Below are 50,104 nucleotides of genomic sequence, written 5' to 3'. Positions count from 1 at the left end.
AGGGTTCGCCCGACGCCGTGCGGCTGCTGCTGCGTGTCGTCTCGCCTTCGGAGGCCCGGCCGCGCGACGTGGTCGCCGGCTTGCCTTCCGCCGAGCGCGGGGCGCGCGCGGAGGCCGCACGCGGGGCAGCCGCTTCCTGCTTTCGCCGCCGTCGTGGATGGACGGCATCCAGTGGATCGCGTCGCCGGTCAGCTTCTCGATCGCCGCGAGATACTTGGCATCCGACGGACCGACGAGGGTGATCGCGGTGCCGCTGCGGCCGGCGCGTCCCGTCCGGCCGATGCGGTGGACATAGTCCTCGGCATGGGTCGGAATGTCGAAGTTGTAGACGTGGCTCACCTCGGGGATGTCGAGGCCGCGGGCGGCGACGTCGCTGGCGACCAGCAGCGTGAGCGTGCCCTTGCGGAAGGCATCGAGCGTCGCCATGCGGGCGCGCTGTTCCATGTCGCCATGCAGGGAGCCGACGTTGAAACCGTGCTTTTCGAGGCTCCGGTACAGCGTCGCGACATCGCGCTTGCGGTTGCAGAACACGATCGCGTTCTTCAGGTCCTGGGCGTCGCGGATCAGGTTGCGCAGGAGATCGCGCTTCTCGAAGGACTCGCGGCCGACGCGGATCATGTGCTGCGACACGGTCTTGGCGGTGGTCGCCGGACGCGCGGTCTCGATCTTGATCGGGTCGTTCAGGAAGGTGTCGGCGAGGCGCTGGATTTCCGGCGGCATCGTCGCGGAGAAGAACAGCGACTGGTGCGGACGGGTGCAGAGCTTGCAGATGCGCTCGATGTCCGGGATGAAGCCCATGTCGAGCATGCGGTCGGCCTCGTCGATGACGAGGATCTCGACACCGTTGAGCAGCAGCTTGCCGCGCTCGAAGTGGTCGAGAAGACGGCCGGGGGTGGCGATCAGCACATCCGCGCCGCGATCGAGCTTCTTTTCCTGCTCGTCGAAGGAGACGCCGCCGATCAGCAGCGCCACGGTGATGCGATGGTTCACGCCGTAGCGGACGAAGTTCTCCTCGACCTGCGCGGCGAGTTCGCGCGTCGGCTCGAGGATCAGCGTCCGCGGCATGCGGGCACGCGCGCGGCCCTTTTCGATCAGGGTGAGCATCGGCAGCGTGAAGGAAGCCGTCTTGCCGGTGCCCGTCTGTGCCACGCCGATGATGTCGCGGCGCTGCAGGACATGAGGGATCGCGGCGGACTGAATGGGCGTCGGCTCCGTATAGCCGGCGGCCTCGACAGCCGACAATACCTTGTCGCTAAGTCCGAGTTCGGAAAAATTCATTTGATCTTTCGGGTCGTTGCCGGTGATTGAGACTCGCGCGTCCCGTCGCGAGTCGTCGGGATCAGCCGAGAAATCCGGGAGAAACGCCCTTCGGCCCCAGCCGCACGGAACATATGCGGCAGAGGCCCAATGTCAATCCGACAGGCCGATTATTCCCGAAAACGCCGCGCCTTTTGTTCGGCGCATTGCATGGATGACACCATAACGCAAAAACGGGCGCGAGGACAGCGCCTCGGAAACCGGAGATCTCGATGTCGCGTGACCCTGTCGTTCTCGTGCCCGGTCTCAACTGCACGGGCGCGCTGTTCGCCGCGCAGACCGCCCGTCTTGCGCCCTCGCGGCAGGTGCTGGTGGCCGACCATACGCGGGACGACACGCTCGCCGGCCTTGCCGAAAGCGTGCTCTCGGCCGCGCCGGAACGCTTCGCGCTCGCCGGCCTGTCGATGGGTGGCTATCTCGCCTTCGAGATCCTGCGCCGGGCGCCCGAGCGCGTCACGCGCCTCATGCTGCTCGACACGTCGGCCCGCGCCGACACCGAGGAGGCGACGGAGCGGCGGCGGCGTCTGATCGCGCTGACCCGGAAAGGGGGCTTTGCCGAGATCCCCGGCCTGCAGATGCCGACATTGCTCGGCCAGCGGGCGCTGGCCGACCCCGACACCGTCGCGCTGGTCCGGGCGATGGCGATGGAGATCGGCCCGGACGCCTTCATCCGCCAGCAGTCCGCGATTCTCGGCCGGCCGGATTCCCGGCCCGATCTGGCCGGGATCGCCTGTCCGGTGCTCGTCGTCGCCGGCGCCGAGGACCAGATCACGCCGCCCGACATCGCTCGCGAGATGGCCGATGGGCTGCCCGATGCGCGGCTGGAGATCGTCGGGGGCGCGGGGCATCTCTCGACGATCGAGGCGCCGGAGCGGCTTGCCGATCTCCTCGAGGCCTTTCTGGACGAGGGCTCCGGAGCGACGCGCCGCTAGAGCGCTTCGGTGGTGAGGCCCTTGTAGACGATCGGTCCGGTCGGCCGGCCCGTGGGCGAGCCGGTGGCCGGCTCGATCGTGATCTCGAACAGCTGGCCTTCGACGGCCGGCGGCAGGGTGCCGATGTCGAGGCCGACCTGCCGCGCCCGGTCGATGAGGCCGACCGACACCGGCCCGGTCTGCGGATCGGGCAGGGTCCAGATCTCGAGCGCACGCCCTTCCGGCACCGGAATTTCGGCAAGCGGCAGCAGCCGGCCGCGGCCGGAGGCGTCGATCTCCACGACGGCCCCCGGGGTCGTGTCGCCATCGGCGACGAGCACGGCAACAAGGCGGACCTCGCCCGGCGGCTGCTGGAGCAGCGCGCCGGTGGCAACCACGAGCGCCAGACAGGCCGCGGCGCCTGCCAGGCCGACGCCGCGCCAGACCGGCAGGCTGTCCCACAGCCGTTGCAACGGGCCGGGGCCGGCGGTCGCCTTGCGCGCTTCCCGGCTGGCCGATGGCGCGGCCAGTCCGAGGTCGATGCGCTCCCACAGCGCCGCGCCGGCGGGCAGGGGGGAGGCGGTCATGTCGAGTTCGGCCAGCACGTGGCGCCAGCGTTCGACAAGCCCGGCAAGGGCCGCGTCGCCCGCCATCCGGCGCTCGAAGGCGGACGCCTCCGCTTCGCTCATCTGGCCGAACAGATAATCGGCCGCCGCCGCATCGGGATCGAGGTCGTCGGTCATCCCATGCATTCCCTGAGCGTCATGAAGGCCCGGCGGATCCAGGACTTGGCGGTTCCGAGCGGAACGGCAAGGCGCGCGGCGATCTCGCCGTGGCTGAGGCCGTGGGTATAGGCGAGGACAAGCCCGGCGCGGCGCTGGGGTTCGAGGCCCTCGAGGCACCGCCGCAGCCGGCTTGCGTCGGACAGATGGGCGACGATCGCTTCCGGGTCCGGCGCGTCGTCGCAATCTCGCCGCCGACCGGGTCGGGCAGCAGGTCCTCGCGGCGGCCATCGCGCAGGATGTTGAGCGCGCGGTTGCGGACGATGGCATAGAGCCAGGCCCGGCCGTTGCCCCGCGCGGCGTCGAAGCCGTCGGCCTTGCGCCAGACCTGCAGGAAGGCGTCCTGCACGGCTTCCTCGGCCAGATCGCGCCGGCGCAGGATGCGGATCGCGATCCCCAGCATGCGCGAGGCCTCGTGTTCGTAGAGGCGGCGAAGCGCCGCCCTGTCGCCCGCGGCGCAGGCACGGATCGCCTCCGCATGGAAACGGTCCTCGTCGCTCGCCTCGGTCACACGCATCCTCCGCACACGTTCTTGTCAGACTGCGGACTGCGCCGCCTGTTCTGAAATTACACGGAAGGACCGGAAACGGATGCGAATTTTTTCTGAAGGCCGCTGCATCCGCCGGGCATCCCCGCGTGTAACCCCTATGACCCGCCGCGAGCGGGGCGCACACAGGGAGAGACAAGATGAAGATCCTCACCGCCACGGCCGCCATCCTTCTTGCCGGCATGGCCCCGCCGCCGCCGCCAATGTTGCCGCTCTGGTTGGCGACGACACCATCGCCATGGTCGACACCGACGCCAAGAAGGTCACCGGCACCACCTTCGTCAGCGGCGTCGAAGGGCGTCTCCTCGGCATCGACGTCCGCCCGGCGGACGGCATGCTCTACGGCCTGTTCGCCGACGGCACGGTGGCCACCATCGACCCGATGACCGGCGTCGCCACCAAGGTCGACATGCTGAAGATGGTGCCGCCCGCCGACGCGGTCGTGACCGTCGACTTCAACCCGGCGGCCGACGCGCTGCGCGTGATGGGCTCCGACGGCACCAACCTGCGCACGAAGATCACCGGCGGCGCCGTGACCGAAGACGGCCGCCACGCCTTCGCCGAAGGCGACATGCACGCCGGCGAGACGGCGATGATCATTGCCGGCGCCTACACCAATTCCTACGCCGCACCGAGAAGACCGCGCTCTACAACATCGACGGCACGATCGGCGGCCTGATCCAGCAGATCCCGCCGAACGACGGCGTGCTGAAGGCGATCGGCAAGCTCGGCACCGAACTCGGCGACAGCGTCGGCTTCGACATCCAGTCCGACGGCAAGGGCGGCAACGACGCCTGGCTGATGAGCGGCAGCACGCTCTATTCGGTCGATCTGGAAACCGGCAAGGCCACCGAGGCGGCCATGATCGAGGGCGTCGAAGGCAACGTCCGCGACATCGCGGTCCTGCCGCAGGGCTGACCGGCCGCATCCGTCACCGTGACACGTCGCACCGGATCCGGCCCGCTCAGGCGGGCCGGGACGCCGCGCGGCGCTCGATGTCGCCCTCTTCCAACCGGCCTTCCTCGGCCTTGTAGACATACTGGCTCGCCACCAGCCAGCCCTTCAGCGGGCGGAGCGGCGGGATGCAGGTGAGGAGCAGGAAGGGCAGGGTGGTCACCAGATGCACCCAGTAGGGCGCCTGGAAGGCAACCTCGATCCACAGCGCGAGCACAACGGACGGAACGCACGCAAAGCAGATGACGAAAAAGGCGGGACCGTCCGCCGGATCCGCAAAGGAATAGTCGAGGCCGCAGACCTCGCATTCCGGCGCAAGCTTCAGGAAGCCGTCGAACAGATGGCCCTCGCCGCAGCGCGGGCATCGCCCCTTGAGGCCGGTGCGGAGCGGCGGCAGCGGCGGAAGATGGTCGGCAGGTCGGGTCATCGTCAGGTCCTCGGGGCGTTGCTCCGGACAAGGGCCGGAGGCGGTCACGGGTTTCATTAATGTATGGATCTCCGGCTGTTCAATGCGAATGGCCGGCGTAATGTATGGATCTGTTTGTCCGCGAGGGTCTGGAGGCATGTGGCAGCCGCGTATTCGCACCGGAGCGCCGTCGAAGTTCATGGGCCTGGTCGAGGCGATCGAGGAGGACATCGAGACCGGCCTCCTCGGACCCGGTCAGCGCATGCCGGCGCAGCGCAGCGTCGCCAGCGTGCTCGGCATCGACCTCACCACCGTGACCCGCGCCTACACCGAAGCGAGAATTCGCGGCGTGCTGTCGGCCCGGCCGGGACGCGGCGGCACGTGGGTTGCCGCGGGAGCCGAGAGCACGACGCATCGGCTGCTTACCCATCCGGTCGATCTCGGCATGAACATCCCGCCGCAGCCGTTCCGGGCCGACATCGGCGGCAGGCTCGGCCGTGCGGTTGTCGACGTCCTGCGCGGTGAATCGGCCTTCCTGCAATACGGTCCCTCCGAAGGAACGCTCGCCGACCGCCATGCCGGGGCGGCCTTCCTCCTGCCGGCCGGCGAGCCGGACGCGGACCGCATCGTGGTCTCTGCCGGCGCGCAGGCGGCTCTGATGGCAACGCTGCATCTGCTCGCCTGTTCCGGCGACCGCGTCGCCGCGGGCACGGTGGCCTACCCGGGCCTTGCCGATGCGGCCCGGCAGGTCGGGGCCCGTCCGGTCGGGCTGGCGGTGGACGACGAAGGCATCGATCCGGACGCGTTTGCCGCCGCCTGCCGCACCGCGGCGCCGAAGCTGCTCTACCTCGTGCCGACCATGGACAATCCGACGACCGCGACGATGCCGATCGAGCGCCGCCAGGCGATCATCGCCATTGCCAGGCGCCATGGCGTCATGCTGGTCGAGGATGATCCCTATCGCCGGCTGGACCCGGACGCGCCCGCGGCGCTTGCGGCGCTCGCGCCCGACATCACCGTCCACATCGCGACGCTCTCGAAGATCGCGACGCCGGCCTTGCGGATCGCCTATCTCGTCGCTCCGTCGCTGGAGCAGGCCCTCGATCTCGGCCATATCCTCCGGGCGACGACGCTGATGGCCTCGCCGCTGACGGCCGCCGTTGCCAGTCGCTGGATCGCCGACGGCACGCTCCAGCGGATCACGGCCGAGATCGCCGAGGAATGCGCCGCCCGGCAGGCGATTGCCGCCCGGCTTCTCGCCGGGCTGGATGTCGCGGCGCACCCGTGCGGCCCGCATCTCTGGCTGCGACTGCCGGCGCCCTGGCGTGCGGATGCGTTCACGGCAAGCGCCGCGCGCTCCGGCGTCGCGGTCGTGCCGGCGGCCCATTTCGCGGTGGATGCGGCCGCGCCGCAGGCCGTGCGGATCTCGCTGGGGGCCGCCACGGACCGGCGCGTGCTCGCCGCAGGCCTCAAGTTTCTCGCCGAACTGGCTGAATCGCCGAAGCGTGCGGGATCATGACGCTGCGGCGCGACGAGACGGGCGCGCCTTCGGCGACGTCTCAGGCGTCCTGCCGAACGGGGGCCATGGAGATCGGTGTTGCCAGAGCCTCGAAGGCCGGCTTTGCCAGCAGGTAGCCCTGCACGTGCCGCACGCCGAGGTCTCTCAGCACCGACAGTTCGTCGCGCGTTTCGACGCCTTCGCTGATCGTGAGGATGCCGAGATCGTCCATCATCCGGACGATATGGTTCACGATCGCCCGCCGCACCTTGTCCGTGCCGATGCCCCTGATGAGATCCATGTCCAGCTTGACGATGTCGGGCTGGAAATGCGTCAGCAGCGACAGACCGGCATGGCCGGCGCCGAAGTCGTCGATGGCGGTCTTGAATCCCATCGTGCGGTAGGTGCGCAGGATGTTGAGAATGTGATCGGTGTTGAGCACTTCGTTTTCGGTGAATTCGAAGATGATGCGATCAAGCGGAAAGCCGGTGCGCATCGCCGTCTCGAGCGTCAGGCGGATGCAGGCGCGAGGCTCGTAGACGGCGTTGGGCATGAAGTTGATCGAGAGGCGCGCCCCGTCGGCGGCCATGTCCAGCTGCGTGGCGAGCTCGATCGCCTTGATCCGGCACTGCTGGTCGAAGGCATAGCGGGTGGTCTGGTCGACGGCCGAAAGGATGGTCCCGGCGCCCTCGCCATTCGGGCCGCGCACGAGGGCCTCGTGGGCGAACACCTTCCCGGTCTCCAGATCGACGATCGGCTGAAACGCCATGGAAAACGGTTTCTGGAATCCCGTGCCGTTCCGGCACCCATCACAACCCGCACCCATCACCGTTCCTTCCGCACTGGCCGAACGACCATCTACGCTCGCCATGTCTGAAGGATTGTTGAATCCTGAAGAGAGCGATTTGCGCTGCGGCATGGAGCCGGCGATGCGCGGGGGCGTGGTCCGCGCCGGACCGCACCCGCCGGGCCAACAGGGCCGGCCCCGCGCGGCCCGCGGCACTGCTCACAGCATGGGGCGTCCGCCCGTCACCTCGTAGAGCGCGCCGGTGGTGTAGCTCGAGCCTTCCGATGCAAGCAGCACGTAGGTCGCCGCAAGTTCGGCGGGCTGGCCGGGACGCTTGAGCGGCGTGTTCTCGCCGAAGCTCTTCACCTTCTCGGCCGGCATGGTGGAGGGAATGAGCGGGGTCCAGATCGGTCCCGGCGCCACGGCGTTCACCCGGATGCCGCGCTCGGCCACGAGTCCGGCAAGACCTGCGGTGAAGTTGGCAATCGCGCCCTTGGTCGTCGCATAGGCGAGCAGCGTGGGCGACGGGCTCGTGGCGTTGATCGACGACGTGTTGATGATCGTCGACCCCGGCTTCATGTGCTTCACCGCCTCCTGGCAGAGATAGAACATCGCGTAGACATTCGTGCGGAACGTCACGTCCCATTCCGCGGCGGTGATGTCCTCCAGCTTCTCGAAGGTGGCCTGATGCGCGGCGTTGTTGACGAGAATATCCAGCTGTCCGCATTCGTCGATCGCGCGGCGGACGAGGCCGCGGGCAAAGGTCTCGTCGCTGATGTCACCCCGGACCACCACGGCCTTGCGCCCGGCGTCCTCGACCCATCGCGCCGTCTCGCGCGCGTCCTCGTCTTCTTCCAGATAGGAGATGATCACGTCGGCACCCTCGCGCGCGAAGGCGATGGCCACGGCCCGGCCGATGCCGGAATCCGCGCCGGTGATCAGCGCGACGCGCCCCGCCAGCTTTTCGCTGCCCCGATAGCTCTGTTCCCCATGGTCCGGCCGCGGGGTCAACTCGCTGGTGTATCCCGGCATGTCCTGCTGCTGCTCCGGCATCGGGGGCTGGGCATGCTTCTGCTGGGGATGCTCCGACATCGTCTCGCTCCTTCGTTGATTTCCGGCCCGGCCCGCTGTTCGGCGCGCCGCCCCGAGTGATGGGGCGAACCGGTGATGGGCCCGAATGTTCCTCCGTCCGCTCTCGCCGCCGGCTCACGTCCGGCGGGGGATCGGATGCAGCGTCAGCCGGATGGCGTAGTTGTTCAGCGTTCCGCGCAGCCGCGGGGCCTGCGCGAGCCAGCCCGGCGCGAGGACGGCGTACCGGTGCCGCGAAAGCAGCTCCCGGAGCGCTTCGGCGACCAGCAGCGGTACCAGATGCTTGGCCGGGCAGACGGCGGCTCCGGCGCTGAACGGAACGAAGGGCAGCAATTCCTCCGCGTCGCGCCCCTGCCATCGCACCGGCGCGAAGCGATCGGCGTCCGGAAGTCCGGACATCCTGTGGAAGAAGGGCGCATAGACAAGGACTCCCGCGTCTCCGGGCAGGCGACCGGCGCGCAGCGAGGCCGCCGTCGTCGTCTGCCGGAGGATCGCCGGGGTGGTCGGAAAGAGGCGCAGCGTCTCCAGAGCGCAGGCCTTCAGGAACGCGGGATCGGGCCCCCCGGCGGAAATTTCCGCCTCGGCCCGTGCCAGCGCGTCGTCGTTCGAGACGATCAGGGCCAGCGCCCGGAACGTGGTCATGCCTGCCGGATCGAAGGCGAACAGCCACTGCGCCATCTGATGGGTCGCAAACGCCGCCTCGGGCTGTCCCGCCACGCGCGCGGCAAGGCTGCCAGGCTCCGCGCGATCGACATGGGCCTGCAGACGGCGGTGAAGTTCGTCCCGCGCACGTCGGTCCTTCGGCATCGCGAAGGCCCAGTTGGCGCGGCCGCGAAGTCGCGCCATCAGATCGGTCAGCGCATGATCGTCACGGGCGGCATTGCCGAGCACGACGCGCCGGACCACGCGGAACCAGGCCTGCGAGAAGGCGTCCCAGTCGAGTTCACCGGAGCCCGCCGCCTCCGTCGTCAGCGCCGTCGTTTCCTCGCGGACGATCGTCCGGAATCCGTCGACGTGGCTGTGGACCGGATGGGCGGTTTCCAGCGCCTCCTCGTTCAGCCGTCGACGTATCGTTCGCTCGGCGCCGCGGGTGACGAGCGCGTTGTGCGGTTCGAAATGGCCGAGGGCGGCCCGCTTTTCGTCCGTGGCGGAGGTGAACGGCTCCGGGGTGCCGCCGAGAACGATTCGGACATCCGCAGGATCGAGCAACAGGGCCTGTGGCCGGATCGGATTTCGGACAAGGACCGAGCGTCCGCCATAGGCATGGTGCAGACGCTCGACGTAGCGGACGGCGCGGGCGCGAGATCGAACCGTTCGGCCAGCGCAACCATGGCCGGACGGCGGATGATCACGCCCTTTGCCCATGTCGGCAGCGCGACACGAAGCCAGAAGCCGAGCGAATGGCCCAGCGACAGGGTCGGCAGCGGGGGGAGGGAGGTCTCCATCGGCGCTTCGGAGCGGGCCATCGTCACAGCAGCCAGCGCAGCGACCGCTCCAGACACGCGGTCGCCTCCGTGTCGAACCAGCGACCATGCGCGAAGATCACCCGCTCCGGACGCAGCGCCAGGAGCTGCCGGGCAGCCGCGCGCGCCGGCTCGCCCTTCGCCCTGACGATGGCCCGCAGGTAGATCGGCGCCCGCCCGTCCGGCGCCGTGACACCGGCAAGTGCCGCCAGCGGCCGGGTTGCCTTCGCCAGCTTCTCGGGTTCGAGGTTCTGGACCAGGTCGGTGAGGATCAGCGTGTTGCTGGCACGGTGATGGAGGCAGACTTCGTGGAAGCCGCCAAGCCCGGTCACATGGATCTGATTCAGGTCCCCGGGCCACATCGGGTCGGCCTCGTCCAGGTCCAGATCGAGCCGGACACCGGCCTTCTTCACCTGCGACCGGTCACGCAGGCCCGGAGCGGCCCATGTCGTGGCAGAGGGGTATTCCGCTTGCCAAGCCTCGAGAAAGGTCCAGTGCGCGCTGTTCGGCGCCACGAGGTGCCGGACCGGTCCGAGTTCACCCAGCCGGCGGCGCAGCGCCGCGTCGCAGCGGGTGGGCGAGTGAAGCAGGAGACTGCCGTCGGTGAGCCGGACCACGGTCATGCGCACCGGCAGCAAGAACAGGCCCATCGCCTTCAGCGGGCCGCTGTCGACGACCCAGATGTTCTCGGCCACGGCCTTCGGGAGGTCGAGGGGCGGATAGGTGACCCTGTCCGCAGTCATCGGCGGCTCCGCGCAGCCTTGAGGGCGAGCGTGGCGAGCAGGACGCTGCCGACGACGACAAGGCCGGCCGCTGCGGCGCGCTGCCGCGGCGACCGCAGGCCGCCGTCGATCCCTCCCGGATCGGGGGCCGGGCGGAAGAGGTTGCCGCTCGTCCGTGCGGCCGGTGCGGCGCGATGGAAATAGGACTTCAGGAATCGCGCCATCAGCCACGCGCTGAGTTCCGGCGACAGGAAATGTCCGAGCCGGACCACCGCCGTGGCCGATCCGACCATGGTGGTCGGCCGAGGCCGCCGCGCGAGCCGGACGATCGTCGCCGCGACGGTTCGGGCGTCGAGCAGCGGCGGCGGTGCCGACAGCTTGCGGCCCGTGTAGTTCGCCCCGTGGGAAATTCCCGGCGTGTCGACGAAGGCCGGGTAGATGTCGCACACATGGATGTCCGGATGATCGGCCAGCTCGCCGCGGAGCGCCTCGGCAAGCCCTCTCAGGCCGAACTTGCTCGCGCTGTAGGCCGCTGCATAGGGAGCCGGCGCGAAGCCGCCGAGCGAGATCATGTTGATGAAGACGCCCCTCTGCTGCCGGATGAAGATCGGCAGCACCGCATGGGCGTCGTTCATGTGCCCGATCAGGTTCGACCGGATCACCTGTTCGTGCGCCTCGATCGGCGTCTCGTGGAATGTGCCGACCGCGCCCGTGCCGACATTGCTGACCCAGACATCGATGCGTCCGGCAAACTGCAGGGCCTGTTCGGCGAGCCGCTTCACATCGCCGGCATCACCTACGTCGGTCACCACCGCAATCGCCCTGCCGCCGAGAGGGCGGCATCGCCCGGCCACATCCTCAAGGGCCCGGCCATTGCGGGCCGCCAGGACGAGGTGGGCACCCTCGCGGGCGAAGGCATAGGCGGTGGCTTCGCCGATACCGCTCGAGGCCCCGGTGATCACGACGACGAGACCTCGTTTCGGCAGCTCCGACTTTCCATCCATCGTGACCGGTCCTTGCAGCTCTGGAAGGCGTCCCAACCGGGCGCCGCCGCATTTGTTCCGCGTGCCCGGCCGGGCGCGCCGTCCCCGAGCGATGCGGAATAATCGTTGACGTCCGGGATCAATCGCCCGCCCGGCCGGTTCGGCTGCCTGTCGCAACTGGAGAACCCCCATGAGAACGATTTCCCCGGCTCTTCTCTTTGCCCCGCTTCTGGCGATCGGTCCGATCGAGACGGCGCTCGCCCAGCCGCGCGGTGAGATCGGCAAGTATTCGGACGTGACGATCGAGGGTTCCATCCTGGAGCCGGTCAGGATCGAGATCGCCGATGATGCGGACCTCACCGACCGCCTGTCTGCTCCGGACGGCTTCCGGGTCGATGTGTTTGCGCGCGATCTCGTCAATCCGCGCATGCTGGCGGTCTCGCCGCGCGGAGACCTCTATGCGACGCGCCGCGCAACCGGCGACGTGATCATGCTGAGGGACGAGGACGGCGACGGCAAGGCCGATTCGGTCCGCACGGTCGCCAGCCGGGCCGGCATGCACGGCGTTGCCTTCGACGGCGACCGGGTCTTCCTGGTCACCGTCAACGATGTCTACGTGGCCGATGTTGCGGAGGACGGCACCTTCGGCGAACTCGACCGCATCATCAACGACCTGCCCGACGCCGGCCAGCATCCGAACCGCACCATCGCCGTCGGACCCGACGAGATGCTCTACATCTCGGTCGGCTCGACCTGCAACGCCTGCGCGGAGTCGAACCCGGAAAACGCGACCATGCTCCGCGCCAGCAAGGACGGCTCCAGCCGGACCATCTTCGCCAGCGGCCTGCGCAACACCATCGGCTTCGGCTTCGAGCCCGGCTCGGGGCAGATCTACGGCATGGATCACGGCATCGACTGGCTGGGAGACGAGGAGCAGATCGAGGAGCTGAACCACATCGAGAAGGGCAAGCAGTATGGCTGGCCCTATGTCTACGGCATGGGCGCGTTCAATCCGCAGGACAATCCGCCCGAAGGCATGACGCTGGAGCAATGGGCGCGCCTGTCGACCGCGCCGCTGGCGGGTTACACGGCCCACGCCGCGCCGATGCAGATGGCCTTCTACGACGGCAACGCCTTTCCGGCGGAGATGCACGGCGACGCGTTCGTCGCCATGCGCGGCTCCTGGAACCGGCGCCCGCCGAGCGGATACGAAGTCGTCCGCATCGACTTCGAGCGCGGCAGGCCGGTCGGGATCGAGCCGTTCCTCACCGGATTCCTGACCGAGGACGACGCCGGCCGTCCCGGCTACCTCGGCCGGCTCGCAGGGGTGGCGGTCGGGCCGGAAGGGGAGCTCTTCGTTGCCGATGACTCCAACGGCATCATCTACCGCGTCTCGCATGAATCGTCCGAGCCGGCCGATGTCGCGGCGGCAGGGGCCGCGGCGGACACGCCGGTTCCCAACCCCTTCGTCGAGCCGCGCCCGGCAAGCTGGCCGCCGAGGTCCTGCCCGCCGACACCAGCCTGGCGCTGTCATCGGCCTTCGAGGCCGACCAGCCGCTGCCGGTGAAGGTCTCGGCCGACGGCGACAACGCCTCGCCGGCGATCGACTGGAAGACGGGTCCCGAGGGAACGCGGTGCTTCGTCGTCCTGATGGAGGACCCGGATGCCGCGCAGCCGAAGCCCTTTGTCCACTGGGTCGTCTATGACATCCCCGGCAACGTGACCGGCCTGCGCGAGGGGCTGCCGACGGAGCCGATCCTGCAGGACCCGAAAGGCGTCAAGCAGGGCACCAACAGCGCCGGCCGTACCGGCTATTTCGGGCCCAAGCCCCCGGTCGGCGATCCCGCGCACAGCTACCACTTCCAGGTGTTTGCGCTGGACGTGTCGTCCCTGGATCTCGACCCGGGCGCACCGCGCGACGAGGTGCTGTCCGCCATGAAGGGCCATGTTCTGGCGTCCGGACGCCTCGTCGGAACATTCGAGCGGCCGTCGGTGAAATAGGTCCGGCACACCTCACGGCTGATCGGCGGCAATGCAGGCGGGGCAGCTTCGGTCGCCCCGTTCGCATCGGTCAGGGATCAGTCCGGTCCGGACCCCGCAGCGGTCACTGCGAGGCAACGAGGCCGAGGATGTGCTCCTTGTGCCGGTTCAGCGTCGGCAGCGTGGCGGCGACCGCAGCCTTCGACGGTCCCGCCACCCGTGGCTTCCCCGTGTGCTCCGATCGTGCGCCGCCCGATGATCCCCGCATTGCAGATGCCGCGTGTCGTATTGCTGCCGCGCGATCCACCTGTGCGCGTGACGTTCCGGCCGCATCTGCCTGAGGCCGATATTTTATGCAGGCTCAAATCTCACGACAGGATTCCGAGGCAGGAAATGCAATCTGCAGCGCCCATGTGGCGTCGGAATAGGGAATGCTGCGGTGCATGCCTATTGATCGTGCGGTTCTGCCCAGGATCTGGGCGGCCCGCAAAGTGTGCGACAGTGAAAATTTTTTATTGACATTAAAACGCGTCTCGGCAAACATTCATCCATACAGAAGAAGCGCGGGGCGATGATGTGTCATCGTCCTCAGGCTCGGACAAGACGAACATGGCCTGTACATGTCGTCGAAATTGTCAAAGCAAGCCCGGAAATGTGAGAGAGATACAGCAAAGACCCCTGGTCTGGGCACGGATATCTGTGCCTCGACCCCAGTGTTCCAAGGCTCGTCTTGCATGGGTGCGGGTTCTGCTCGCACGACGGAGGTCCGCGGCTTGCGGGATGACCCGGCCGATGCCTCGCCCAGTCGGGTGGCCGGATCGGGATTTGGAGGCTGCCGGCGTGGCTGGTCCTTGCGGATGCGGCATCCGGCGGTGGAACGCAGGCTTTTCGAACCCTCATCGAACAGGACGGGATCATGACTTCCTCAGTACTGTCCAAGTGGACGTGCCTTCTTCTGGCCGCGGCGATGACCACGGCCGTGGCCTCGCCGGCCGCCGCCGGCAAGGACGACGACACGCTCAACATCGCCTGGGAAGCGAGCATTCCCACGCTCGACTTCTATTTCCTCAGCATCGACGAGGGCTACAGCGTGGCGCAGAGCGTCTGCGACGCGCTGGTGTTCCGCGATCCGGCGACGCAGGAGATCAAGCCGCTGCTGGCCTCGGCCTGGGAGTGGAGCGCGCCCAAGCAACTCGACATGACCCTGCGCAGCGACGTGAAGTTCCACGACGGCGAGAGCTTCGACGCGGACGACGTGGTCTACACGCTGAAATGGGCGTCCGATCCGGCCACCGGCGTGTCCGGCCAGTACATGGTCGACTGGATCGCCGGCGTGGAGAAGCTGGGTCCGGACAGGATCCGCATCACCACCAAGGACGACAACAAGGCCGTGCTCGACCAGCTCGCCGCCGGCGTGCCGATCTATCCGGAGCATTACCACGGCAAGGTCGGCACCGAGGGCTTCTCGCGCCAGCCGATCTGCAGCGGTCCCTACAAGGTCGAGAGTGCCGAGGCCGGATCGAGCATCACCCTCGTGCGTAACGAGGACTATTTCGAGGGCAGCCCGAAGGGCAAGCCCGCGGTCGGCAAGGTCGTGATTCGCTCGGTGCAGGACGCCAATACCCGGATCGCCGAGCTGATGACCGGCAAGATCGACTGGATCTACCAGCTCACCGCCGACCAGGCGGAGAAGATGAAGAGCCTTCCGGGCATCAGGATCGAGCAGGTGCTCGGCACCCGCATCGCCTATCTGATGTTCAATCCGGTCAATCCGCCGGAAAACAGCCCGGTCAAGGATCCGAAGGTGCGGCAGGCGATCGCCCACGCGATCGACCGGGACTCGCTGGTCAACCACCTCGTGCGCGGCGTCTCGGTGCGGCTCGACACCTTCTGCCAGCCGGTGATGACCGGCTGCATCGACAAGGTGTTCGACTATCCCTATGACGTCGAGGCGGCGCGCAAGCTTCTGGCCGAGGCGGGCTACGCCGAAGGCTTCGACCTCGACATCTTCGCCTACCGCGACCGCCACGTGACGGAAGCGCTGATCGGCGATCTCCAGAAGGTCGGCATCCGCGCCAACCTCAACTACATGCAGTATTCCTCGCTGGACGAGAACTGGAAGCAGGGGCGCCTGCCGATCGCGCACCAGACCTGGGCCGGCCATGGCCTGATGGACGCCGGCAACCACCTCTCCAGCCACTATCTGGCGCCCGACAGCATCACCACGGACGAGCGGATCAAGGATCTCGTTCGCGAAGGCAATGCCGGGGCAACGCAGGAGGCCCGCGACGAGGCCTATGGCAAGGCCCTCGCGCTGCTGGCGGAGGGTGCCTACTGGGTGCCGCTCTACATCGTGACGGACAGCTTCGCGATGTCCGACCAGCTGACCTTTGCGCCGAGCACGGACGGTATCGTCAGGTTCTACACCGCACAGTGGAACTGAGTTCGGCGTGATCGGCGGCTGCCGCACCGGGTCCCCGCGGCAGCCGCCACTTCTCCGTCCGCCCGTCCCGCGAGGCCGGACAAATCGGGGGTTGCCCGGATCTTGGCGGGCCCCTGACAGCGCTTCCGGCGACACGAACCTTTGCGAGGATCCGATGCTCAGCTACACCCTCAGGCGTCTCCTGCTCGCCGTGCTGGTCGCCCTGACGGTCTCGGCGATCGGCTTCTTCCTGCTGCGCCTGTCCGGTGATCTCGGCCGCGCCCTTGCCGGGCAGAACGCGACGCTGGAGCAGGTGAAGGCGATCGAGGCCGCCTACGGGCTCGATCGGCCGCTGGTGGTCCAGTATGTCGACTGGCTCGGCAATTTCCTCGCCGGCGATCTCGGCCAGTCCTTCTACTTCAAGCAGCCGGCCGCAACCTCATCCTCTCGCGCCTGCCGACGACGGTGATGCTCGGGGGGCTGGCGCTGGCGCTGGCGGTGATCGTCGCCGTGCCCTTCGGCGTGCTCGCGGCCGTCTACCGCAACTCGCTGATCGACCGCGCCGCCCTGGTGTTCTCGGCCATGGGCCAGTCGATGCCGAGCTTCTGGATCGCGCTGCTGATGATCTCGACCTTCGGCCTGTCGCTGCGCTGGCTGCCGATCTCCGGCAGCGACTCGCTCGCAAATTTCATCATGCCCTCGATCGCGCTCGCCTTCGCCGTGCAGCCGGCAATCCTGCGGCTGACGCGCGCCGGCATGATCGAGGTGCTGGCGACCGACTACATCCGCACCGCCCGGGCCAAGGGCCTGTCGCCCGCCAAGGTGATCTTCAAGCATGCGCTGCGCAACGCGCTGGTGCCGGTGGTCACGGTCGCGGCCGTCCAGCTCGGCATGCTGATCGGCGGCTCGGTGGTCGTGGAATCGATCTTCGCGATCCAGGGCATCGGCTATCTCGCCTGGGAATCGATCATCCGCACCGACTTTCCGGTGGTGCAGGCGATCCTCGTGGTGGTGTCGATCTCCTACGTCCTCCTCACGCTGCTTGCCGACCTGCTCAACGCGGCCCTCGATCCTCGCACCCGGACGGACTGAGAATGGCTCTTGCGAACGACCTCACCCGGATCGCGCCGCGGCCGGCCCGCCGGCGCACCGTCAACTGGCCGCTGGCCGTGGGCGGGACGATCGTCGGGCTGGTGCTGGTCATGGCACTCGCCGCGCCCTTGCTTGCACCCTACAGCCCCTATGACCAGAGCCTCGTCAGCCGCCTGCTGCCGCCGGCATGGGTGGAAGGCGGCAATCCCGCCCATCTGCTCGGCACCGATCACCTCGGGCGCGATTACCTGAGCCGGCTGATCTACGGCGCGCGGGTCAGCCTCAGCATCGGGCTGGTGACGATCCTGATCTCCGGCAGCATCGGCGTCACGCTCGGCGTGCTGGCCGGCTATTTCGGCGGCCGGGTCGACACGTTGGTCACCTATCTCGTCACCGTGCGTCTTGCCATGCCGGCGGTGATCGTGGCACTCGCCATCGTCGCGCTGGTCGGCAACTCGTTCCAGACGATCATGACCGTGCTCGGCCTGCTCTTGTGGGACCAGTTCGCGATCGTCTCGCGCAGCGTCACCCGGCAGATCGTGTCGCAGGACTACATCATGGCCGCCCGCTCGATGGGCATGCCGACGGCGAAGATCATCGTCTCCGACCTCCTGCCGAACCTGATGCCGATGGTCGTGGTGGTCGCCACCGTCGAGATGGCGAGCGCGATCATGGTCGAATCCTCCCTGTCCTTCCTCGGCCTCGGCGTCCAGCCGCCGACGCTTCCTGGGGGCTGATGATGGCGGAGGGCAAGGAGAACATCTTCTTCACCTCGTGGCTGATCCTGTTTCCGGGTCTTGCCCTCTTCCTCCTGATCCTCGGGGTCAACCTGTTCGGCGACGGGCTGCGCGACGCGCTCGCGCCGACCCGCGACACCTGACCGCCCGTCCGTCGTGAGGCTTGCCGGAGCGAGACCGGGATGAGCCAGAAACGAGAAATGATGAACCAGATGGTCGCCACCCCCGTTTCCGCTTCCCCGGCCGTGCCTGCGCCCGGCATGGCTGCCCCCGTGCTGTCGGTGGAGCATCTCTGCACCGCGTTCAGGGTCGACGACGGGTGGAAGCCGATCGTCCGTGACGTGAGCTTCGACGTCGGCGCCGGCGAGACGGTTGCGATCGTCGGCGAATCCGGCTCCGGCAAGAGCGTCACGTCGCTGTCGATCATGCGGCTGCTGCCCGCGGCCTCGTCGCGGATCGCCGGCCGGATCCGTCTCGGCGACGTCGATCTCGGCGCGCTCTCGGAGCGCGAGATGCGCCGCGTGCGCGGCAACGACATCGCGATGATCTTCCAGGACCCGATGACGAGCCTCAACCCGATCTTCACGATCGGGGACCAGATCGCCGAGACCCTCGTGCGCCACCGCGGCCTGTCGCGCGGCGCGGCGCTTCGCCAGGCGGTGGAACTGCTCGAAAAGGTCCGCATTCCCAATGCGAAGGCCCGGGCCGGCGACTATCCCCACCAGTTCTCCGGCGGCATGCGCCAGCGCGCGATGATCGCCATGGCGATCGCGACCCGGCCGAAGCTGCTGATCGCCGACGAGCCGACGACCGCGCTCGACGTGACGATCCAGGGGCAGATCCTCGACCTGATCCGCACGCTGCAGCGCGAGGAGGGCATGTCGGTCCTGTTCGTCACCCACGACATGGGCGTGGTGGCCGAGATCGCCGACCGGACGCTGGTGATGTATCGCGGCGAGGCGGTGGAGTGGGACCGGACCGCGGCGATCTTCGCCGCGAGCCGCCATCCCTACACGCGGGCGCTTCTGTCGGCGATCCCACGGCTCGGCTCGATGCAGGGCCGGTCCCTGCCGGCTCGCTTCGAGATCACCGATGTGGCAACCGGCGCGCCGCGTCCCGTCGCGCCGATGACGGACACGGTGGCGCACGGCACGACGCCGGTGCTGGAGGTGCGCAACCTCACCACCCGCTTCGACATCCGCAGCGGCCTCTTCGGGCGCAAGACCGGCGCGGTCCATGCGGTGGAGAATGTCAGCTTCGACCTGCGGCGCGGCGAGATCCTGTCGCTGGTGGGGGAATCGGGCTGCGGCAAGTCGACGACCGGGCGCAGCATCATCCGGCTCACCGAGGCGAGGCGCGGCCGGGTCTCGGTCGAGGGCTACGTGAATGTCGACGGCTACGACGCTCTCGGCCTCAATGTCACGGATCTGCGCCGGATGCGGCGCAGCATCCAGATGATCTTCCAGGACCCCTATGCGAGCCTCAACCCGCGCAAGCGCATCCGGGCGACCCTGACCCAGCCCTTCGTCGAGCAGGGACTCGGCAGCAAGGCGGCGGCGCTGGACAAGGCGGCGGACCTGCTGGAGCGGGTCGCATGCCGGTCGATGCGCTGGGCCGCCTGCCGCACGAGTTTTCCGGCGGCCAGCGCCAGCGCATCTCGATCGCCCGGGCCTTGATGCTCGATCCGAAGGTGATCATCGCCGACGAGGCCGTGTCCGCCCTCGACGTCTCGATCAAGGCGCAGGTCTGCAACCTGCTGATGGACCTGCAGCAGCAGCTCGGCGTCGCCTTCCTGTTTATCTCCCACGACATGTCGGTGGTGGAGCGGGTCAGCCACCGGGTGGCGGTCATGTATCTCGGCGAGATCGTCGAGATCGGACCAAGAGCGGCCGTGTTCGGCGATCCGCGCCACGACTACACGAAGAAGCTGCTTGCGGCGGTGCCGATACCGGACCCGGCGCGGCGGACCGATGCCGCGCCGCCGCCGGCCTCGGAGCTGAAAAGTCCGGTCCGCCCCGTCGGCTATGTGCCGCCGCAGCGGACCTATGCCGAGGTGTCGCCGGGCCATCTGGTGCGGATGGACTGACGCCATGGGGCCGGATCACGGACGCAGGGACGTCTCGCATTTCAGCAGGGTTGAAAATTCCATCCATTTCGGACCTCTCCACGCTGGCAAGTTCCCGGGATGTGTCGATAATGAAACCGGGCGAACGCCTGGCGTTCAGCGGTGGGAGACGGTGCGTGGCAGGAAAGACCGACAAGGAACCGGCATTGCCGTCGCGCATGTCGGCCTCGGACGATGCGGCCAGAACGCTGCTCGTGGTCGGCCAGCGTCTCCGCAAGCTGCGCGTCCAGCGCGGCTACCGCCAGCAGGACATCGCCGAGATCGCCGGCATCAGCACGGCGATGCTGAGCCTCGTCGAGCGGGGTCTCGTGTCGCCGTCGCTCACGACCCTTGCCGCCATGGCCCATGGCCTCGGCATCTCGCTGACCGACCTGATCGCGGGACGGGGCAGCGGCGAGGACGAGCCGTTGTCCCGGCTCAAGGATCAGCCGGTCATCAAGACCGACGACGGCGTGCGCCGCTGGGTGCTGAAGGAAGACCGGCTGCGCAAGGTCGACATCACCCTCAACGAATATGCTCCGGACATCGGCAATTCGCCGAATGGGGTGCGGCACACCGGCTACGAATACGGCTTCGTGATCGAGGGCGAACTGACCGTCGAGATCGACCGGGTGGCCTATGTGGTCGGCAAGAACGACCTGATCTCGCTCGATTCCACCCGGCTGCACAAGATCTGGAACTACAAGCCGAAGACCGCCCGGGCGCTGTGGTTCAATCTCCAGCGCGACGACCTCGGCCCCACCTACGCCTGACCCGCAAGCCGCCGGCCTGTGCCGCCACCGCGACCGCGCAGGGCAGGGCACGCCCGCATGCCCAGAACGCCGCCCGGAGGTGCCCGTGCCCCTCCGGCACAGTCGCCGCGCGCGGGCTTCATGCTGTCGATGAATTAATCCATACTAAAATCATTGCAGACATCGCAGCGTGTCTTGAGTAGAAATAGCTATCATTATGAGATATATAAGATTGCAATCACAGCACTTCATCGAGAGAAGGTCGTAGAAATTTCATTGACATTAAAATTTGAGTCTGGCTGAATTGCGTTCGGCAGATGAATGCGGCGCAGGCCGCCACACAGGCCGCCCCTCCGTCGATCAGCGCAGAAGGACAAGCACGTGCGCAACTTCCGGGTCGTTGCTCTCTCCGCGAGTGCCTCCGCCACCTCCAAGACCGCCGGCATCGCCGACCTCGTCCTCGACCGGCTGACATCGCCCTCGGTGACGATCAGGAACATCGCCCTGCGCGACCTGTCTCTCCCGGCCATGCTGGAGTATCCGGCGCGCGACGCCGGTCTTGCCGCGGTCAACGAGGAGGTGATGGCCGCTGACGGCGTGATCGTCGCGACGCCGATCTACAAGGCGTCCTTTTCCGGTCTGCTGAAGCTCTATCTCGACCAGCTTCCGCAGTTCGCGCTGGCCGGCAAGACCGTGCTGCCGATCGCCACCGGCGGCAGCCTTGCCCATGTGCTGGCCCTGGATTTCAGCCTCCGGCCGGTCCTGCAGTCGATGGGCGTGCGCCACGCCGTCCAGAGCTTCTTCGTCGCCGAGGCGCATATCGCCGCCACGGACGACGGCGGCTTCACGCTGCGGCCCGAGGCCGTCGCGCCGCTCGACGAAGCGATCCACCACTTCCGCCAGTCGATGCTCGCCGCCGACACGGCCGACCAGCTCGGCCATCCCCGCCCGGAACGCCGCGCTGCGGGCTGACCGCCGCGCCCGTCGCCCCGACACTCATCACAAGGATCAAGTCATGGCATCGACAAAGATGATGCACCTCGGCGCCTTCGCGCTGGCCTCCGGTCATCACGTGGCCGGCTGGCGGCTTCCCGGTGCCCAGGCCGGGTCCGAGAATCTCGAGCTGCTCAAGCACATCGCGATGACGGCCGAGCGCGGCAAGTTCGATCTGTTCTTTCTGGCCGACGCGCTGAACACCTCGCCGACCATGCATCCCTCGATGGTGGTCCGCCTCGAGCCGCTGACGCTGCTGTCGGTGCTCTCCACGGTCACCAGCCGGATCGGTCTGGCCGCCACCGCGTCGACCACCTATTCGGAGCCCTACAATCTCGCCCGCCTGTTTGCCTCGCTCGATCACCTGAGCGGCGGCCGGGCGGCGTGGAACATCGTCGCCGGCGCCTTTCCGGCCGCGGCCGCCAACTTCAGCCTGAAGGAGCATCCGGAGCATTCCGAGCGCTACCGGATCGCGGCGGAGTTCGTCGAGGTCGCCAAAGGCCTGTGGAACAGCTGGGAGGACGACGCCGTCGTCATGGACAAGGACAGCGGCGTCTATGTCGATGCCGCGAAGATGCATGTCCTCGACCACCACGGCGCCCACTTCAACGTGAAGGGACCGCTCAACATCAGCCGCCCGCCCCAGGGCTATCCGGTGTTCATCCAGGCGGGCGCCTCCGACACCGGCCGCGATCTGGCCGCCTCCGTCGCCGAGATCGTCTTTGCCGTGCTGCAGGACCTCGACACGGCCAAGGCCTTTGCCGACGACCTGCGCGGACGGGTGCGCAAGTTCGGCCGCAACGTCGACCATCTCAAGATCATGCCGGGCGTCTGCCCGATCGTCGGCGAAAGCGAGAAGGATGCCCGGGCGAAACTCGCCGAACTCGGCGCCCGCGCCGATGCGGCGACGTCGCTGCGGGTCCTGTCCGAACGCATGGGCCACGACCTGTCGGCCTTCGACCTTGATGCCCCCATGCCGCAGCTTCCGCCCTCCGGCATGATGCAGGGCCATGCGGTCACGCTTGCGGCGCTGGCCGCCCGCGACGGGCTCACGCTGCGCGAACTGCGCGACTTCACCTCCGCCGCCATGGGCCACCGCCTGCTGCTGGGCACGCCGGAGCAGATCGCCGACGGCCTCGAAGAGTGGTTCGTGGCCGGCGCGGCCGACGGCTTCAACGTCATGCCGCCGTGGTTCCCGGGCGCGCTCGACGACTTCGTCGACCATGTGGTGCCGGTGCTGCAGAAGCGCGGCCTGTTCCGCACCGAATACGAGGGGACGACCCTGCGCGATCACCTCGGCCTGCCGCGGCCGGCCCACCCCGCCGCCGCGGTTGCCGCAACGAACGCCGCCGAGTGAGCCGCAGCCCGGATGCCCGTTGCCGTAGTTGGTTGCGAGTGTGCGGGCCGAACTGAAAACGAGTTGGGAGAGAGCATGTCGAAGGTCGCGTTTCTGGGTCTCGGGGTCATGGGCTACCCGATGGCCGGTCATCTGCGGGCGCGCGGCGGTCACGAGGTGACCGTCTACAACCGCACGCCGGCCCGGGCCGAGCAGTGGGTCGCCGAATTCGGAGGCAGGCGCGCGGCGACGCCGGCCGAGGCGGCGCGGGGGGCGGAGATCGTCTTCTGCTGCGTCGGCAACGACGACGACCTGCGATCGGTCACGCTCGGCGCCGACGGTGTCTTTGCAGCCATGCGCGCGGGATCGGTGTTCGTCGACAACACCACGGCCTCGGCGGACATTGCCCGCGAGCTCGCCGCGGCGGCGCAGGCGGGCGGCTTCGGCTTCCTCGACGCGCCGGTCTCCGGCGGTCAGGCCGGCGCCGAAAAGGGCATCCTCACGGTGATGTGCGGCGGTTCGGAGAGTGATTTCGACAAGGCGGAGCCGGTGATCGGGGCCTATGCCGCGAAGGTGGCGCTGATCGGCCCGGCCGGCAGCGGCCAGCTTGCCAAGATGATGAACCAGATCTGCATCGCCGGCCTCGTCGAGGGGCTGGCCGAGGCGATCCACTTCGGCAAGCGCGCCGGGCTCGACATCCTCAAGGTCGTCGACGTCATCTCCAAGGGCGCCGCCGGCTCCTGGCAGATGGACAACCGCCACGCGACCATGAACGCCGACCAGTATGAATTCGGCTTTGCGGTCGACTGGATGCGCAAGGATCTCGGCATCGTCCTCGACGAGGCGCGCCGCAACGGCGCCCGCCTGCCGGTGACGGCCCTCGTCGACCAGTTCTATGCCGACGTGCAGGCGATGGGCGGCAGCCGCTGGGACACGTCCGCGCTGCTGAAGCGCCTCGAAGGCTGACACCGCTTCGTTCAGGGCAGGGAGACGTCTGCCGCCTCGGATGAGGCGACAGGGCGGCAGCCGGCCGCCAGCGGGTCGGCCGCAGGTTTCGTGCGATCGGCAATGACCGATCCTGTCCTCCGTCTTTCGGACCGTGTGCCCCTGCGTGGAGTAGCTGGGGAGGCATTGGCGAGTGCCGGTTGGGCCGGGGTTGCGAACGCAAACCCGGCCGGGGAGAGGCGGCGGCTGGGGAGGCCTAGCCGGGGGCTTTCCATGGTGGCCCTGCGGGATATGCGAGCGGCGCCCTGTCGCCGTCCCGTCCGCACGGGCCTCCACAGCTCCTCTTTCGCGATCCGGACCTCATCGATTGACTCTCGTGGCATGAGAACAAATAATGAACACCCTGGATCGAAGGACCTCGCATGCCGGCTCGAACCCCCGTCATTCTGGATGATCTTCGCCGCCGGGTGGCGCGGCTGGAGCATCTGCGTCCGGAGGGCCGCAGAGTGCTGCCCTTCGGGCTTGCGGCGCTGGATGGGCACCTGCCGGGCGGCGGGCTGAGGCTCGGAGCCCTGCACGAGGTGGCCGGCGGTTCTGGCGACGTCACCCATGGCGCGGCGGCGAGCCTGTTCGTCGCCGGCATCCTCGCCCGGCTCGAAGGTCCGGTGCTCTGGTGCGTGGAGCGGCAGGATCTTTTTGCGCCGGCGCTGGCCGGCGTCGGGCTCGATCCCGGACGGGTGATCTTCGTCGAGACCGGCAAGGCGAAAAACGTGCTTTCGGCCATGGAGGAGGGGGCACGGGAGAAGGGACTTTCGGGCGTCGTCGGCGAGGTGAGCGGGCTCGACCTCGTCGCCTCGCGGCGATTGAGCCTGGCCGCCGAAGGCTCCGGCGCCCTCATCCTCGCGCTTCGGCGCTGGCCGCAGCGGCAAGACAGGGAGGAGCAGAAGCCGAATGCCGCCGTCAGCCGCTGGCGGATCGCCGCCAGCCCGGAAGAGATCGGACCAGCCGGATCGGGCCGGCGCAGGCTGGGACGTGCCGTGTGGAACGTGGAACTGACCCGCTGCCGGGGGGCGGAGCCGGCAACATGGACTTTGGGAGCCTGTGATGAAAAGGGCCGTCTCGCCGAGACCCGCCGCACCGACAAGATCCGCCCGGCGAACGATCGCGCTGTTCCTGCCCGACTGGCCGACGGACCGGCTCAGGCGGGAAGAACCGGACCGCGTGCCGCCACCGGATGAGCCCCTCGTCACCGTCCGGCGCGAGAAGGGACGCCGGCTGATCGCGGCCGCCGATGGCGCGGCGAGGGCGCATGGCCTTCGTCCCGGGATGAGCCTTACCCACGCCCAGGCGATCCTGCCGGGGCTCGCGATGGTCGAGGCAATGCCTGAGGCGGATGCTGCGTCACTCGCCCGGCTCGCGCAATGGGCGATCACCCGCTACAGCCCGGTGGCCGGGCTCGTCGGACACGACGGGCTGCGGATCGAGTCCGCCGGCTCCGACCATCTGTTTGGGGGGGAGGAGGCGATGCTTGCGGACCTTTCCGGTCGGCTGGCGAGGGCCGGCATTGCCGCAAGAGCCGCCGTCGCCGGCAGCCACGGCCTTGCTTACGGCCTCACCCGCCATGCCGCAGACGTGCCGATTCCGCCGGTGCCGGCGGGGCGGGAGCGGGAGGTGCTCGCCGCCCTGCCGCTCGCCGCATTGCGCCTCGACCCGCCGACGCTGCAGGGGCTGCACAAGCTCGGCTTTTCCACGGTCGGCGAGATTGCCGGCCTGCCGCGGGCGCCGCTCGCTCGCCGCTTCGGAGCCAGCCTGTTTCGCCGGATCGACGAGGCGCTCGGAACCCTTCCGGAGCCGTTCGAGGCCGTGCCTGCGCAGACGGCGCTCGCCGAGCGCTGCAGCTTCGCCGAGCCGATCGCCACCACCGAGCAGATCACCGTCGCCGCGGATGAACTCTGCCGGCGGCTCGCCGCGCGCATGGCGGCCGAAGGGGTGGGGGCTCGCCGGCTCGACCTCGTCTGCCACCGGGTCGACAGCGGCCTTGCGGCGATCCGGATCGGCACGGCCGCGCCCTCCCGCGATGCGGGCCATCTCCTGCGCCTCCTTGCCGAACACGTCGACGGGCTCGATCCGGGCTTCGGGATCGAGGCGATGACGCTGGCCGTGCCGCTGGCCGAGCCGCTCGGCGCCCGCCAGATCGCCGGCTCGCTCGGGGCCACGACGTCCGCGCCCGACCTTTCCGGTCTCGTCGACCGGCTGATGAACCGCTTCGGGCCGGGCCGGCTGTATCGGCTCGCGCCGGTGGAAAGCGAGGTTCCGGAGCGCTCGGTGTGCCGCGTCGGTCCGCTCGATGTCCTGACGTCGCCGTGGCCTGCCGGCTGGCCGCGCCCGGTGCGGATCCTCTCCAGGCCGGAGCCGGTCGAGACGATCGCGCTCCTGCCCGATCATCCGCCCCTCCAATTCGTGTGGCGGGGCACACGCCGGCGGGTGATGCGCGCCGACGGACCGGAGCGGATCTTCGGCGAATGGTGGAAGCGCGACGCCGAGCTTGCCGCGGTGCGCGACTATTTCGCGGTGGAGGACGACAGCGGCGCCCGCTTCTGGCTGTTCCGGGCGGGCGACGGTCTCGACCCGGCGACGGGGTCCCAGCGCTGGTTCCTGCACGGATTTTTCGGGTAAGCCATGTATGCCGAACTTCAGGTCACCACCAACTTCTCCTTCCTGCGCGGCGCCTCGCATCCCGACGAGCTGTTCCGGCATGCGGCGGCACTCGGAATCCCCGCCCTCGGCGTCTGCGACCGCAACACGCTGGCCGGCCTGGTGCGCGCCTTTGTAGCGGCGCAGGAGAGCGGCGTGCGCCTCGTCGCCGGCTGCCGGCTCGACCTCGAGGATGGCTGTTCCATCCTCGTCTATCCGCAGGACCGGCCGGCCTATTCCCGGCTCTGCCGGCTGCTCACCCTCGGCAAGGGCCGCGCCGGAAAGGGCCGCTGCCGGCTGACCTTCGCCGACCTTGCCGATCACGCGGCGGGAATGACCGCCATCCTGCTGCCGGATGCCCCGGATGCGGCGCTTGGCGCCCGGCTCGCCCCCTTTGCCGACGTCTTCGGCGAGGACGCCCACCTCGCGCTCACCCTCCGCCGCCGGCCGGGCGATGCAGACCGTCTGGAGGCGCTGTCGGCTATGGCGCGTGGCGCGCGCGTCGCTCCGGTCGCCACCAACGACGTGCTCTATCACGAGCCGCGCCGGCGCATCCTTCAGGATGTCGTCACGGCCATTCGCGAGCATGTCACCATCGACGAGGCGGGCTTTCGCAAGACCCGCTTCGCCGACCGCCACCTGAAGCCGCCGGCCGAGATGGCGCGCCTGTTCGCCGCGCATCCCGAGGCCGTGGAGCGGTCGATGGCGATCGTCGGGCGTTGCCGCTTCTCGCTTGCCGACCTTCGCTACCAGTATCCCAACGAGGTCTCTATGCCCGGCGTGACGCCGCAGCAGGAGCTCGTCCGTCTCACATGGGAGGGGGCGGCACAGCGTTATCCGCAGGGTCTCCCGGCGAAGACCCGGCGCCTGCTTGCCCACGAGCTCGGCCTCATCGAGCAGCTCGGCTACGCGCCCTATTTCCTCACGGTCAACGCCATCGTCCGTTTCGCCCGGTCGAGGGGCATCCTCTGCCAGGGCCGCGGCTCGGCGGCCAATTCCGCGGTCTGCTACGTGCTCGGGATCACCTCGATCGATCCGGAACACAACAATCTCCTGTTCGAACGCTTCGTCAGCACCGCGCGCAAGGAGCCACCGGACATCGACGTCGACTTCGAGCACGAGCGGCGCGAGGAGGTGATCCAGTGGATCTACGGGACCTACGGTCGCGACCGTGCCGCCCTCACCGCCACCGTGATCCGCTACCGCACGCGCGGGGCTCTGCGCGACGTCGGCAAGGCCATGGGCCTGCCGGAGGACGTCACCGCGGCGCTGTCCGGCCAGGTCTGGGGCTGGTCCATGGACGGGGTGCCGGAGCAGGCGGCGGCAACCGCGGGCCTCGACATCGCCGACCGGCGCCTCAGGCTGACCCTGGAACTCACCCGCGAGCTGACCGGCTTTCCGCGCCATCTCTCCCAGCATCCGGGCGGCTTCGTGCTGACCGACGACCGGCTCGACGACCTGGTGCCGATCGAGCCGGCGGCGATGGAAAACCGTCAGGTGATCGAATGGGACAAGGACGACATCGATGCCCTGAAGTTCATGAAGGTCGACGTGCTCGGTCTCGGCATGCTCGGCTGCATGCGCCGCGCTTCGATCTCCTGCGCGAGACGAAGGGCGTGATCCACGACCTCGCGTCCGTGCCGCACGAGGACGCGGCGACCTATGCGATGATCCGCAGGGCCGACACCGTCGGGGTCTTCCAGATCGAGAGCCGCGCGCAGATGACGATGCTGCCGCGCCTCAAGCCGAAGACCTTCTACGATCTCGTCATCGAGGTGGCGATCGTGAGGCCCGGCCCGATCCAGGGCGACATGGTGCATCCGTATCTCCGCCGCCGCGAGGGCCGCGAGACGGTCGACTATCCGACCGAGGAGCTGAAGGCGGTGCTCGGCAAGACCCTCGGCGTGCCGCTGTTCCAGGAACAGGCGATGCAGGTGGCGATCACCTGCGCCGGCTTTTCCCCGGCCGAGGCCGACCAGCTGCGCCGCTCCATGGCGACCTTCAAGAATTTCGGCACGGTCTCGGCCTTCCGCGACAAGCTGATCGAGGGAATGGTCGCGCGCGGCTATGAGCAGGCTTTCGCGGAACGGACCTTTCGTCAGCTCGAAGGGTTCGGATCCTATGGCTTTCCGGAAAGCCACGCGGCGAGCTTTGCCCTCATCGCCTATGCGTCAAGCTGGATGAAGTGCCACCACCCGGACGTCTTCTGCGCCGCGCTGCTCAACGCCCAGCCGATGGGCTTCTATGCCCCGGCACAGATCGTGCGCGACGCCCGCGAGCATGGCGTCGAGGTGCGCCCTGTCGATGTGAACGCGAGCCGCTGGGACACGACTCTGGAGCCGCCGTCCGATCCGCGGGGCGGGCGGCACGCCGTGCGGCTCGGCCTCCGCATGGCCAAAGCCTGGCCAACGCCGAGGCGGCGCGGCTGGTGGCGGCGCGATGCCTTGGCGGCAACCTGGGCGACACCCGGACGGCAAGGGCGGACGACGCCGACCTCGCCGCCGCGACGGAGTGGACAGAGACTGCCGGTGCGGCGCCAGGAACCGGAGAAGAAGACGGGGTTGCCGAAACGCCCTTCGCCAGCGTCGAGGACCTCTGGCGCCGCTCCGGCATTTCCGTCGCCGCATTGGAAAAGCTCGCCGCTGCCGATGCCTTCCTGCCGTCCATGGGCCTCTCCCGGCGCGACGCGCTCTGGGCGATCAAGCCGCTGAAGGACGAGCCGCTGCCCTTGTTCGCCGCGGCGGACAGGGGGCGGGCAGAGCCCGAGATTGCTGAGGCGCCGTGCCGATGAAGCCGATGACGGCCGGCCGGCTGGTGGTGGAGGACTATGCCAGCACCGGTCTGACGCTGCGCCGCCATCCGGTCTCCTTCCTGCGCGCCGACCTTTCCGCCCGCCGCATCCGGCCTGCGGCCGATCTCCTCGCCGCGCGCGACGGCACCTGGCTGATGACGGCCGGTCTCGTGCTGGTGCGCCAGAAGCCGGGCAGTGCCAAGGGGGTGATGTTCATCACGCTCGAGGACGAGACCGGCATTGCCAATCTCGTGGTCTGGCCGACGCTGTTCGAGCGTCAGCGGGCGATCGTGCTCGCCGCCTCGATGATCGCCGTCAACGGCCGTGTGCAGCGCGAGGGCGAGGTGATCCATCTCGTCGCCCAGCGCCTGTTCGATTTTACCCCGCTGCTGCATGGTCTCGGGGGGCGAGAGGAGACGCCTGCGGGGGCCTCGCCGGGCATTTTTCAGGATGGCCTTGGAGGAAATGAGAGCGGTGCCCTGTCGCAGTCCCGTACGCACGAGGCCCCGCCGGCCGAACGCTTCCGGCTGCCCCACGGCCGCGGCGACGAGTTCCACCATGGCGGACCGGGCACCGATCCGAGAGGGGCGCCGAAGAAGGACTGGCCCGCCCGCGACCTGTTCGAGCCCGAACGCCATATCGACACGCTGAAGCAGAAGACGCGCGACTTCCGGTAAGGCCTTGGGCTCGGATTCTGCCGGTTGCCAACCCGTTGCAATCGACAGGGTGGAAACACCCGCCCGGCACGAGACCACCGCCGCGGATCGATCCGCCGCGCGCCGGAACGGGAGTTCGTGCACGATCTGTGACCGGGTACGGTGCTTCGGCGTGCCGAAGACGCGCAGCCGGCCAAATCGGCCTCCGCGCCAAGCCGCGATCCGATGACCTGCCCACGTCCCGACATGGCTGCAGGCGGCACGGACCAGCCGCAGCACGCTCGGCAGCCCGATCAAATTCCTGCCAATCAGGGGAAATCAACCACTTGTGGGGTAAGTGGCGGAGACGGAGGGATTCGAACCCTCGATACCCTTTTGGGGGTATGCTCATTTAGCAAACGAGTGCCTTCAGCCTCTCGGCCACGTCTCCAGCGCTGGGCATGCCTAGAGGATCGGCCGGATTCGGTCAAGCGAAAGTCGGTGGGGAAATCGTCGTCCGGTCCGAAGTGGGGCTCGGGCGGGAGAGGTGGTGCCGGCTAAGGGTGCAGGGATACCGATCTGCGCGCCGGGCATGGTCCCGCGAGAGCACACGACCATGCCCGGCACCACGAGGACAGTCACCCCCGCGCACGGCCCCGTGGGCCGGGCGCCCGGCCCGGAGGGGTCTTGCCGCGCTTGTCGGCGCGGCGGGCGAGGCGCTTGTCGCCGACCGGCTTGCCGCGCCTGCCTTCGGTGAGGATCTCGAAGCGCAGGGCGCCGGCGAGCGGGGCGACCTCGACCAGTTTCACGTCGACGGTGTCGCCGAGCCGGAAGGTCTCGCCGCTGCGGTTGCCGACGAGGGCGCGGCGCGCCTCGTCATAGGCGTAGAAGTCGGCGCCGATGGTGGAGGCGGGCACGAAGCCGTCGGCGCCGGAGCCTTCCAGCTTGACGAACAGTCCGGCCTTGGTGACGCCCGCGATGCGGCCGCGGAAGGTGCTGCCGATCTGGTCCGACAGCCATTCGGCGACGAGCCGGTCGACCGTCTCGCGCTCGGCGGTCATCGCCCGGCGCTCGGCGGCCGAGATGTCGGCGGCGATCCGCTCCAGCCGGTCTTCCATGCCGTCCGGCAGGCCGTCGTCGCCAAGGCCGAGGGCGCGGATCAGCGCCCGGTGGACGATCAGGTCGGCATAGCGGCGGATCGGCGAGGTGAAGTGGGCGTAGCGGCGCAGGTTCAGCCCGAAGTGGCCGATGTTGATCGGGTTGTATTCGGCCTGGCTCTGGGAGCGCAGCACGACCTCGTTGACGAGGTGGGCGTTCTCGGTGTCGGCCGCCTTGGCGAGGATGGTGTTGAACTGGCCGGGGCGCAGGTTGCCCTGCTTGGCGAGCTTCAGGTCCATCGTGGAGAGGAATTCGCGCAGCGATTCCAGCTTGGCGAGCGAGGGCTGGTCGTGGACCCGGTAGACGAGGGGCGAGCGTTTCGCCTCCAGCGTCTCGGCGGCGGCGACATTCGCCTGGATCATCATCTCCTCGATCAGCTTGTGGGCGTCGAGGCGCTCCGGCGTCACCACCCGATCGACGGTGCCGTCGGGCTTCAGGAGGATCTTGCGCTCGGGCAGGTCGAGTTCCAGCGGTTCGCGGGCGCTGCGGCCGCGGCCAAGGCAGCGGTAGGCCTCCCACAGCGGCTTCAGGACGTGTTCGAGCAGCACGTCGGTCTTGTCGTCGGGATGGCCGTCGATCGCCGCCTGCGCCTGCGCATAGGCGAGCTTGGCGGCCGAGCGCATCATGATCCGGTGGAAGCTGTGGCGCTTCTTGTGGCCCTCGGCGTCGAACACCATGCGCACCGCCAGCGCCGGCCGGTCCTCGCCCTCGCGCAGGGAGCAGAGGTCGTTGGAAATCCGCTCGGGAAGCATCGGGATCACCCGGTCGGGGAAGTAGACCGAATTGCCGCGCTTCAGCGCCTCCTTGTCCAGCGCCGTGCCGGGCCGGATGTAGGCGGCGACGTCGGCGATGGCGACGGTGACGATGTGGCCGCCGACGTTGGCCGGATCGCTGTCCGGCTCGGCGTGCACGGCGTCGTCGTGGTCCTTGGCGTCGGCGGGATCGATGGTGACGAGCGGCAGGTCGCGCCAGTCCTCGCGCTTGCCCGACAGGCTCGCCGGTTCGGCCTCGGCGGCCTCGGCCAGCACCGCATCGGGGAAGATGTGCGGGATCTCGTTGGCGTGGATCGCGATCATCGACACCGCGCGCTCGGACTTCATCGAGCCGATCACCTCGCGCACCCGGGCGCTCGGCAGGCCGTAGCGGCCGATGCGGTGGACCTCGACGGTCACGAGGTCGCCGTCGACGGCATCCCCGGCATGTTCGGCGTCGACGATCATCTCGGTCTGCTTGCGCGACACGGGGACGATCCGTCCGCCGCCGGGGCCGGACTTGAACACGCCGACGATGCCGGTCGGCAACCGGTCGAGCAGCTTGATCACGCGCACGGCGGCGCGGGCGACGTGCTCGTAGCCGCGCGGCATGTCGCTGACCTTCGCAAGGATCCGGTCGCCGATGCCGGGAGTGCGTTCGCTTCTCGTCCGCTTGCCCCTGGGCGTGATCACCAGCAGCCTTGGCGGCGGGCCGTCCGTTTCCTCGTTCCACTTCACCGGCTCGGCGAAGATGTCGCCCTCGCCGTCACGGGAGATCACCTCGCAGACCAGCACCGGGGGCAGGGCGCCGGGCAGGGCGATCTTGCGGTGATGCCGCTCGATCAGGCCCTCGCCCTCGAGTTCCTTCAGGATCTGCTTGAGCACGATGCGGGCATCGCCCGTCACGTCGAAGGCGCGGGCGATCTCGCGCTTGCTGCCCTTCGTCGGGTGCTCGGCGACGAAGCGCAGGATCGCCTCCCGCGTGGGGGGAAGAGTTTCGGGCTTCGGCGGTCGGATCTTCTTGGCCAATGCGATTCGGTTCCGGTCCAGGGACTGCTGGACCCGACACTAACCGCAGGCGCCGGCTTGTCGCCTCGTTCGTCGACGCCTACTCGGCGGCCTTGGCCGCCGGCTTCTTCTTTGCGGGCGCCTTGGCGGCCGTCTTTGCCTTCGCAGTCTTGGTCGTTGCCGGCTTGGCAGCTGCCTTCTTCGCCTTGGGCCTGGCCGCCGCCGTCTCGCCGTCGGCCTTGTCGGCGGCCGGCTTCTTCGCGGCTTTCGCCTTCGCCGGCTTGCCGCCGCCCTTGCCGGCCTTCTCGGCGATGAGGGCGAGCGCGGCCTCGACGGTCAGCGCCTGCGGGTCGGTGCCCTTCTGCAGCGTGGCATTGACCTTGCCCCAGTTGACATAGGGGCCGTAGCGGCCATCGCGCACGGTGATCTCGCCGCCATCCGGATGGGCGCCGAGCGACTTCAGCGCCGCCGGCGCGGCGCGGCCGCGCGCCCCCTTCTCGCGCTTTTCGGCAATCAGCGCGACGGCCCGGTTGAGGCCGACGGTGAAGACGTCGTCGATCGTCTCGACATTCGCGTAGGTCTTGCCGTGCTGGAGATAGGGACCGTAACGGCCGAGGCCGGCCAGGATCGGCTCGCCGTCTTCCGGATGGGCCCCCACGGGGCGGGGCAGTGCCAGCAGCGCCAGCGCGCGGGCCAGATCGACACTGTCCGGCGTCCAGCCCTTCGGCAGCGACGACCGCTTCGGCTTCTCGCCTTCGCCGAGCTGGAGATAGGGGCCGAAGCGGCCGGACTTCAGCAGCACGTCGAGGCCGGTCTCGGGATCCTGGCCGAGGTTGCGGTCGCCGGTCTCGGCGCCGTCCTCGCTGCCTTCGCTGGCGAGCTGGCGGGTGTAGCGGCATTCCGGATAGTTGGAGCAGCCGATGAAGGCGCCATATTTGCCGAGCTTCAGCGACAGCTGGCCGGCACCGCAGGTCGGGCAGAGGCGCGGATCGCCGCCGTCGGCCTTCTCGGGGAAGATGTGCGGCCCGAGCATGTCGTTGAGGGCGTCCAGCACCTGCGACACGCGCAGGTCCTTCACACCGTCGACCTGGGCCGAGAAATCCTTCCAGAATTCGCGCAGGACCTCGCGCCAGTCGAGCTCGCCGGCGGAGATGCGGTCGAGCTTCTCCTCCAGCGCCGCCGTGAAGTCGAACTCCACGTAGCGCTCGAAGAAGCTCTCGAGGAAGGAGGTGACGAGGCGGCCCTTGTCCTGCGGGACGAGGCGCTTCTTGTCGATCGTCACATAGTCGCGGTCACGCAGGGTGGCGAGCGTGGCGGCATAGGTGGAGGGCCGGCCGATGCCGAGCTCTTCCATCTTCTTGACGAGCGTCGCTTCCGTATAGCGCGGCGGCGGCTCGGTGAAATGCTGGGTGGCGACCACGGCCTCGCGGACCGGCCTGTCGCCGACCGCCATGGAGGGCAGACGGTTGCCGTCCTCGTCTTCCTCGTCGTCGCGGCTCTCGGTGTAGAGTGTCAGGAAGCCGTCGAACTTCATCACCGAGCCGGTGGCGCGCAGCACGGCGGCCTTGCCGCCATGGGCGGCTTCGATGTCGACGGTGGTGCGCTCGAAGTCGGCCGACTGCATCTGGCTGGCGATCGTGCGCTTCCAGATCAGCTCGTAGAGCTTGGCCTGCTCGGGCTCCAGATGGCGCATCACGTGCTTGGGCAGGCGGCCGAGATCGGTCGGGCGGATCGCCTCGTGGGCCTCCTGCGCGTTCTTGGCCTTGGTCGAATAGAAGCGCGGCTTCTCCGGCAGGTAGCGGTCGCCGTATTCGGCGACGATCACCTTGCGGGCGGCGGCCACCGCCTCGGGGGCGATCTGCACGCCGTCGGTTCGCATGTAGGTGATGAGACCGGCGGTCTCGCCGCCGGTGTCGACGCCCTCGTAGAGCCGCTGCGCCACCTGCATGGTGCGCTGGGCGGAGAAGCCGAGCTTGCGCGAGGCTTCCTGCTGCAGGGTCGAGGTGGTGAAGGGGGCGTAGGGGTTGCGCTTCTGCGGCCGGGCTTCGACGCCGGCGACGGTGAGGCTGGCCGCTTCCAGGAAAGTCCGGATCTCGGTGGCCTGCGCCTCCGAGGTGACGTCGAGGCGCGACAGCTTGCGGCCCGCGAATTCCGCAATGCGGGCATCGAAGGCCTCGCCCTTCGCGGTCAGCAGCCTGGCGATGATCGACCAGTATTCCTGCGGCCGGAACCGCTCGATCTCGGATTCGCGGCCGCAGACGAGGCGCAGCGCCACCGACTGCACGCGGCCGGCCGACCGGGCGCCGGGCAGCTTGCGCCAGAGCACCGGCGACAGGGTGAAGCCGACCAGATAGTCGAGGGCGCGCCGGGCCAGATAGGCCGCCACCAGCGGCTCGTCGAGCTCGCGCGGGTTCTTCATCGCCTCCAGCACCGACTGCTTGGTGATGGCGTTGAAGACGACGCGCTCGATCTTCTTGTCCTTGAGCGCACGCTTCTTCGCCAGCACCTCGATCAGGTGCCAGGAGATGGCCTCGCCCTCGCGATCCGGGTCGGTGGCGAGAATCAGGCGATCGGCGTCCTTCAGGGCATTGGCGATGTCCGACAGCCGCTTGTTCGACTTGGCATCGACCTCCCAGGTCATGGCGAAGTCGTGTTCGGGATCGACGGAGCCGTCCTTGGCCGGAAGGTCGCGCACGTGTCCATAGGACGCCAGCACGTGATAGTCCGGTCCCAGATACTTGTTGATCGTCTTGGCCTTGGCCGGCGATTCCACAACGACGACGTTCATCTACACCCGAGCTTTCTGCAATTTCCCGCCCTGCAAACGGGGCGGCGGCGAACCGATGCCGGAAAGTGAGGGTTCCGGCGCTGCGATGCAAGCCCCCGATATCGGCCCTGTGGTCGCGACCACGGCTGCACGTAAAGTCCACTCGCAAAAGTTGTACAAACAACGCACTTTCAACTTTTCAGCCGATATGCGATTGTAAATAGACGGGAGACAATAAGAAATCACCCCTGGGTTGTGTCAGCGTGCAATCATGGACGACGGACCTGCAATGACGATCAATGATGCGAGCCTGCGGGGCGCAACGGGCAGGCTTGAGGACGACCGGCTCCACTTCATCGCGCAGATGAGCGCCGAACTGGCGCGAATGGCAGAGGACTCCGGCCAGTCGCTGCTGGCCTATCTGCTCGGCATGGCCCGCGAGGAGGCGACCCTCGCCCTCGCGGATCTCGATCCTCCCCCCGCAAGGCCGGAACTGCGCAGCCGGTCGTGAGGGCAGGCCCCGGCGGCGCGTCGTTCGGACGCGTCAGCCGATCAGCGAGACCAGATGGCCCCGGTGGCGTTCGATCCGGCCGGCAAGGTCGAGTTCGAGCAGCACCAGATGCACCACCGCCGGCTTGAGGCCGGTGTGGCGGACAAGGTCGTCGAGCCCGACCGGCGTCGGCCCGAGCGCCTCCAGCACGAGGCGGCGGTCGGCGTCGCCGGCGTCGGGGGTCTCGCTGCCGTCGTCCCGCTCGCGCATGGGCTCCTCCACGTCGGGGCGAATGTCCGGCGACCATCCGAGCATCGGCGCGAGCACCTCGGCGATGTCGGCGCCGTTGCGCGTCAGCGTCGCGCCCTGGCGGATGAGCGAATTGGTGCCCGCGGCCCGCGGATCGATCGGCGATCCGGGAACGGCGAACACCTCGCGGCCCTGTTCGAGCGCAAAGCGCGCGGTGTGCAGCGAGCCCGACCGCTCGGCCGCCTCGATCACCACCACGCCCAGCGACATGCCGGAGATCACCCGGTTGCGCCGGGGAAAATCCTGCGCCCGCGGCAGCCATCCGAACGGCATCTCGGACAGGATCGCGCCGCCGCGCGCGACGATGTCGCCGTAGAGCGCGCGGTTCTCCTCCGGATAGACATGGTCGATGCCGCCCGCGATCACGCCGACCGTGCCGTTGCTCAGCGCCGCGGCATGGGCGGCCGCATCGATGCCGCGTGCGAGCCCGGAGACTACCAGATAGCCCGCGTCGCCGAGATCGAGGGCGATCCGCTCGGCCATCTTGCGGCCGGCGATCGATGCGTTGCGCGCGCCGACGATCGCCACGGCCGGCCGGCGGGCCAGCGCAGCAGCCTCGCCGCGGATCGTGACGACTGGCGGGGGCGCATCGAGGCGGGCGAGCATCACCGGGTAGCCGGACTCACCCAGCGCGATGATCTCGGCTCCGGCCCGCCGGGTGGCGACGAGTTCGCGCTCGGCGTCCTCCTCGGTTGCGATCTTGAGGTGGCGGGTGGCGCCGCCGCGCCGCGACAGGTGAGGCAGGGCGTCGAGCGCGGCGGCGGCCGAGCCGAAATGATTGAGCAGACCGCGGAAGGTCGCGGGGCCGACGTTTTCGCTGCGGATCAACCGCAGCCAGGCGATGCGCTGGCGATCGGAAAGCTGGATCGCCGTGCCGGTCATGATTTCTTCGCGCCGATGCGGTTTTCCGTTCCCGCGAGGAGCTTGGAAATGTTGCCGTGATGGCGGATCCACACCAGCGCCGTCAGCAGCAGGAACAGCAGCGCAAGCTCCGGCCGGCCGAGGGCCCACAACACGGCGGGCATCGCCCCGGTGGCGATCAGGGCCGCCAGCGAGGAATAGCGGCTGAGGTAGGCGACGCTGATCCAGAACGCAGCAAAGACGAGCACGGCGAGCGGCAGGAAGCCGAGCAGGATGCCGATGTAGGTCGCGACGCCCTTGCCGCCGCGAAACTTCAGCCACACCGGAAACAGATGGCCGAGAAAGGCGCCGAGCCCGGCCGCCAGCGCGAGGGCCGGCCCGAAGGAGGCGGCGATCAGCACCGCGACCGTGCCCTTCAGGCCGTCACCGAGCACGGTGGCGAGGGCGAGGCCCTTGCGGCCGGTGCGCAGCACGTTGGTGGCGCCGATGTTGCCGGACCCGATCGCGCGGATGTCGCCGAGGCCCGCCATCTTGGTGAAGATCAGGCCGAACGGGATCGAGCCGAGCAGATAGCCGCCGGCGAGGGCTGCGATCAGCATCGGCCATGTGGTGGCGTCGAGCGTCATGTCGGGCAAAATGCCGGCTCCCTGTGTCACGGCCAATCGATTCGCCGGCCGCGATGCGTGGTCTTTCCCATGAAAGTCGTGAAAAGCCGGCCTGCTTGCAAGCCCCGCGATCGGCCGCCGGAAACGGGCCTGCCGGCGCGGCGTCACGCATGGCGCTTGCAGCCGTCATCGCACTGCGAAAGACTGGAGCCATTCTGATCTGCTCAAGGGGCGCGCAACCGCCGCGCGCCGCGCCGATCGCAGCGTTCTCCGAGGGAGACCCCGTCCATGCTCGTCCTGATTCTCGGCCTCGTGCTCTTCCTCGGCTTCCATTCGGTGAGGATCTTCGCCCCCGGATGGCGCGACGGCATGGTCGCCCGCCTCGGCGCCGGCCCCTGGCGCGGGCTCTACTCGTTGGTCTCGATCGTCGGCGTCGTGCTGATCGTCTGGGGCTACGGTCTTTCGCGGCAGGACCCGATCGTCGTCTACGATCCGCCGATGGCCCTGCGCCATCTCACCATGCTGCTGGTGCTGATCGCCTTCATCTGCTTCGCCGTCAGCCTGATGCCAGCCGGAAAGCTCAAGCCGAAGCTGAAGCATCCGATGCTCGCGGCCGTGAAGATCTGGGCCTTCGGTCATCTGCTCGTGAACGGCGACCTCGCCTCGATCCTGCTGTTCGGCAGCTTTCTCGCCTGGGCCGTCGTGGACCGGATCTCGCTGAAGCGGCGGCCGGGCGTGGTCATCCCCGCGCCGGGCCCGGTGCGCAACGACCTGATCGCAGCGGCCGTCGGCGTCGTCGCCTACCTGCTGTTCGTCTGGCAGCTGCACACGCTGCTGATCGGCGTGCCGGTGATGTGAGGCCGGAGGGGCGTCAGAACGGGAAGACCTGACGCCCGCCGACGAAGGTACGGGTGACGCGCCCCGAAAAGCGCGCGCCCTCGAAGGCCGTGTTCTTCGACCGCGACACGATGTCCGCCTCGGTCAGCACCCAGGGCATGTCGAGGTCGAACATCACCATGTCGGCCGGAGCGCCGGGCGCGAGCGTGCCGGCGTCGAGGCCGAGCAGCCTGGCCGGGCGGGTCGAGGCCGCTTCGATCAGCCGCGACAGGGACATCCGCCCGTCGTGGACGAGGCGCAGGCTGGCCGCCAGCAGGGTTTCGAGGCCCACGCAGCCATCGGCAGCCTCGGCGAAGGGCTGACGCTTCATCTCCACGTCCTGCGGATCGTGGCCGGAGACGAGCACGTCGATCGTGCCGTCGGCAAGCCCGTCCACCAGCGCCTGCCGGTCGGATTCGGCGCGCAGCGGCGGCGACATCTTGAAGAAGGTGCGATAGGCGCCGATGTCGTTCTCGTTGAGGCTGACGTGGGCGACCGAGACCGCCGCCGTCGCATCGATGCCCTCCGACTTCGCCCAGCGCATCAGCGTCACCGCCTCGGCCGTGGACAGCTGCGCCGCGTGGTAGGTGCCTTTCGCCAGCCGGGCGAGGCGCAGGTCGCGCGCCAGCATCACCGTCTCGGCCTCGGCGGGAATGCCCGACAGGCCGAGCAGCGCGGCAATGCTGCCGGCGTTCATCACGCCCGTGCCGGCAAGGTCCGGATCTTCGGGATGATGCACGACCATGGCGCCGAAGTCGCGGGCGTAGGTCAGCGCCCGGCGCATCACCTGCGCATTGGTCACGGCATGCCGGCCGGAGGCGAAGGCGACGGCGCCGGCCTCCTGCAGCAGGCCGAACTCCGTCATCTCCTGGCCCTTCTGCCCCTTGGTCAGGGCCGCCATCGGATGGACGCGCACCACCGCCGTGTCGCGCGCCCGGCGCAGCACGAAGTCGACCAGCGCCGGATCGTCGATGATCGGGTCGGTGTCCGGCATGGTGATGATGGTCGTCACGCCGCCGGCCGCCGCCGCGCGGCTGGCGGTGGCGAAGGTCTCGCGGTGGTCGAAGCCGGGCTCGCCGACGAAGACCCGCATGTCGACGAGGCCGGGCGCCAGCACGGCGCCACACGCGTCGATCGTCTCGGCGCCGTCCGGCGCACCCTGTCCGGTGGCCGAGGCGCCGGCGGCAAGGATGCGTCCGCCGTCGATCAGCACGCTGCCGCGCTCGTCGAGGCCGCGCGAGGGATCGACCACACGGGCATTGGTGATCAGCAGCGGCCGGCCGTGGTCCGTTCCGGTCAAGAGGGGCATGGGTCGGCCTATCCGTTCGGAAGGTTGCGCGCGACGGCCTCGAGCACCGCCATCCGGACGGCGACGCCCATCTCGACCTGCTCGCGGATCAGGCTCTGCGGGCCGTCGGCGACGGCCGGGTCGATCTCGACGCCGCGGTTCATCGGGCCGGGGTGCATCACGAGCGCATCGGGCTTGGCGAAGGCGAGCTTCTCGGCGTCGAGGCCGAAATAGCGGAAATACTCGCGCACCGACGGCACGAACGAGCCCTGCATCCGCTCGCGCTGCAGCCGCAGCATCATCACGATGTCCGCGTCCTTGAGGCCTTCCTTCATGTCCGTCGTCACCTCGATGCCGAGGTCGCGGAAGGCGGAGGGCACCAGCGTGGTCGGGCCGACGAGCCGGACGCGGGCGTCGAGAGCGGTGAGCAGCAGGATGTTGGAGCGGGCGACCCGCGAATGCAGCACGTCGCCGCAGATGGCGATGGTCAGCCGCGCAATCCGGCCCTTGTGGCGGCGGATGGTGAGAGCGTCGAGCAGGGCCTGGGTCGGGTGCTCGTGGGCGCCGTCACCGGCATTCACCACCGAACAGCCGACCTTCTGGGCCAAGAGCGCCACGGCGCCGGCGGCATGATGGCGCACGACGATGATGTCGGGATGCATCGCGTTGAGCGTCATCGCCGTGTCGATCAGCGTCTCGCCCTTCTTCACCGAGGACGAGGCGACCGACATGTTCATGACATCGGCCCCGAGCCGCTTGCCGGCCAGTTCGAAGGACGACTGGGTGCGGGTGGAGGCTTCGAAGAACAGGTTGATCTGCGTGCGGCCGCGCAGGGTGTCGAGCTTCTTCGACACCTGCCGGCCGACCTCGACATGCGCCTCGGCGCGGTCGAGCAGATCGTTGATCTCGTGTGGCGACAGCCCCTCGATGCCGAGAAGGTGCCTGCGGGCAAATGTGGGAAGGTCTGGATCGCGCGTCGTCATTAAAACACGCCTGATAGGCGTGACAGCCGGAGCGCGCAAGCGCTCACGACGGGGAAACGACCGTCGTCCACATGAACGGACGCGCGGACGACCGGCAAATGGCGGCTGACCGCCGGGACCTGGTCCCGGCGGTCAGCGCGCGATCCGGGCGGGGCCGTCAGAACCTGTAGCTGATGCCGGCGAGCACCTGGCTGTAGGTCACGCCGAACTTGGCCGAGCCGGCGCCGATTCCCGTGGTGGCCGAGTAAGTCGCCTCTCCGAGATCGGTGTAGCGGTATTCGAGGCGGGCGGAGAGGGCGTCGGTGAAGGCATATTCGACGCCGGCACCGACGGTCCAGCCGGTCAGGATGTTCTCTTCCGAGGCCGAGAGACCCGGCGCAGCCGCCGCGGTCACGGTGCCGCCGCCGCCGTCGCCACCGGATACCGATGCGCTGACTTCGGCATTGCCGTAGGCAAAGCCGCCGGTGCCGTAGACCAGCAGGCGATCGACGGCATAGCCGAGCCGCGCGCGGACGGACCCCTGCCAGAGCAGCGAGAACTCGCCATGCACCGGGCCGATGAACAGGGGATTGTTGTCCGTGCCGGAGCCATCCATGCCGGAGGCATCGAAGTCGGCTTCGAGACCGAACACGATCGACCCCATCTGGTGGGCGTAGCCGATGTGGGCGCCGCCGACGATGCCGTCGACGTCGAGTTCGGAGAGCGGCGAGGAGAAGCCGAGTACGGACTCCAGATTGGAGTCGGTCTCGCCGAATCCGTAGCGGCGTGGGCGCCGACATAGAGACCGGTCCAGGTGAAGGCATCACCTTCCGGCATGACGATGCTGTCCGGCGACGCCATGTCGGCGGCAAGCGCGGGCAGCGGCAACACAAGCAGGGCGGCAGCGGCAATCAGCGACTTCATCGAGATATCCCCCGGGAAGGAAATGTTTCAGACGAGATACTGTCCCGAAGGTCGGCAATCGTGGTTAACGAAGGATTAAATCGGTCCTGATCCTGCAACTTTTGATGGTGTCCTGGTCCGTCACGCCGTCATTGCACGGCATTTGCCCCAATTCGATCGTCCCGCGGCCTCTCCCATCCGAATCCTGCCGAAACGGATCCGTCAGAACAGCCGGCGCGGGTCATGGCTGCGCTCGGCGAGGTGGATGCGGTCGAGGAAGCCCTGCATGATGAAGGCGGCGGCCATCTTGTCGACCACCTCCGCGCGCCGGCGCCGCGAGGCATCGGCGTCGAGCAGGGTGCGCGTCACCGCCGTGGTCGAAAGCCGTTCGTCCCAGAAGGTCATCGGCAACGGGGTGAGGGCGGCCAGATTGCGCGCGAACGATTTCGTCGACTGCACGCGCGGGCCCTCCGAGCCGTCCATGTTCACCGGCAGGCCGATGACGAGGCCGCCGACCGCATGACGCGTGGCAATCGCCAGCAGCTTGTCGGCGTCGAGCTTGAACTTCTTGCGGGCGATGGTCTCCAGCGGCGTGGCGATGCGCCGGCCGATGTCGGAGAGGGCAAGGCCGATGGTGGTCGTGCCGAGATCGAGGCCGAGCAGGCGGTCGTCACGGCCGATCCGGGCAAGAAAGTCGTCGAAGGCGAGGGGGGCGTCGGCCATGGGCTCCGTCTAGCACGGGGCAAGGCCGGCCGCCATGGTTCGTGCCCACCCGGGTCAGCGCTCTGCCGAAGTCGCGGTCTCGAGCTGGGATTTCATCGCCTCCAGCACGACGCGCGCCCGTTGCGGATCGCTCTTCGCGAGCGACTCGAACGCTTCCTTCGCGCGTTCCTCCACGGCGTTGCGGTTGCGGCGCTTGACGTCCTCGATCCGGGCCATCATCCGGCGCAGGCGCTCCAGCTCGTCGCTGTCGTGCTTTCCCTCGGCAAGCGCCAGCACCGCTTCGGACAGGATGCCGAGCTGGCGGCCGAAACTTGCCACGTTGCTGACGATCCGCTCCTCGGTCTGAAGATCGCCCTTGTAGGTGGTGTAGTTCACCGTCGGGGACAGAAGGCTGGTGAAGGGCATGAAGGTCTGCCGGTTGCTGTCGGCGACACGGAAATTGAAGTCGATCGGCAGGAAGGGCAGGGTGGTCATGGCCATCTCCTCGGAAGCACCGAAATGGTGCAGTGCAGCATAATATCACGCACGGCGAGGCGAGACGACGGCGGGCGTTGATTTTTGCGCCTCTCCAGCGCGCTCTGCGGCGCCGCCGGGCTGGCAAAAGATGCGGGCACGCCTATGTTGCGCTCAGCCCGCCCGCCCCCGTTCTGACGGAGAGATTTCCATGAAAGTGACCTGGTACGGCCATTCGGCCTTTCGCATCGACATCGAGGGCGCCTCGATCCTGATCGATCCGTTCCTGACCGGGAACCCGGCCTTCCACGGCAAGGTCGCCGAGGTCTCCGAGGGCGTCACCCATATCGTCCTGACCCACGGCCACGGCGATCACCTCGGCGACACGCTGGCGATCGCCGAGGCGACCGGGGCGAAGGTCGTCACCAATTTCGACCTCTGCATGTGGCTGGCCGCCAAGGGCCTGAAGAATTTCGACCCGATGAACACCGGCGGCACCACCGACCAGGGCGCCTTCACGGTCACCCTCGTCAACGCCCTGCATTCCTCCGCCACGATCGACGAGGGGGGCGTCTCGCATGCGCTTGGCAATCCGAACGGGGTGATCATCAAGGCGCCGGGCGAGAAGACGCTCTACCACATGGGCGACACCGACATCTTCGGCGACATGGGCCTGATCGACGAGCTCTACGGGCCGAAGATCGCGATGGTGCCGATTGGCGACCGCTTCACCATGGGCGCGCGGACCGCCGCGCTCGCCTGCAAGCGCTTCTTCGATTTCGAGACGATCTTTCCCTGCCACTACGGCTCGTTCCCGATCGTCGACCAGAGCGCCGACGCCTTCATCGCCGCGCTCGGCGCCGACGGCGGCCGGGTCAACGTGCTGGAGGTCGGCGGTTCGGCCAGCGTCTGAGCCGGATCGCGGCCTCCGCAATTCGCTCTCCTGCCTGTCATGGTCCGCGCCGGCCAACCTGACGACGACGCCGCAGCGATGAGGCGCCAGCGAATTTGCGAATGCGGGCCCCGCGCCCGCATCCTCGCTTGGCGCGGCGCTTTGCGCTCTGCTATAGCCCTTCGACTCTTTTCGAGATCCGAGGAAATCGCGCCATGTCCGTGGATACGGCCACCGTCCGCCGCGTCGCCCGGCTCGCCCGCATCAAGGTGAGCGACGAGGAAGCCGAACGCATGACCGGGGAACTGAATTCGATCCTCGGCTTCGTCGAGCAACTCGACGAGGTCGACGTATCCGGCGTCGAGCCGATGACGTCGGTCGTCGCCATCAAGATGCGCCTGCGCGAGGACGTGGTCACCGACGGCAACGTGCCGGAGAAGGTGGTCGGCAACGCGCCCGTCTGCGACGACGACTTCTTCATGGTGCCCAAGGTCGTGGAGTGATCGCTCCGACCTTCCGCCCGAAAGACGCTCCGACCAGACTGGATCTCCCCGTGACCGACCTTACCGCCCTCACCATCGCCGAGGCCCGCGACGGGCTGACGGCACGGCGCTTCACCGCCACCGAACTGACGGAGGCCTATCTCTCCGCCATGGAAGCTGCGCGCGAGCTCAACGCCTATGTCGTCGAGACGCCGGAGAAGGCGCTGACGATGGCGGCGGCCTCGGATACGAAGATCGCGGCGGGCGAGGCCCGCCCGCTGGAGGGCATTCCGCTCGGCATCAAGGACCTGTTCGCCACCGAAGGCGTGCACACCCAGGCGGCGAGTCACATCCTCGACGCTTCGAGCCGGCTTACGAATCCACCGTGACCGCCAATCTCTGGGCCGACGGCGCGGTGATGCTCGGCAAGCTCAACATGGACGAGTTCGCCATGGGCTCGTCGAACGAGACCTCCTATTACGGGCCGGTGAAGAGCCCGTGGCGCAAGGCCGGCTCCAACATGGCGCTGGTGCCGGGCGGCTCGTCCGGCGGCTCGGCCTCGGCCGTGGCCGCGCGCATCTGCGCGGGCGCCACCGCCACCGACACCGGCGGCTCGATCCGCCAGCCCGCCGCCTTCACCGGCACGGTCGGCATCAAGCCGACCTATGGCCGCTGCTCGCGCTGGGGCATCGTCGCCTTCGCCTCGTCGCTGGACCAGGCCGGGCCGATCGCCCGCGACGTGCGCGACGCCGCGATCCTGCTGAAGTCGATGGCCTCGGTGGACGTCAAGGACTCCACCTCGGTCGACGTCCCGGTTCCGGACTACGAGGCGGCGGTCGGCCGCTCGGTGAAGGGCCTCAGGATCGGCATTCCGAAGGAATACCGGCTGGAAGGCCTCAACGCCGAGATCGACGGCCTGTGGCAGCAGGGCATCGACTGGCTGAAGGACGCCGGCGCGGAGATCGTCGAGATCTCGCTGCCGCACACGAAATATGCCCTGCCGGCCTACTACATCGTCGCCCCGGCCGAGGCCTCGTCGAACCTGGCGCGCTATGACGGCGTACGCTACGGCCTGCGCGTGCCCGGCTCCGACATCGTCGACATGTACGAGAATTCCCGCGCCGCCGGCTTCGGCGCCGAGGTGAAGCGCCGCATCCTGATCGGCACCTACGTGCTCTCGGCGGGCTACTACGACGCCTATTATCTCAGGGCACAGAAGGTCCGGACCCTGATCAAGCGCGACTTCGAGACCTGTTTCGAGGCCGGCGTCGACGCGATCCTGACCCCGGCGACCCCGTCCGCGGCCTTCGGCATCGGCGAGAAGGCCGGGGCCGACCCGGTGGAGATGTATCTCAACGACGTCTTCACCGTGACGGTGAACATGGCCGGCCTGCCGGGCATCGCCGTGCCGGCTGGCCTCTCCGGCGAAGGCCTGCCGCTCGGCCTGCAGCTGATCGGCCGCCCGTTCGACGAGGCGACTCTGTTCGCGCTCGGCGGCGCCATCGAGAAGGCCGCCGGCCGCTTTGCCGCCGAAAAGTGGTGGTGAACGACGGCGCCGGATGATCGTCCGGCGCGCGTGCCTTTCCTGAAAGGCAGATCTGCCGTCGGCGTGACCCGGCATTCGGGCAAGACCTAGTGTCGCAGGGCAGGGGCCGACCGTTGCCCGTGGTGGCGGCTGTCGCCGGCCTGTGACAGAAACCACGTTCCATGTTACCGGCCCGTACCGGCCGCCGCGACCCCCGGTCCTCCTCCGGCGCGCGGCCGACGTTGCCACCGGAGACTGCACGATGATCGAGAAGTCCATCGAACGGGTGATCTTCTTCAGCCGCTGGATTCTGGCGCCCTTCTACATCGGCCTGCTGATCGCGGCCGTGATGCTGCTGGTCCATTTCGGCGTCGAACTGTTCCACTTCGTGACCCACAGCGTGGGCTCCAAGGAAAGCGACATCATCCTCGGCATCCTGTCGCTGGTGGACCTGACGCTGACCTGCAGCCTGATCCTGATCGTGGTCTTCTCCGGCTACGAGAATTTCGTGGCCAAGATCGATCCCCTGGAGCATCCGGGCTGGCCGGAATGGATGTCGAAGATCGACTTTGCCGGCCTGAAGCAGAAGCTGATGGGCTCGATCGTCGCCATCTCGGCGATCCAGGTGCTGAAGGCCTTCATGAACCTCGGCACCACGCCGGACTGGGTCCAGCTCGGCTGGCTCGTCGGCATCCACATGGTGTTCGTGGTCTCGGCCGTCCTGCTGGCGCTCACCGACCGGATCTCCGGCGACCACTGACGCGACCTGTCCGCCATCCGCGACGGCGCCGCCCCCGGCGCGCCGCGCACGCGGCTCCGCATCGTCTTTTTCCTTTCGCGGCGCGGGCATCTGGGCTATCCCGCGTGACAGGAATCCCCGCTTCACGCCGTGAGACGACCATGCTCATCGACACCCGCACGCCCGACCCGAAGAAGTTCATCAACGGCGCCACCGGCGACTGGGAGATCGTCATCGGCATGGAAGTCCATGCGCAGGTGACGTCGAAGTCGAAGCTGTTCTCTGGCGCAAGCGCGGAATACGGCGGCGCGCCGAATGCCCATGTCAGCCTCGTCGACGCGGCGATGCCCGGCATGCTGCCGGTGATCAACGAGGAATGCGTCAAGCAGGCCGTGCGTACCGGCCTCGGCCTCAAGGCGGCGATCAACCACCGCAGCGTCTTCGACCGCAAGAACTACTTCTATCCGGACCTGCCGCAGGGCTACCAGATCAGCCAGTTCAAGCAGCCGATCGTGGGCGAGGGCACCGTGATCCTCGACATGCCGGGCGAGACCGTCGAGGTCGGCGTCGAGCGTCTGCATCTGGAGCAGGACGCCGGCAAGTCGATCCACGACCAGCATCCGACCATGTCCTTCGTAGACCTCAACCGCTCGGGCGTCGCGCTGATGGAGATCGTCTCCAAGCCGGACCTGCGCTCGTCCGACGAGGCGAAGGCGTATCTCTCCAAGCTGCGCACCATCCTGCGCTATCTCGGCACCTGCGACGGCAACATGGAGGAAGGCTCCATGCGCGCCGACATCAACGTGTCGGTGAGGAAGCCGGGCGGCGAGTTCGGCACCCGCTGCGAGATCAAGAACGTCAACTCGATCCGTTTCGCCGGCCAGGCGATCGAATACGAGGCACGTCGCCAGATCGGTATTCTGGAGGACGGCGGCGCGATCGCCCAGGAGACCCGCCTGTTCGATCCGCGCGAGGGCGTGACCCGGTCGATGCGCTCCAAGGAAGAGGCACACGACTACCGCTATTTCCCCGATCCGGACCTGCTGCCGCTGGAATTCGACCAGGCCTTCGTCGACGCGCTCGCCGCCGGCCTGCCCGAACTGCCCGACGACAAGAAGGCCCGCTTCATCGCCGACTACGGCGTGACACCTTATGACGCGATGGTGCTGACGCTGGAGCAGGCCTCGGCCGACTTCTTCGAGAAGGTTGCGAAGGGCCGCGACGCCAAGACGTCCGCCAACTGGGTGATCAACGAGTTCTTCGGCCGCCTCAACAAGGAAGGCAAGGAGATCTCCGCCAGCCCGATGTCGGCCGAACAGCTCGGCGAGATCATCGACCTGATCGCCGACAACACCATCTCCGGCAAGATCGCCAAGGACCTGTTCGAGATCGTCTGGCTCGAGGGCGGCAACCCGCGCGAGCTGGTGGAAAGCCGCGGCATGCGCCAGGTCACCGACACCGGCGCCATCGAGGCCGCCGTGGACGAGGTGATCGCCGCCAACCCCGACAAGGCCGAGCAGGCCAAGGCCAAGCCGACCCTGTCGGGCTGGTTCGTCGGTCAGGTGATGAAGAAGACCGGCGGCAAGGCCAACCCGCAGGCCGTCAACGAGATCATCAAGGCCCGCCTCGGGATCGAGTGAGCGGGTACCTCCGCCCGCCTCCGACGCTCAGCCCGGCATCGCCACCGTCGGGCCGAAGATCCGCTCGAACTCGGGGCGCATCACGGCGTCCACCTCCGGCATCGTCACCGGCAGGCCGAGGTCGACCAGGCTGGTGACGCCGTGGTCGCGGACACCGCAGGGGATGATCCCGGAAAAATGGTCGAGATCGGGATCGACGTTGAGGCTGATGCCGTGGAAGCCGACCCAGCGGCGGACGCGGATGCCGATCGCCGCGATCTTGTCCTCCGCGCCGTCGCCGCGCTCGGGCCGCCGCACCCACACGCCGACCCTGTCCTCCCGCCGCTCGCCGCGCACGTGGAACTGCCAGAGCGTGGCGATGATCCACGCCTCCAGCGCGGCCACATATGCGCGCACGTCCTGCCGGCGCCGCTTCAGGTCGAGCATGGCGTAGGCGACCCGCTGGCCGGGGCCGTGGTAGGTGTACTGCCCGCCGCGCCCGCTCTGGAACACCGGAAAGCGTGCCGCATCGACGAGATCGGCGTCCTTCGCGCTGGTGCCCGCAGTGTAGAGCGGCGGATGCTCGACGAGCCAGATTCGCTCGGGCGCCGCGCCGCGCGCGATCGCCTCGACCCGGGCCTCCATCTCGGCGACCGCGTCAGGATAGGCGACCGGGGTGTCCGCGATCACCCATTCGACAGGGGGCGAGCCGGGCGCCGGCAGAAATCCGGTCTCGAGCGCATCGCGGTCGTTAACCATTCGTCAATCCTGCGCTAAGACTGTGTTTACCAATGCCCGCCTGCGCGGGCCTGCCCACGGGCTGGAGGAACTCCAGATCTCGTGGCTGCTCCTTCGGACGACAAGGCTTCCATGTCAACGCTCGACAAGATCACGGTCGAAATTGCGGTCGTTCTCGGCTCCTCGACGATGCCGGTGCATCAGCTGCTGCGCATGGGCCGCGGGGCGGTGATCGAACTCGACACCGGCGCCGACGACGACGTCGACATCTACGCCAACGACATCCACATCGCCCGCGGCCAGGTGATTCTGAAGGGCGAGCGCGTCAGCATCCAGATCACCGAGATCCTGAAGCGCAACCCGCTGATGCGCATGGCGCCGACGGTCAAAAAGGTCTGATCCGGCAGGCGAATCCGGCCCGCCGACAATTCGGGTGGCGGCGCACGAATTGCCCTTGTGTCCCCCTGCGGCTTTTGTTACATCCCCTCGCGTCGGCGGAGACGCCGGCAGGAATGCGGTCGTGGCGGAATTGGTAGACGCGCAGCGTTGAGGTCGCTGTGGGGCAACCCGTGGAAGTTCGATCTTCTCGACCGCACCATGAACCCCTTGAAAATCAGGTCATCCTGGTTTTCCAAGGGGTTTTTCTTTGTCTGCAGGTCGCCGTTCCCTGATGCGGCCCTCCTTCGAGATGTTCCTGCTTCCCGTGGATTTCGGGACTGCGGGCTGCTCTCGTCGCGGGACGAGAAGGCTTGTCGGAGGTCGCGGCGGTCCCGGTCTTCCGCCTCAGTGTTCGACGATCCGGAATCGCATCACCCGTTGCATTGCCAGACCGACGACGAGGCTGCCGATGATCCACGCCAGCACGTAGGGGACCGAGATCATCTGCGTCGGATACATCGGATAGAATGCCGTCCGCATGATCGCCACGATGTGAGAGAGCGGATTGTACCAGATGATGGCGCGGATCGGCGGCGGAAGGGTCTCCGGAATGAAGAAGATCGCCGCGAAGATGAT

General features: G+C 68.3%; 38 protein-coding genes, 2 tRNA genes and 8 pseudogenes. 26 read left to right on the top strand and 22 right to left on the bottom strand.

From position 1 onward, the window contains the following. On the bottom strand, positions 1-1,278 hold a 1,278-nt coding region (locus tag A6302_RS04100), incomplete at its 3' end, for a DEAD/DEAH box helicase (protein ID WP_083255499.1). 251 nt (positions 1,279-1,529) lie between these two features. On the opposite strand from A6302_RS04100, the gene A6302_RS04095 reads away from it, so the two are divergent. After that, complete coding sequence (locus A6302_RS04095; protein WP_069305978.1) at positions 1,530-2,249, top strand: alpha/beta fold hydrolase; 720 nt, start codon at positions 1,530-1,532, stop codon at positions 2,247-2,249. On the opposite strand, the gene A6302_RS04090 is transcribed toward A6302_RS04095, so the two are convergent. From A6302_RS04090 to A6302_RS25610, 3 genes and pseudogenes are all read right to left on the bottom strand, one after another. Then, positions 2,246-2,971, bottom strand: a complete 726-nt coding sequence (locus tag A6302_RS04090) for an anti-sigma factor (RefSeq protein WP_069305977.1) — start codon at positions 2,969-2,971, stop codon at positions 2,246-2,248. The two genes, A6302_RS04095 and A6302_RS04090, sit on opposite strands and share 4 nt — an antisense overlap. Continuing rightward, on the bottom strand, positions 2,968-3,138 hold the full coding sequence (locus A6302_RS25615) for a sigma factor-like helix-turn-helix DNA-binding protein (protein WP_342586209.1): 171 nt from the start codon (positions 3,136-3,138) through the stop codon (positions 2,968-2,970). Before A6302_RS25615 ends, A6302_RS04090 begins: the two co-directional genes overlap by 4 nt. 152 nt (positions 3,139-3,290) lie before the next feature. Further along, positions 3,291-3,413, bottom strand: a pseudogene (locus tag A6302_RS25610) (sigma factor); the annotation flags it as partial. A gap of 187 nt (positions 3,414-3,600) precedes the next feature. On the opposite strand from A6302_RS25610, the pseudogene A6302_RS26015 reads away from it, so the two are divergent. Then, positions 3,601-4,475: pseudogene (locus A6302_RS26015) on the top strand (DUF4394 domain-containing protein). A 46-nt stretch (positions 4,476-4,521) separates the two neighbouring features. Here the strand turns inward: A6302_RS26015 and A6302_RS04075 are convergent. Continuing rightward, complete coding sequence (locus A6302_RS04075) at positions 4,522-4,938, bottom strand: DUF983 domain-containing protein (protein ID WP_069305976.1); 417 nt, start codon at positions 4,936-4,938, stop codon at positions 4,522-4,524. Between the two features lie 136 nt (positions 4,939-5,074). On the opposite strand from A6302_RS04075, the gene A6302_RS04070 reads away from it, so the two are divergent. Continuing rightward, on the top strand, positions 5,075-6,436 hold the full coding sequence (locus tag A6302_RS04070; protein ID WP_069305975.1) for an aminotransferase-like domain-containing protein: 1,362 nt from the start codon (positions 5,075-5,077) through the stop codon (positions 6,434-6,436). Positions 6,437-6,476: 40 nt separating this feature from the next. Here the strand turns inward: A6302_RS04070 and A6302_RS04065 are convergent, their stop codons facing one another. The 5 genes from A6302_RS04065 to A6302_RS04045 form a co-directional block, all read right to left on the bottom strand. After that, complete coding sequence (locus tag A6302_RS04065; protein ID WP_245293908.1) at positions 6,477-7,184, bottom strand: EAL domain-containing protein; 708 nt, start codon at positions 7,182-7,184, stop codon at positions 6,477-6,479. A gap of 237 nt (positions 7,185-7,421) precedes the next feature. Then, positions 7,422-8,294: an SDR family oxidoreductase gene (locus A6302_RS04060; RefSeq protein ID WP_069305973.1), complete on the bottom strand. Its 873-nt coding sequence runs from the start codon at positions 8,292-8,294 to the stop codon at positions 7,422-7,424. Between the two features lie 114 nt (positions 8,295-8,408). After that, positions 8,409-9,500: a cytochrome P450 gene (locus A6302_RS04055; RefSeq protein ID WP_083255496.1), complete on the bottom strand. Its 1,092-nt coding sequence runs from the start codon at positions 9,498-9,500 to the stop codon at positions 8,409-8,411. A 259-nt stretch (positions 9,501-9,759) separates the two neighbouring features. Then, complete coding sequence (locus tag A6302_RS04050; protein WP_069305972.1) at positions 9,760-10,497, bottom strand: DUF4336 domain-containing protein; 738 nt, start codon at positions 10,495-10,497, stop codon at positions 9,760-9,762. Then, positions 10,494-11,480, bottom strand: coding sequence for an SDR family oxidoreductase (locus A6302_RS04045; protein ID WP_069305971.1), 987 nt, complete (start codon positions 11,478-11,480; stop codon positions 10,494-10,496). The genes A6302_RS04050 and A6302_RS04045 overlap by 4 nt, the downstream gene beginning before the upstream one ends. Before the next feature lie 169 nt (positions 11,481-11,649). On the opposite strand from A6302_RS04045, the gene A6302_RS04040 reads away from it, so the two are divergent. The 14 genes and pseudogenes from A6302_RS04040 to A6302_RS03985 all read left to right on the top strand — a co-directional run. After that, on the top strand, positions 11,650-13,026 hold the full coding sequence (locus tag A6302_RS04040; protein WP_069305970.1) for a PQQ-dependent sugar dehydrogenase: 1,377 nt from the start codon (positions 11,650-11,652) through the stop codon (positions 13,024-13,026). Next, entirely contained in the window at positions 13,023-13,460 is a 438-nt protein-coding gene (locus A6302_RS04035; RefSeq protein WP_169833491.1) for a YbhB/YbcL family Raf kinase inhibitor-like protein, read from the top strand. Before A6302_RS04040 ends, A6302_RS04035 begins: the two co-directional genes overlap by 4 nt. An 895-nt stretch (positions 13,461-14,355) precedes the next feature. Further along, complete coding sequence (locus tag A6302_RS04030) at positions 14,356-15,882, top strand: ABC transporter substrate-binding protein (RefSeq protein WP_069305968.1); 1,527 nt, start codon at positions 14,356-14,358, stop codon at positions 15,880-15,882. A 154-nt stretch (positions 15,883-16,036) separates the two neighbouring features. After that, positions 16,037-16,953: pseudogene (locus A6302_RS04025) on the top strand (ABC transporter permease). A 2-nt stretch (positions 16,954-16,955) separates the two neighbouring features. Then, positions 16,956-17,690: an ABC transporter permease gene (locus A6302_RS04020; protein ID WP_141703398.1), complete on the top strand. Its 735-nt coding sequence runs from the start codon at positions 16,956-16,958 to the stop codon at positions 17,688-17,690. Further along, positions 17,690-17,833: a hypothetical protein gene (locus A6302_RS22655; RefSeq protein WP_169833490.1), complete on the top strand. Its 144-nt coding sequence runs from the start codon at positions 17,690-17,692 to the stop codon at positions 17,831-17,833. Before A6302_RS04020 ends, A6302_RS22655 begins: the two co-directional genes overlap by 1 nt. Before the next feature lie 69 nt (positions 17,834-17,902). Then, a pseudogene (locus A6302_RS04015) lies at positions 17,903-19,776 on the top strand (ABC transporter ATP-binding protein). A 155-nt stretch (positions 19,777-19,931) separates the two neighbouring features. After that, positions 19,932-20,567, top strand: a complete 636-nt coding sequence (locus A6302_RS04010; RefSeq protein ID WP_169833489.1) for a helix-turn-helix domain-containing protein — start codon at positions 19,932-19,934, stop codon at positions 20,565-20,567. Positions 20,568-20,927: 360 nt separating this feature from the next. Beyond that, the gene (gene ssuE / locus A6302_RS04005) at positions 20,928-21,518 is read left to right on the top strand and encodes an NADPH-dependent FMN reductase (protein ID WP_069305966.1); all 591 of its coding nucleotides are present in this window, start codon (positions 20,928-20,930) and stop codon (positions 21,516-21,518) included. A 43-nt stretch (positions 21,519-21,561) separates the two neighbouring features. Beyond that, positions 21,562-22,896: an LLM class flavin-dependent oxidoreductase gene (locus tag A6302_RS04000; RefSeq protein WP_069305965.1), complete on the top strand. Its 1,335-nt coding sequence runs from the start codon at positions 21,562-21,564 to the stop codon at positions 22,894-22,896. A 75-nt stretch (positions 22,897-22,971) separates the two neighbouring features. Then, positions 22,972-23,841: an NAD(P)-dependent oxidoreductase gene (locus A6302_RS03995; protein ID WP_069305964.1), complete on the top strand. Its 870-nt coding sequence runs from the start codon at positions 22,972-22,974 to the stop codon at positions 23,839-23,841. A 401-nt stretch (positions 23,842-24,242) separates the two neighbouring features. Beyond that, entirely contained in the window at positions 24,243-25,058 is an 816-nt protein-coding gene (locus A6302_RS21010; protein WP_245293907.1) for an ImuA family protein, read from the top strand. Further along, positions 25,042-25,938, top strand: a pseudogene (locus tag A6302_RS26010) (Y-family DNA polymerase); the annotation flags it as partial. The gene A6302_RS21010 and the pseudogene A6302_RS26010, both read left to right, overlap by 17 nt. A gap of 545 nt (positions 25,939-26,483) precedes the next feature. Beyond that, positions 26,484-29,718, top strand: a pseudogene (locus A6302_RS03985) (error-prone DNA polymerase); the annotation flags it as partial. 581 nt (positions 29,719-30,299) lie between these two features. Here A6302_RS03985 and A6302_RS03975 read toward each other — a convergent pair. The 3 genes from A6302_RS03975 to topA all read right to left on the bottom strand — a co-directional run bounded on the left by A6302_RS03975 (position 30,300) and on the right by topA (position 35,646). Next, positions 30,300-30,391 (bottom strand) — tRNA-Ser (locus A6302_RS03975). Between the two features lie 187 nt (positions 30,392-30,578). Further along, complete coding sequence (rnr, locus tag A6302_RS03970) at positions 30,579-32,879, bottom strand: ribonuclease R (RefSeq protein ID WP_083255493.1); 2,301 nt, start codon at positions 32,877-32,879, stop codon at positions 30,579-30,581. A gap of 79 nt (positions 32,880-32,958) precedes the next feature. Then, a complete protein-coding gene (gene topA / locus A6302_RS03965) occupies positions 32,959-35,646 on the bottom strand; it encodes a type I DNA topoisomerase (protein WP_069305960.1) in 2,688 nt (895 codons plus the stop codon). Positions 35,647-35,914: 268 nt separating this feature from the next. Between topA and A6302_RS03960 the strand changes: the two genes are divergently transcribed. Continuing rightward, complete coding sequence (locus A6302_RS03960) at positions 35,915-36,136, top strand: hypothetical protein (protein WP_069305959.1); 222 nt, start codon at positions 35,915-35,917, stop codon at positions 36,134-36,136. Positions 36,137-36,169: 33 nt separating this feature from the next. Here A6302_RS03960 and dprA read toward each other — a convergent pair whose 3' ends face one another. Further along, the gene (gene dprA, locus A6302_RS03955; protein ID WP_069305958.1) at positions 36,170-37,306 is read right to left on the bottom strand and encodes a DNA-processing protein DprA; all 1,137 of its coding nucleotides are present in this window, start codon (positions 37,304-37,306) and stop codon (positions 36,170-36,172) included. Further along, positions 37,303-37,911: a glycerol-3-phosphate 1-O-acyltransferase PlsY gene (plsY, locus tag A6302_RS03950; protein ID WP_069305957.1), complete on the bottom strand. Its 609-nt coding sequence runs from the start codon at positions 37,909-37,911 to the stop codon at positions 37,303-37,305. Before plsY ends, dprA begins: the two co-directional genes overlap by 4 nt. 267 nt (positions 37,912-38,178) lie before the next feature. Here plsY and A6302_RS03945 point away from each other — a divergent pair, with 267 nt between their 5' ends. Beyond that, positions 38,179-38,748: an NnrU family protein gene (locus A6302_RS03945; RefSeq protein WP_069305956.1), complete on the top strand. Its 570-nt coding sequence runs from the start codon at positions 38,179-38,181 to the stop codon at positions 38,746-38,748. 13 nt (positions 38,749-38,761) lie between these two features. Here the strand turns inward: A6302_RS03945 and A6302_RS03940 are convergent, their stop codons facing one another. The 5 genes from A6302_RS03940 to A6302_RS03920 form a co-directional block, all read right to left on the bottom strand. Continuing rightward, positions 38,762-40,075, bottom strand: a complete 1,314-nt coding sequence (locus tag A6302_RS03940) for a dihydroorotase (RefSeq protein WP_069305955.1) — start codon at positions 40,073-40,075, stop codon at positions 38,762-38,764. A gap of 8 nt (positions 40,076-40,083) precedes the next feature. After that, positions 40,084-41,037: an aspartate carbamoyltransferase catalytic subunit gene (locus A6302_RS03935; protein WP_069305954.1), complete on the bottom strand. Its 954-nt coding sequence runs from the start codon at positions 41,035-41,037 to the stop codon at positions 40,084-40,086. 157 nt (positions 41,038-41,194) lie between these two features. Further along, positions 41,195-41,716: an outer membrane protein gene (locus tag A6302_RS03930; protein WP_280938813.1), complete on the bottom strand. Its 522-nt coding sequence runs from the start codon at positions 41,714-41,716 to the stop codon at positions 41,195-41,197. Between the two features lie 425 nt (positions 41,717-42,141). Further along, on the bottom strand, positions 42,142-42,642 hold the full coding sequence (ruvX, locus tag A6302_RS03925) for a Holliday junction resolvase RuvX (protein WP_069305952.1): 501 nt from the start codon (positions 42,640-42,642) through the stop codon (positions 42,142-42,144). A 54-nt stretch (positions 42,643-42,696) separates the two neighbouring features. Further along, positions 42,697-43,116 carry a hypothetical protein gene (locus A6302_RS03920; protein ID WP_069305951.1) on the bottom strand — a complete coding sequence of 140 codons (420 nt, stop codon included), beginning with the start codon at positions 43,114-43,116 and terminating at the stop codon, positions 42,697-42,699. Positions 43,117-43,306: 190 nt separating this feature from the next. Here A6302_RS03920 and A6302_RS03915 point away from each other — a divergent pair, with 190 nt between their 5' ends. The 5 genes and pseudogenes from A6302_RS03915 (at position 43,307) to gatB (ending at position 48,373) form a co-directional block, all read left to right on the top strand. Then, positions 43,307-44,008, top strand: a complete 702-nt coding sequence (locus A6302_RS03915; RefSeq protein ID WP_069305950.1) for a metal-dependent hydrolase — start codon at positions 43,307-43,309, stop codon at positions 44,006-44,008. A gap of 194 nt (positions 44,009-44,202) precedes the next feature. Continuing rightward, positions 44,203-44,490: an Asp-tRNA(Asn)/Glu-tRNA(Gln) amidotransferase subunit GatC gene (gene gatC, locus A6302_RS03910; RefSeq protein WP_069305949.1), complete on the top strand. Its 288-nt coding sequence runs from the start codon at positions 44,203-44,205 to the stop codon at positions 44,488-44,490. Positions 44,491-44,540: 50 nt separating this feature from the next. Next, positions 44,541-46,015: pseudogene (gatA, locus tag A6302_RS03905) on the top strand (Asp-tRNA(Asn)/Glu-tRNA(Gln) amidotransferase subunit GatA). Between the two features lie 241 nt (positions 46,016-46,256). Next, a complete protein-coding gene (locus A6302_RS03900) occupies positions 46,257-46,754 on the top strand; it encodes a TIGR00645 family protein (RefSeq protein WP_210183257.1) in 498 nt (165 codons plus the stop codon). 140 nt (positions 46,755-46,894) lie between these two features. Then, a complete protein-coding gene (gene gatB, locus A6302_RS03895) occupies positions 46,895-48,373 on the top strand; it encodes an Asp-tRNA(Asn)/Glu-tRNA(Gln) amidotransferase subunit GatB (RefSeq protein ID WP_069305948.1) in 1,479 nt (492 codons plus the stop codon). Between the two features lie 27 nt (positions 48,374-48,400). Here the strand turns inward: gatB and lipB are convergent, their stop codons facing one another. Further along, positions 48,401-49,111, bottom strand: a complete 711-nt coding sequence (gene lipB / locus A6302_RS03890; protein ID WP_069305947.1) for a lipoyl(octanoyl) transferase LipB — start codon at positions 49,109-49,111, stop codon at positions 48,401-48,403. A gap of 111 nt (positions 49,112-49,222) precedes the next feature. Here lipB and A6302_RS03885 point away from each other — a divergent pair, with 111 nt between their 5' ends. Together A6302_RS03885 and A6302_RS03880 are read left to right on the top strand one after the other, a co-directional pair. Next, positions 49,223-49,489, top strand: coding sequence for a FliM/FliN family flagellar motor switch protein (locus A6302_RS03885; RefSeq protein ID WP_069305946.1), 267 nt, complete (start codon positions 49,223-49,225; stop codon positions 49,487-49,489). 115 nt (positions 49,490-49,604) lie between these two features. After that, a tRNA-Leu gene (locus tag A6302_RS03880) sits at positions 49,605-49,688 on the top strand. A gap of 185 nt (positions 49,689-49,873) precedes the next feature. Here the strand turns inward: A6302_RS03880 and A6302_RS22650 are convergent. Beyond that, positions 49,874-50,104: pseudogene (locus tag A6302_RS22650) on the bottom strand (hypothetical protein); the annotation flags it as partial.

The organism is Methylobrevis pamukkalensis (assembly GCF_001720135.1).
In the GTDB taxonomy this organism is placed as follows: Bacteria; Pseudomonadota; Alphaproteobacteria; order Rhizobiales; family Pleomorphomonadaceae; genus Methylobrevis; species Methylobrevis pamukkalensis.
Note: the sequence above shows the minus strand (reverse complement) of the source record. Positions and strands in the feature narration are given on the sequence as shown.

What these genes read in the sequence shown, in the direction of transcription:
- A6302_RS04095 (WP_069305978.1), top strand. Translation starts at nt 1,530, where the DNA reads ATGTCGCGTGACCCTGTCGTTCTCGTGCCCGGTCTCAACTGCACGGGC.
- A6302_RS04090 (WP_069305977.1), bottom strand. Translation starts at nt 2,971, where the DNA reads ATGACCGACGACCTCGATCCCGATGCGGCGGCGGCCGATTATCTGTTC.
- A6302_RS04075 (WP_069305976.1), bottom strand. Translation starts at nt 4,938, where the DNA reads ATGACCCGACCTGCCGACCATCTTCCGCCGCTGCCGCCGCTCCGCACC.
- A6302_RS04070 (WP_069305975.1), top strand. Translation starts at nt 5,075, where the DNA reads ATGTGGCAGCCGCGTATTCGCACCGGAGCGCCGTCGAAGTTCATGGGC.
- A6302_RS04065 (WP_245293908.1), bottom strand. Translation starts at nt 7,184, where the DNA reads ATGGCGTTTCAGCCGATCGTCGATCTGGAGACCGGGAAGGTGTTCGCC.
- A6302_RS04060 (WP_069305973.1), bottom strand. Translation starts at nt 8,294, where the DNA reads ATGTCGGAGCATCCCCAGCAGAAGCATGCCCAGCCCCCGATGCCGGAG.
- A6302_RS04050 (WP_069305972.1), bottom strand. Translation starts at nt 10,497, where the DNA reads ATGACTGCGGACAGGGTCACCTATCCGCCCCTCGACCTCCCGAAGGCC.
- A6302_RS04045 (WP_069305971.1), bottom strand. Translation starts at nt 11,480, where the DNA reads ATGGATGGAAAGTCGGAGCTGCCGAAACGAGGTCTCGTCGTCGTGATC.
- A6302_RS04040 (WP_069305970.1), top strand. Translation starts at nt 11,650, where the DNA reads ATGAGAACGATTTCCCCGGCTCTTCTCTTTGCCCCGCTTCTGGCGATC.
- A6302_RS04030 (WP_069305968.1), top strand. Translation starts at nt 14,356, where the DNA reads ATGACTTCCTCAGTACTGTCCAAGTGGACGTGCCTTCTTCTGGCCGCG.
- A6302_RS04020 (WP_141703398.1), top strand. Translation starts at nt 16,956, where the DNA reads ATGGCTCTTGCGAACGACCTCACCCGGATCGCGCCGCGGCCGGCCCGC.
- A6302_RS22655 (WP_169833490.1), top strand. Translation starts at nt 17,690, where the DNA reads ATGATGGCGGAGGGCAAGGAGAACATCTTCTTCACCTCGTGGCTGATC.
- A6302_RS04000 (WP_069305965.1), top strand. Translation starts at nt 21,562, where the DNA reads ATGGCATCGACAAAGATGATGCACCTCGGCGCCTTCGCGCTGGCCTCC.
- A6302_RS03995 (WP_069305964.1), top strand. Translation starts at nt 22,972, where the DNA reads ATGTCGAAGGTCGCGTTTCTGGGTCTCGGGGTCATGGGCTACCCGATG.
- A6302_RS21010 (WP_245293907.1), top strand. Translation starts at nt 24,243, where the DNA reads ATGCCGGCTCGAACCCCCGTCATTCTGGATGATCTTCGCCGCCGGGTG.
- topA (WP_069305960.1), bottom strand. Translation starts at nt 35,646, where the DNA reads ATGAACGTCGTCGTTGTGGAATCGCCGGCCAAGGCCAAGACGATCAAC.
- A6302_RS03960 (WP_069305959.1), top strand. Translation starts at nt 35,915, where the DNA reads ATGACGATCAATGATGCGAGCCTGCGGGGCGCAACGGGCAGGCTTGAG.
- dprA (WP_069305958.1), bottom strand. Translation starts at nt 37,306, where the DNA reads ATGACCGGCACGGCGATCCAGCTTTCCGATCGCCAGCGCATCGCCTGG.
- plsY (WP_069305957.1), bottom strand. Translation starts at nt 37,911, where the DNA reads ATGACGCTCGACGCCACCACATGGCCGATGCTGATCGCAGCCCTCGCC.
- A6302_RS03945 (WP_069305956.1), top strand. Translation starts at nt 38,179, where the DNA reads ATGCTCGTCCTGATTCTCGGCCTCGTGCTCTTCCTCGGCTTCCATTCG.
- A6302_RS03940 (WP_069305955.1), bottom strand. Translation starts at nt 40,075, where the DNA reads ATGCCCCTCTTGACCGGAACGGACCACGGCCGGCCGCTGCTGATCACC.
- A6302_RS03935 (WP_069305954.1), bottom strand. Translation starts at nt 41,037, where the DNA reads ATGACGACGCGCGATCCAGACCTTCCCACATTTGCCCGCAGGCACCTT.
- ruvX (WP_069305952.1), bottom strand. Translation starts at nt 42,642, where the DNA reads ATGGCCGACGCCCCCCTCGCCTTCGACGACTTTCTTGCCCGGATCGGC.
- A6302_RS03920 (WP_069305951.1), bottom strand. Translation starts at nt 43,116, where the DNA reads ATGACCACCCTGCCCTTCCTGCCGATCGACTTCAATTTCCGTGTCGCC.
- A6302_RS03915 (WP_069305950.1), top strand. Translation starts at nt 43,307, where the DNA reads ATGAAAGTGACCTGGTACGGCCATTCGGCCTTTCGCATCGACATCGAG.
- gatC (WP_069305949.1), top strand. Translation starts at nt 44,203, where the DNA reads ATGTCCGTGGATACGGCCACCGTCCGCCGCGTCGCCCGGCTCGCCCGC.
- A6302_RS03900 (WP_210183257.1), top strand. Translation starts at nt 46,257, where the DNA reads ATGATCGAGAAGTCCATCGAACGGGTGATCTTCTTCAGCCGCTGGATT.
- gatB (WP_069305948.1), top strand. Translation starts at nt 46,895, where the DNA reads ATGCTCATCGACACCCGCACGCCCGACCCGAAGAAGTTCATCAACGGC.
- lipB (WP_069305947.1), bottom strand. Translation starts at nt 49,111, where the DNA reads ATGGTTAACGACCGCGATGCGCTCGAGACCGGATTTCTGCCGGCGCCC.
- A6302_RS03885 (WP_069305946.1), top strand. Translation starts at nt 49,223, where the DNA reads ATGTCAACGCTCGACAAGATCACGGTCGAAATTGCGGTCGTTCTCGGC.